The sequence below is a fragment of the Atopomonas sediminilitoris genome, from assembly GCF_022601735.1.
Classification (GTDB): Bacteria; Pseudomonadota; Gammaproteobacteria; order Pseudomonadales; family Pseudomonadaceae; genus Atopomonas; species Atopomonas sediminilitoris.
The window spans coordinates 280,166-337,836 of sequence record NZ_JAKUMM010000002.1; the positions used below are offsets into that span (position 1 = coordinate 280,166).

Below are 57,671 nucleotides of genomic sequence, written 5' to 3' on the forward strand. Positions count from 1 at the left end.
AACGCTGGACTGCTTAATGCTGCCGCTGGCGGCGCTGAAGCGAGGGGTGGTGCAGCGGGCGATGAGGTACCAGCCAGTGCGGCGCTACTGAGCAGGCATAGCCCGCTCAGTAGCGCCGCCAGTTGGCCATGAGTCACGGCGTGCGGGTAATGTTCAGGCCCTTGAGCAGGTTAAGCGCCTGATTCAGTTGGTAGTCTTTGTCTTGCGGGCGTTCGGTTTTGGCTTTCTTGCCGTTGCTGGGCTTGTCGGCGCCGCCGTTGCCATTGCCTAAGTGACCGGCTAAGTCCGCTTCTTTGTAGCCTTCGTAGCTGTCGTCTTGTTCTTGGCTGACGCGCGCGCGGGCTACTTCGATATCCGGCACGATGCCTTGGGCCTGAATCGAGCGGTCTTTGGGGGTGTAATACAGCGCGGTGGTCAGCTTCAGTGCGCGTTCGTTGTTCAGCGGTAGCACGGTTTGCACTGAGCCTTTGCCGAAACTGTCGGTGCCCATGATGACCGCGCGCTTGTGGTCTTGCAGCGCGCCGGCGACGATTTCCGATGCCGAAGCGGTGCCGCCGTTAATCAACACCACCACCGGTGCGCCGTTGAGCTTGTCGGCCGGTGTAGCGCTAAAGCGCAGTTCCGCATTGCTGTCGCGGCCTTTGGTGTAGACGATTAAGCCTTTGCGCAGCAGGTGATCAGACACTTCTACCGCGGCCTGCAAAATGCCGCCGGGGTTGTTGCGCAAATCCAGCACTAAGCCTTTGAGTTTGCCGCCGCTGTCTTTTTGCAGGCGATCCATGGCTTTGCCGGCTTGCTCGCCGGTGTTGATCTGGAACTGGGTGATGCGCAGGTAGCCGTAGCCGTCTTCGAGCATTTGGCGCTTCACGCTCTGCACCTTGATCACCGCGCGCTTTAAGGTGACGTCAAACGGCATGCCGCCGCCACGCACGAGGGTGAGGGTGATTTCGCTGCCGGGCTTGCCGCGCATCTTGTCCACGGCTTCGCTGATACCTACGCCTTGGGTGGGCTGGCCGTCGATCTTGATGATCAAGTCGCCGGCTTCGATGCCCGCGCTGGCGGCAGGTGTGTCGTCGATGGGGCTGACGACCTTGATCAGGCCATCTTCAAGGCCGACTTCAATGCCGAGGCCGCCGAACTCACCGCTGGTGCTTTCTTGCAGCTCGCTAAAAGCTTCTGGTTCGAGGTAGGCCGAATGCGGGTCAAGGCCGCTGAGCATGCCTTTGATCGCATTTTCCAGCAGGGTTTTGTCGTCCACAGGCTCGACGTAGGAGGCTTTGATGCGCTCCATCACCTCAGCAAAGGTACGCAAGTCATCCAGTGGCAGCGCGGCTTTGCTGTCGTCCTCGCCGTGATCAGCCAGCGCATAGGGGCTCAGCGCGGCGCAAAGCGCAAGGCTGGCAGCCAGTAGCGTGGGGCGAAGCGAAAAGGTGGGGCGCATGTTGATCTCCTAGCGGCGCAAAACGCGCGGGGGTGTTTCGTCCTTTAGCCCTGCGTCCGGCACCATTGGCCGGGGTCGCTGGGTTTGCCTTGTTGGCGAATCGAAAAGTACAGCGCAGGCTGGGTTTGCCCGCCACTGTTGCCGACGGTGGCAATGGTTTCACCGGCTCGCACGAGCTGGCCGGGGGTTTTTAATAGGTTTTGATTGTAGCCGTACAAGCTTAAGTAACCGCCGCCGTGATCTAAGATCAGCAGCAGACCAGCGCCGCGCAGCCATTCGGCAAACACCACGCGCCCATCGTGGATGGCGTGTACTTCGCTACCGGCGGCGGCGCCGAGCAGCACGCCGTCCCATTTCAAGCGGGCATCGCCGCTGCGCGGGCTGCCGTAGCGAGCCAGCAACTTGCCGTTGACGGGCCAAGGCAGGCGGCCACGGGCTTTGGCGAACGGGCCGTCGATGCCATTGCCGGTGCTCACGGCCAGCGGGGCGCTGCCCGCAGCGCGTGGGGTGCTGGCGGCCAATGCTGCTTGGCGTTCGCGCTCTAGGCGCTCGGCGCGTGCTTTGGCTTGGCGTGCGAGTTCTGCTTCGATGCTGACCAACACTTGGTTGAGGCGCTTTTGCTCGGCTTGTTTGCTGCTGAGCTTGCCGCCTTGCTGGCGCAGGTTTTGGTTAAGTTTGGCGATCAGGATTTTGCGCTCACTGCGCACCTCTTCCAGCTTGGCCAGCTGCAGGTCGAGATTGCCGCGTTGGCCTTCGAGCTGCAGCTGTTGCTTGGCGATGTCGGCTTCGACATTGCTGAGCTGGGTGAGGGTGGTGTTGAACAAGGTCAGTTGTTCAAGACGCGCATTATTTAGATAGTCGTAATAGGCCAGGGTGCGGCTTAAGGTTTCGGGCTGTTGCTGGTTGAGCAGTAAGCGCAAGTATTCTTGACGGCCACTTTGAAAGGCGGCGCGCGCTTGAATGCTGATTTGCTGGTGTTGGGCGCTTTTGGCATCAAGGAGTTTTTTTTTCTCCTCGTTGAGGCTGTCCAGCTCGCGCTCGGAGTCCTGCATTTGCTGCTGGATATCCTCGACTTGTTGTTCCAGCTCGCCCATCTGGCCTTCGGTCTTTTGCAGCGACTTTTCGAGGCCAGATTTCTCGGTGCGGATTTTATCCAGCAGCTTTTGTAGCGCGCGAATGTCATCTTCAGCGGCTTTTAGCTCGCGCTGAGTTTGCGCCTTGTCGGCAGGCTCGACCGCGTAAACGGGCAACACCAACAGCAGGCAAAGGGCAGCTAAAGGCAGGCGCATGAGGGCTCAAAAGTGGTGTAAACAGGTCTCTAGTATGCCTAGGCTGCCGGTTAAAAAAAACGCCCTGCCGGCGGCAAAGCCAAGCAGGGCGCCTTTTTGCGCGTAAAAGTGCGCTTACAGGCCGTTCAGCAGGCTCTGGCCGGTCATCTCGGTGGGTTGCTCAAGGCCCAGCAGCGCCAATACGGTGGGCGCGACATCGGACAAAATGCCGCCGCTGCGGATGCTGACCTGACGCTTGCCGACATACACGAACGGCACGGGCTCGCAGGTGTGTGCGGTGTGTGCTTGGCCGGTGCTTTCGTCCTGCATTTGCTCAACGTTGCCGTGGTCAGCGGTGATCAGGGCTTCGCCGCCGACTTTGTCTAGCGCCGTGACGATACGGCCAATACAGCTGTCGAGGGTCTCCACCGCTTTGACGGCGGCGCTAAACACGCCGGTGTGGCCGACCATGTCGCCGTTGGCGTAGTTGACGATGATCACGTCGTAGCGCTGTTGTTCAATCGCTTCAACGATCTTATCGGTGACTTCTGGGGCGCTCATCTCAGGCTTGAGGTCGTAGGTGGCGACATCGGGCGATGGGATCAGGATGCGCTCTTCGCCGGCGAAGGGCTCTTCGCGACCGCCTGAGAAGAAAAACGTCACGTGGGCGTACTTTTCGGTTTCCGCGATGCGCAATTGTGTTTTGCCGTGGTTGGCCAGGTACTCGCCGAGCACGTTGGTCAGCGCGGCGGGGGCAAATGCGCAGGGCGCTGGGATGCTGGCGGCGTATTGAGTCAGCATCACGAAACCGGCCAGCTGTGGCACGCGTGGGCGAGCAAAGCCGCTGAAGTCGCTCTCGACAAAGGCGCGGGTCAGTTCGCGGGCGCGGTCGGCGCGAAAGTTCATGAAGATCACCGCGTCGCCATCTTCAACGCGAACCGGCGCGCCAATGGTCGTGGCTTTGACGAATTCGTCGTTCTCATCACGCGCGTAGGCGTCTTGCAGGCCTTGTTGAGCGCTGGCGGCTTGGAATGCGCCGTGGCCGTCGACGATCAGTTGGTAGGCTTGCTCAACGCGGTCCCAGCGATTGTCGCGGTCCATGGCGTAGTAGCGCCCGATCAAGCTGGCGATGCGACCTTTGCCGAGTTTGCTCAAAGCATCTTCGACGTGCTGGATAAAGCCTTCCGCACTTTGCGGTGGGGTATCGCGGCCATCTAAAAAGGCGTGCAGGTAGATGTGCTCGGCGCCGCGTTGGGCGGCGAGCTCAGCCATGGCGATCAGGTGGTCTTGATGGCTGTGTACGCCACCGTCGGACAGTAAGCCGAGGATGTGCACCGCTTTACCGGCTTTGACTGCCTGATCAACGGCGCTGCCGATGGTCGGATTGCGGAAAAACTCGCCATCTCGAATGGCCTTGGTGACGCGGGTGAAGTCTTGATACACCACGCGGCCGGCGCCTAGGTTCATGTGGCCAACTTCGGAGTTGCCCATTTGCCCATCGGGGAGGCCGACATCCATGCCGCTACCTGAGATCAATCCGTGCGGTTGACGTGCCTTGAGCGCATCCCAAATCGGGGTGTTGGCGGCATAAATCGCATTGTGTTCGGGGCTTTCGCTGTGGCCAAAGCCGTCGAGGATCATCAGTACCACGGGTTTGCTTGGGGACATGGGGCGTCGGTCTTCCGCTGGGCTACTTCGAGGGATGCGCATTTTACCCCCAAGCGCCGTGTGGCGCCACGGCGTAGCTGCCTTCCCTGGGGGGCGTAGGCGTGTATACTGGCCGCCCCATTTTATCTGCCTGAGTTTGTTTTTCATGGTGTCCCAGCTGATCGAATTCGTCGCCAATCACTACATTCTGAGCTCGGCGTTTGTCGCCTTACTGTGTCTGTTTGCCCTCAATGAAATGCGCCGCAGCGGTCGCAGCCTGACCTCGCGCGAGCTGACCGCGCTGGTCAACCAAGAGACCGGCATCGTGCTGGATGTGCGGGCCAAGAAAGACTTTGCTGCCGGTCACATTGTTGATGCGTTGCACATGCCGCACGACAAGGTGGCCACCCAGCTCGATCAGCTGGAAAAGCACAAAGGCAAAACCCTGATCGTGGTCGATGAGTCGGGCATGCATGCCGGTGGTGTATGTGGCGTGCTGAAAAAAGCCGGTTTTGACGTGGCCAAGTTGTCCGGCGGCATTGCCAGCTGGCGTGCTGACTCGCTGCCCTTGGTGAAGTAATGGCCAAGGTGGTGATTTACACCAGCGCATGGTGCCCGTTTTGTATCCGCGCTAAGCAGTTGCTCGGCAACAAAGGCGTCGCCTTTGAAGAAATTTCGGTGGATGGCCGCGCTGATGTGCGCAACGCCATGAGCCAAAAGGCCGGGCGTACGTCTGTGCCGCAAATCTGGATTGATCAAACCCACGTTGGCGGCTGCGATGATCTCTATGCCTTAGAGCGCGCAGGCCGTTTGGATGCCCTGCTGCAGGGCTGACTTTATCTAACAATAAGGACTTACTGTTATGTCGGAACAAACTGCTAACGGCGCCGCCGCTGCTGAAGAACAAAACGCACAGTTTTCGCTGCAGCGTATCTATGTGCGTGACTCCTCGTTTGAAGCGCCCAAGTCACCGCAGATCTTCCGTGAAGAGTGGAAGCCGCAGGTAGGTCTGGACCTGAACACGCGTCACACCCAGCTCGAAGGTGACTTCCATGAAGTGGTGCTGAAGCTGAGCGTTGAAGTTAAGGTCGGCGACGATGTGGCCTTTATCGCAGAAGTTGAGCAGGCTGGCATCTTCTTGATCAGCGGCTTGGATCAAGGCTCGATGGCGCACACGCTGGGTGCCTTCTGCCCGAATATCCTGTTCCCGTATGCACGTGAAAATATCGATAACCTGGTTGTGAAGGGCAGCTTCCCGGCCTTGATGCTGCAGCCGGTTAACTTTGATGCTTTGTTCGCGCAAGAAATGGCGCGTCAGCAGCAGGCTGGTAACGCCTAAGCGTAACGGTTAATGGTGATGACAAGGGCGCCTGCGGGCGCCCTTGTCGTTTCTGGGGGTATGGGTTTCTGCGGTTTTAGCTTTCTTGGCTACCGGCAAAGTCGAGTTGCCGCCACGCCTCGTAGACCACCACGGCAGCGGCGTTAGACAGGTTCAGGCTGCGGCTTTGGGGCAGCATCGGTAAGCGAATGCGTTGCTCGGGCGGCACGCTGTTACGCACGTCTTCCGGTAGGCCTCGGCTTTCTGGGCCAAACAGCAGCATGTCGCCGGCTTGGTACTGCACACGGGTATAGCAGTGGCTGCCTTTGGTGGTCATGGCCAGTAGGCGCTTGGGCTGCACGGCGGCTAAGCAATCGGCCAGCGAGGCATGCACCCGGGCGCGCGCCCACTCGTGGTAATCCAGCCCCGCGCGGCGCAGGCGTTTGTCGTCCAAGACAAAACCTAATGGCTCAATCAGGTGCAGACGAAAGCCGGTGTTGGCGCACAGGCGAATGATGTTGCCCGTGTTGGGGGGGATTTCGGGTTCAAACAGTGCTAGATCAATCATTTATGGGAACTATTAAAAGTTGTGTCTATGCACGATTACTACTGGTAATCGATGCCTGAGGGGCTATCCTGACTTAAGTGGAACGACTATGCCTAGGAGCAGCCAGTTTGAACTGGTTTAAGAACAAAAAGAAAACCACGGCCGGGGGGCTGGTCAGTCTTGAATTCGGGCCAGAAGGTTTCGCCTTGGCCTACGTAAAGCGTGATGCCGAAGGCGTAGCAACGCTTGAGCACTGTCAGTTTGTCGAATGCCCTGAGGCTGAGCAAGCGCAGCAATTGGCGGCGACCGTGAAAAGCCTAGGCTTGGCCGGTGAGCCGGTTAACGTGGTGCTGCACCCCGCAACCTATCAGTTTTTGCTGCTTGATCGCCCTGAAGTGCCCGATGAAGAGGTGCGCGAAGCCTTGCAGTGGCGCCTCAAAGATTTGATCGATGATGATCCTGAGAACGTGGTTTTTGACGTGCTCAGCCTGCCGGATGATGCCTATCGTGGGCGGGCGAAGATGGCCTATTTGGTGGTGATTGAGAAAAAACGCATGCAAGCGCTGAAGGTGCTGGTGCGTGAAGCGGGCTTAAAGTTGGCCGCCATCGACATCACAGAAATGGCCTTTCGCAATGTGGGTTTGTTGGCGACCGCCAGCGGTGTGAATGCGGCGCTACTGCGCTTGCGCTCTACTGAGGGCGTGATCACGGTGCAGCAAGGCGAAGACTTGTATATGGTGCGGCGTATCGAGCTAGGCCTTAATGCCGCGCAAGAAGGCTTTGATAATATCTTGCTCGAAGTGCAGCGTTCGATCGATTACTACGAAAGCCAAATTGGTAAAGGCGCGGTTGGACGCTTGTTGCTGCTGCCGACCAAACGCGACAGCACCGCGGTGGCGGATGCCCTGCGTATCGGCTTGTCGGCGCGTATTGATACCTTGGATTTGACAAGCTTATTTGCCGCCGCCCCCGAGCTTGATGAACGCACGCAGGCTTATTGCTTGGCCGCCGTTGGTGGTGCTTTGCGTCAGGAGGCGGTGGTCTGATGCGCAATATCAATCTCTTTCGCCCTGACAGCCCTAGACGTCAAATCACGCCAGTCATGCGCTATGCGCAAATCGGTGCGCTAGTTCTGGCGGTGTTAATGCTGCTGCATGGCAGCTGGATGGGCTGGCAGCTGCATCAAGCCAAGCAGCAAAGTGCGCGCTTATTGGTGGGGGCTGATCTCGTGCAGCAAGAGCGCGCAACGCTTGAGGCTGACTTCAAAGCGCCGGTGCTGGATGAAAATCTCCCTAAGCAGCTTGAGACGATCGAGCAGATGAACCGCGAGCTCAGCCAGCTCGGCGATTATTTAAGGCTGCTCGAACATCAAGCCAGCGGTGGCTACGCCATGCTCCTCGATGGCTTGGCGCAGCAGCACCGCGCAGGGGTTTGGTTGACGCGCATCCGCCTGCATGAAGGCCTGGCACTCTTGCGCTTAGAAGGTGCCGCGCTGACCCAGGCGCAAGTCAAACCCTATCTTGACGCGCTGGGCGAGCATGCCGCGTTTACCGGACGGCGCTTTAGTCAGTTTGAACTCAAGCGCGACGAAGGCGGCTTTCAGCGCTTTATCTTGTCCAGCGAGGCCAGTACCGAGGAGCGCGTGCAATGAGGGATTTGCTCAAGCGGTGGTACGCCTTAGCGCCGCGCGAACAGAACTTGGCGGTGCTGGTGGCCTTTGCGGTGGTTGGCATGCTGTATGTGCTGATTGTGGTTGATCCGCTTGAAGCCGCCATCAAGGCGCAGCAAACGGAAGTCGGTCGCTTGACCACGCAAATGGACGAGGACCAGCAAGCGCTTAATGTGATGCGCGAGCAGCTGGCAGCGGACCCTAATTTGCCCTTTCGCCGCCGCCTAATCGCAGCGGAAGAGCAGCAAGCCAGCTTGCAGCAACAGGTGGATAGCGAGACCGCATCGCTCATCTCGCCGCAGCAAATGAAGAACCTGCTGCAAACACTGCTGAAGCAACAGCCAGAATTGCAGTTAGACGCCTTGGGCAGCTTCACCGAACCGCTGCAACTGACCAAGCCGTCAGCCGATAACGATCAAAGCGTCACGGCAGACACCAGCCCGCCTAAAGTCGCGGTGTTGTATCAGCATGGCGTGCGTTTACAGCTCACCGGCAGTTATTTTGAAGTGTTGAAATACCTGCAAAGCGTTGAAACCAGTGGCTGGCGCTTGTACTGGCGACGTCTGGATTACCAGGTGGGTGAGGCCGGTGCCGGTAAAGCGAGCGTGCAGGTGGAGGTGTATACCTTGAGTCGTTCAGCGGAGTGGATTGGTGTTTAAGCTATGGTTAGCAGCCTGGCTGGCTGTCGGTAGCGCCGCGGCGGTGGCCGCGCTGGATCCTACCCTGCCGCCGCAAGGCGCGGCCGTTGTGGCCGCCGACGAGGACAGTAATGAGGTGGCTCTGCAGCTGCAGGCTATTGTGCGTGATCGCCGGGGGGTGACGCGCGTCATGATTAACGGACAAACCTTGCGCGTGGGTGACAGCATCGCAGGGCAAACCTTAACCGCGATCCGCGCGGGTGAAGTTGTCGTAGAACAAGCCGGCAAGCCGCGCGTTTTGCGCTTGGCACGACCGGTCATAACAAAGAGTCGACCATGAGAAAACACGCACAGCCTTGGCTAAAGCTGGTGTTGCTGCTGGGGGTGGTAAGCCTCGGCGCTTGCCAATCGTTCCGCGATGGCGAAGAGCAGCTTTACGAGCAAACCACCCGTCAGTTAGATGAAGCGCTTAAGCAAAGTCGCGCCAGTGCCCAGCCACCGACGGCGGTGCAGGCGGCGCTTATCCCGCCGCTGCGTTACGACAACTTGCCGATCCAAAGCGGGCCACGCTTTGATGTGACGGCCGTCGACATGCCGGCGCGGGAGTTCTTCTTAAGCCTGATGGAAGGTGCAGGACAAAACCTCGTTGTTGCCCCGCAGGTGGATGGCCTGATCACCTTCAACTTAAACAACGTGACCCTCGATGAAGTGCTCGCAGCGGTGCGTGATGTCTATGGCTTTGATTACCAGCGCACGGCCTATGGTTACCGCATCCTGCCGAATCAGCGCATTACCCGCACCTACGATGTGGATTACCTCAACGTGCAGCGTGAGGGCGTATCCGATACGCAGGTCAGCTCTGGTCAGGCGACGACTAATAGCAGCTCGGACTCCAGCACCGGCGGTACCACCACCAGCACCTCGTCCTCCACGGTGCCGGCCAGCCGGTTGACCACCACCAGTAACTCGGATGTTTGGGCCGAGCTGCAAAGCGTGGTCGGGATGATCATCGGCGGTGAAGAAGGCAATAGCGTGGTGGTTAACCCGCAGGCCGGTATTTTGGTGGTGCGTGCCTCGGTCAGCGATCAGCAAGCGGTCGAAGGTTTCCTCAAACAAGCGCAACGCAACTTGCAGCGCCAAGTGGTGCTGGAAGCGAAGATCCTTGAAGTGCGTTTGAATGATGGCTTCCAAGCCGGTGTCGACTGGAGCTACTTGCAGGGTCAGAAAGGGGTGGGCGTCGATGGCGCGGACGTCAGCGGCCCTTCGGGAATCGATGGCGTGTTTGGCTTTGTGTTCGACTTCGGCAAGTTTGAAGGCGCGATCCAGCTGTTAGAGACTCAAGGCGAAGTTCGCGTGCTGTCGAATCCGCGTGTTTCGACGCTGAACAACCAAAAAGCGGTGATCAAAGTCGGTACCGACGAATACTTTGTCACTGATGTATCCACCACGACCACCACCACCAGTGGCGGCACCTCATCGCCTGACTTGGATATCACCTTAACCCCGTTCTTCTCGGGGATTTCGCTGGATGTCACGCCGCAAATCGATCAGCGTGATGATGTGACGCTGCACGTGCGCCCCACCATCAGCAAGGTTGAAGACCAGAACAAGCAAATCCTCTTGGGGGATGCCGAGTTCAACTTGCCCTTGGCGTTGTCGACCACGCGTCAGTCCGATTCCATCGTGCGCGCCAGAAGTGGCCAAGTGGTGGTCATTGGTGGCTTGATGCAAAACGCCAATGACAATACCGATGCTGGTTTGCCGTGGGCGAATCAGCTGCCGTTTATTGGCGGCCTGTTCAAGCAGCAGCGTAAAGCGCTGCAAAAAAGTGAGTTGGTTATCCTGCTACGCCCCGTGGTGGTGGCGGATAACGACACCTGGTTACGTCAGATTCAAGACAGCGCCGAAGCCTTTAAGGTGCTGAGGTAAGTCATGTATCAGGGTTTTTACGGGCTGCGCGAGATGCCGTTCTCGCTTACGCCCAATACCGATTTTATGGTGCGCCTGCCCGGCCATCAGGAGTGCTTGAACCTCTTGCTGGTGGCTCTGGATCAGGGCGAAGGCTTTATTAAGATCAGCGGCGAAGTCGGCACGGGTAAAACCTTGCTCTGCCGCGCGCTGCTTAACAGCTTAGATGCCGAGCGCTTACAGCTCGCGTATATCCCCAACCCGTGCTTAACCCCAGAAGGACTGCGTCGTGCGCTGGCGCGTGAGCTGCGCATTACGGATGCCGAGCAGTTGGGTGAAATCGCTTTATTAGAAGCGATTAACCAAAAACTGATCGAGCTGGCGCAAGCCGGTCGTGGTTGTGTGCTGTTAATCGATGAAGCGCAAGCGTTGCCGGATGACACGCTAGAGGCGCTGCGGCTGTTGACCAATTTAGAAACCGAGCGCAGCAAGCTATTGCAGGTGGTGCTGTTCGGGCAGCCCGAGTTAGACGTTCTGTTAGCGCGTGAGGCGTTTCGCCAGCTGCGTCAGCGCATCACGTTTTCGTATCGGTTGCAGCAGTTAGACCGTGCTCAGGTGGAGCGCTACCTCAGTCACCGCCTCGCAGTGGCGGGCTACAACGGCCCGGCATTGTTCGATAAGGCGGCGCTAAAACTCTTGGTGCAAGGCACTCACGGTACGCCGCGCTTGATCAATATCGTCGCGCACAAAGCGTTGATGGTGGGTTTTGGCAAAGGGCAGCGTCGCATCGGTAAGGCGTTTGTCCAGCGCGCGCTAGATGACACCGAAGGCGTGCAGAACCCCACAACCCAAACGACGCGGCCGTGGCCTTGGGCGGTGGCTGCCGTATTGCTGTTGGCGGTCGGCGTATGGCAGGCACCCAGCGTGCTGGCATGGGCCGAGCCTTGGTTAGCTAAGAGCCAACAAGGAGGCGCGCATGAGTCTGGTCAATGAAATGTTGCGTGACCTCGAAGCGCGGCGAGCCAGTCCGCAGGAGACCGCGCCTTTTGCCGGCATGGCGCCGGTGGATGATGATCAGGACGAACGCCTACGCGACCGCCTGAGTCGTCAGCGCCCGCTATGGGCTTGGTTCGCAGGCTGCGGTTTGCTGGCGGTGTTGTTGGGGATGTCGTTGAAGCTGGTGTTGTTTCCCGAGGCAGCCCCTAAGCCGGTCGCAGCGTCAGCGCCGCTTGAGGTGGTTGAGCGTGTTGAGCCGGTCGCGCCGCCGGTGGCCAAGGCGAATGTGCAAGCAGTGTTGCCACAAAACCAAGCAGATCGCTTTGTCTTGCAGTTGTTGCTGGATAAGCCCGTGAGTTACGAGCGCCGTGATGAAGACGGTGCCATCAGCCTGCGTCTTCCCGCCACCGCGCTGCCGCAAGGCTTACAGCAAGGACGGGTACAGCGCGAGCCGCTGGTGCTGTCGTGGCGACTGGAGCAGCAAGGCGACGAAGTACAGCTGTTGTTGGTGGCGTTGGGCGGCACCTTGCAAGTCAATGATCGCCTCGAGAGTGTGGCTGATCGTTGGCAGCTATGGCTTGAAGTCAGCCCGGCGGCGATTGAGCCGGAGCTGGATGTGAACGCATTGCCTGTGGCGCAAGAGCCAGAATCGATCAGCATGGAGGTGCTGTCGACGCCGGCGCCGAGCGAGCAACCTATGCCCGCACCAACCCAGCAGCCAGCGCCGCAGCCCGCACAGCGCGCGCAGCCAACCGCGCAATCACAGGTGAGCGTGACCCCACGTTATCAAGATGATTTGGCGCGCGGGAAACAAGCGTTGTTAGCGCAGGATTACCGTGGTGCCGTGACCTTGCTAGAGCGTGCGCATCGCGAGCGCCGCAGCGATCAAGAGATCAGTGCTTGGCTGGCCAAGGCCTACCTGAGTGCGGGCATGCTTGATCAAGTCTTAACCTGGCTGCCAGAGCAAATCCGCCAGCAGCCGCGCAGCAGCGAGTTGCGCATGCTGTTGGCGCGCGCGCAATTAGAGCAAGGCCAAGCTCGCGAGGCCGCTCAAACCCTCAATGGTTATCTGCCGCCCATCAGTAAAGAGCCGGCCTATCACGCCCTGCTGGCCGCCACTTATCAGCAAATTAATGACTGGCCACAAAGCGCCGCCCGCTATCAAGACTTGGTGCGCATGCAGCCGGGGCAGGGCAGCTGGCAGTTAGGGCTGGCGATTGCTTTAGAGCAGCAAGGGCAGCTACGCCCAGCCAGCGATCATTACCGTTTGGCGCTGGGCTCCGGTACGTTAAAGGGCGTCTCTTCGGATTACGCGCGCACGCGTTTGCAGGCGCTGTTGAAGGAATTGGGCGATGAGTGAAGAACAGTCACAGCGCAAAAAACTGCGCATTGGCGACGTACTGATTCAGGCCGGTCTGCTGACCGATGCGCAGCTGGGTTTGGCCCTGCAAGAGCAAAAGCGCGCTGGCACCAAGCTGGGTCGCACGGTCGTGGATATGGGCTTTGTCACCGAAGTGCGCTTGCTTAAAGCACTGTCTGAGCAGCTGCAAGTTCCTTTTGTGGAGCTCAAACACTTCAAGTTCAACCCCGAACTGGTGCAGCTGCTACCCGAAACCATGGCGCGGCGTTATCGCGCCTTAGTGCTAGCCAAAGAGCCGAGCGGTTTGCGAATCGCCATGGGTGACCCGCTGGACTTGATGGCGCTGGATGCTATCGAACATCACCTTAAGCAGCGCGTGCAGCCGGCGGTGGTGCGCGAAAGTGAGCTGGTTGAAACGCTGGAGCTGGTGTATCGCCGCACCAGTGAGATTGCCTCGATTGCCGGCGAGCTCGAAGAAGACCTCGCCGAAAGCGACTTCGACTTGGCGCGCCTGTCAGATGACAGCAACGCCGAAGCGCCTGTGGTGCGCCTGCTGCAAACCCTGTTTGAAGACGCCGTGCAAATGAAAGCCTCGGATATCCATATCGAGCCGGATGAAAGCGTCGTGCGGATTCGTCAGCGTATCGACGGCGTGCTCAACGAGCAGGTGATGAAAGAAAAACGCATCGCTTCGGCGTTGGTGATGCGCTTAAAAATCATGTCGGGCTTGGATATCTCGGAGAAGCGCCTGCCGCAAGACGGCCGCTTCAATATTCGGGTGAAGAACCGCAGTTTGGATGTGCGTGTTTCCACCATGCCGGTGCAGTTTGGTGAGTCGGTGGTGATGCGCTTGCTGGATCAGTCCGGTGGCGTGTTCAGTCTCGATGGCACCGGTATGCCGGCCGATATTCTGCAGCGCTTTCGCCGTTTGCTGCAGCGGCCCTTTGGCTTGCTGCTGGTAACGGGGCCGACAGGCTCGGGTAAAACCACCAGCCTGTACGCCGGCCTGTCGGAGCTTAACAGCCCAGACAAAAAGATCATCACCGTGGAAGACCCGGTGGAATACCGCCTGCCACGCGTCAACCAAGTGCAGGTCAACGCCAAGATCGACCTAACCTTTGCCCGCGTGCTGCGCGCCGCGTTGCGCCAAGACCCTGACATTGTGTTGATTGGTGAGATGCGCGACCAAGAAACCGCAGAGATCGGCCTGCGGGCCGCTTTAACCGGTCACTTGGTGCTTTCTACCTTGCACACCAACGATGCCATGACCTCGGCCATGCGCTTGATCGATATGGGCGCCGAGCCGTTCTTGGTCGCCACGTCACTCAATGCCGTGCTGGCACAGCGACTGATTCGCCGTATCTGCGAAAACTGCATGACAGAGTACGAGCCGGCGCTGCAGCAACGTGCATGGCTGGAAAGTTTGGCAGGGCACTCGTTAGAAGGCCGCAAGTTCAAGCACGGTAGCGGTTGTCATCACTGCAATAACACCGGCTACCGTGGGCGTATCGGTGTGTATGAACTGCTCGAGATGGACGACGCCATGGTCAGCGCGCTGCGTAGCGCCGACCCAGAAGCCTTCGCGCAAGCCGCTAAGCGCAATCCGGATTACCGCCCGCTGGCCGCCTGTGCGCTGGACTACGCCTTAGCCGGGGTGACCAGCGTCGATGAAGTGCTCAAGGTCTGCGCGACCCTGACCGACACCATGGAAGACGCCATCTAATGGCCGCGTTTCAGTACCAAGGCCGCAACGCCCAAGGCGGTAAGGTCAGTGGCGTGCTGGAAGGAGCCAGCGCGCAAGCCGTGGCCCAGGCCTTGCTAGCGCAGCGGATAACCCCGCTGGCGATTGAAGAGCAAGCGGCGGCTGCCGCAGGTGGCGGCGAAGATGTGCTGTTGCAGATCAAAACGCTGCTCAAGCGGCGCAAGGTCGAGATCGAAGAGCTGATTATTTTCTGCCGCCAAATGTACAGCCTCAACAAGGCGGGGGTGCCAATCATCCGCGCCATGCGCGGCTTGGCTGAATCGGGCCGTAACGAGTTCTTCAGCGAAATCTTGCAAGACGTCTCGGGCGATATGGAGTCCGGCATGAGTTTGGCCGCCGCACTGCGCCAGCACCCCAAGGTCTTCAACACGCTGTTCGTCAGCATGGTTAACGTGGGCGAGAACACCGGCAAGTTGGATGAGGCTTTTCGTGAGCTATCCAGCTACCTCGAGCTAGAGCGCGAGACGCGCAAGCGCATCAAACAGGCCACGCGCTACCCTATCTTCGTGATGCTGGCCATGGGCGTGGCGCTGGTGGTGATTAACATCTTTGTGATTCCCGCCTTTGCCAAAGTGTTCGAGCAGTTTCGCGCCGAACTGCCGCTGCCGACACGCATTTTGATCGGCATGTCGGACTTCATGGTGGCGTACTGGTGGTTGCTGCTGCTCGGCTTAGTGGCCGGCGTGTATGCCTTCGTGCGTTACATCAAAACCGATGTGGGCGCGCTGTGGTGGGATAAAACCAAGCTGCGCCTGCCGATTGTGGGTGGGGTGTTTGAGCGCATTGCGCTGGGTCGTTTTTCGCGCACCTTTGCCATGATGTACCAGTCCGGCGTGCCAATCCTGCAAACCCTCTCGGTGAATGCCGGTAGCGTCGGCAATCTGTACATCGGTAATGCGATTAACGATATGCGCAATGGCGTTGAGCGCGGTGAAGCGCTCACGCGCACCGCTTCCAATACCGGCCTGTTCACCCCGTTGGTGCTGCAAATGATGGCCGTGGGCGAGGAAACCGGCTCGTTAGACTCGCTGTTTTTAGAAGTGGCGGACTTCTACGAGCAAGAGGTGGATTACGACCTTAAACGCCTAGCCGACGCTATCGAGCCGATTCTGATCGTGGCGCTTGGCATCATGGTTTTGGTGCTGGCGCTGGGGGTGTTTCTGCCGATGTGGGAGTTGGCGTCAGCAGCCAAGGGGAAAGTGTGAGCCATCGCGACTATGCTCAAGATAAGAGCATTAAGCGCTTGCGCCGCAGTGTCGCCATTGTCCTGTTGCTGGTGGCTGGCGTGGTGTTGTGGCTGATGCTGGAGAAGGCCCTCAGCGTGCTTGAGCAGCGTACGGTCACGGCAATGGCTGACAGCCTGCGCGACAGCGTGCTGGCGCGCAGCGCCGAAATGCTGATCCGTGGCGAAAGCGAGCTCGATCTTGGCGAGGTAAACCCGTTCAGCCTGCTGCGTTGGCAGCCCAAGCAGTATTGCGGGGAGTTGTATGGCAGTCAGCCACCACAAACAGGTTGCTGGTACTACCTACCGCAGCGGCGTTGGGTGGTCTATCGTTTGCATAGCAAGATATGGCAACACATTGACACCAGTATTTTGGCGTTTGCAGTTCGGCCCGCCGCCACAAAAGTGTTAAATAGTTCACACAATGTGCCGAAAAACGGCACTGCTGCGACTGTGTATGAAATGGATAGCGTCAATGCGCAGGATTTGCGCGAATACATCCGCAGCCTACAACCCTAGGAGATTCATATGCGTCAACGCGGCTTTACCTTGATCGAACTGATCGTTGTGATCGCCATTCTTGGCATCCTCGCCGCGGTGGCTTTGCCGCGCTTTATCAATGCCACCAAAGACGCGCATGAAGCGGCAGTCCGCGGCACGGCCGGCGCACTGGCCTCGGCGGTACTGTTAGTGCGTGCGCAGTGGGAAGTTAACCGTAATGGCGGTTCGCAAGGCTGTACCGGCACAACCTGTCAGTTGGATATTGCCGGTTTCGGCAATGGCACGGTGGATGTGAATGCCAATGGTTGGCCTATCGGCACGGGTCGCGCCGGCGCGCCGGGTGCGAATACGGCGATGTCTGTGGCGACTTGTCAGCAGGTCTTTCAGAACATTCTGCAAGGTTCTGCGCCAACCATTTCAGGCACTAACCCGGATTACACGGTGACTGCCGCGACAACGATTTGTACGTTTACCTACAACTTGGATGGTGGTGACGACAATATTCAGTACAACGCCAACAACGGCGAAGTCACTGTAACCTTCAACTAAGTCTGTAAGAGGTAAGAGCACTTATGAACAAGCAACAAGGCGGTTTTACCCTGATCGAACTGATCATGGTGATTGTGATTTTGGGTATCTTGGCTGCGTTCGCGTTGCCGCGCTTTGCTGACCTTTCCGGCGATGCCCGCCAAGCATCACTGCAAGGGGCCCAAGGGGCTGTGCGCTCTGCTAGCGCTATCGTGCATTCGACCGCCTTAGCGCGGGCGGTTACTAACGGCACGGTAACGTTAGAAGGGCAGACCATTAACGTTGTTAACAGTTACACCTCAGGAACAGTGGCCGACATTTCTGCCGCTGCGCAGCTTAGCGCGAATGATTACACCATCGCGGCAGCGGGTGGTGTGGTGACCGTGACGCTGGGTACTTGTAGCTTTACCTATACCCAAGCGGGCGCTGGCGGTTCGGCGGTGATTTCTACGATTACAGATACGGACGGCGCAACTCCTGGCTGTTAACCATCAATAAGGAGACAGCATGAGACAGCAAGCGGGCTTCACTTTGATCGAGTTGATCATGGTGATTGTGATTCTGGGGATTTTGGCGGCGTTCGCTTTGCCTCGTTTTGCCGACTTGAGCTCAGATGCACGGATTGCTTCGTTGAATGGCTTGCAGGGAGCTATGCGTTCCGCTGCGGCAATAGCCAACAAAACCGCGATTACACGGGGCACCGCCACTAACGGCTCGGTACTGCTCGAAGGTGGTCTATCGGTATTGCTGCGCAACAGCTATCCACGCGCTAACGCCGCAGGCATTGAGGTAGCTGTGGATATCAGCGGCTTTACGGGTACTGGCGGCGGTGGCGGTGCCAATGCGACCCGAACATTCAATATCACCGGCTACACCGCAGGTGCTGGTGGCTGCAATGTGACATATCAGGCGGCCAACCCTAATCAAAACAGGCCTGCGCCCGTCATTACGCGTAATGATGGCGGCTGTTAATAGCGTAAAGAATATGCGCGGCTTCACGCTTGTCGAACTGCTGTTGGTGATCGTCATCATTGGTACGTTGTCGGCAGTGGTGGGGCCGCGTTTTTTTTCGCGGGTGCAGTTTGATGACCGCCTGTTTTACGAAGAAACCCTAGCCGCCGTGCGGTATGCGCAAAAACTCGCTGTGGCGAGCAATTGCCAAGTGCGGGTTGGCCTCAGTCAGGGCAGTGGTTATGTGGTTGAGCGCAACCAGAGCTGTGCCAACTCGGCGAACTGGGTGGCGGTGGTCGACCCCAGTGAGGGTCAGCCGCCTTACGCCAATAGCGCGGTGCCGAGCGGGGTAACCATCAGTGTCTCGGGCTTTCCGCTGGTTTTTGACTCACAAGGCCGTGCCGCTGCGGCGCAAGGTACGATCGGCGGTTTCACCTTTAACGTCACCGCGGGCACCGGCTACGTGAAAGGCCAGCTATGACACGCCAACGCGGCATGACCTTGATCGAGCTGGTGATCAGTATCGTGATCATCGGCATCTGCGCTGCCGCTTTGTTTAGCGCGATGGCCGCGATCACTGGGCGTTCGGCAGATCCGCTTTTGCGTCAACAGTCCTTGGCGATTGCCGAGGCTTACCTTGAAGAAATCCTCACCCAGCCCTACTTCGACCCTGCCTCCGGCAATGAATGTCCGTCGCCGCCGGCCAGTCGCGTCTTGTTCGATAATGTCTGTGACTACAACGGGCTGGATGACAGCGGCGCACGGGACTCGTCCGGTAATGCATTGGCTGCGCTGGCGAATTACCGAGTGCAAGTGGCGGTGGGCAGCGGCAGTGCGTGGGCCGGCGTGCCGGCTGGCGCGGTGTTGAGTGTGGATGTCACCGTCACCGACCCGCAAGGGCAGACCCTGCTGCTGCGCGGCTTGCGCACGCGCTATTGAGGTGGCTATGACAAAGCGTCGAGCACAGCGCGCCTTCACCTTAGTGGAACTGGTCATGGTGATCGCCTTGGCGGGTGTGGTCGCGGTGATGATTTCGACCGTGCTATCGCGCCCGCTAGAAGGGCTGCTGGCGCAAAGTCAGCGCTCTGAGTTAGTAGATTTGGCGGCTTCGGCGCTCAATCGGATTGCCCGCGATATTCGTCTGGCGGTGCCCAACTCGGTGCGCGTGCAAGGCAGCAATATGGACATGCTCAACGTGCTGGATGCTGGCCGCTATCGGCCCAATCGTGTCGGTGGCGATAGCTTGCGTTTTGCCTCCGGCAGCGATCCGTCGTGCTCGGCCTCGGGCAGTGATTGCTCAGCGTTTCAGGTGCTTAGCTCGAGCGTTAGCTTGGCGGGTGCCCGATGGCTGGTGTTGTACAACATCGGCGCCGAGTCGGGTGGGGCTCCCGTGGCCGGTAATAATGTGTGGGCGTACGCCAACCCTGGGGTGATTTCACCGACCGGTACGACGTTTGCCAGCTCGGCGCTGGCAGGGCAAGAGACCCTGATCACGCTGAATAATTACGGCACGGACTTCCGTTTTGCCTTGGCTTCGCCCGAACGTCGCTTCTATTTGGCCGATCAGGTGGTTGGCTACCGCTGCAGCGGCAACCAGTTGTTACGCTATACCCGTAATGATCTAACGCCTGCGTTTACAGGCAATGCCGAGGTGCTGGTGGATAAGCTGTCAGCCTGCAGTTTTAACTATGTGCCGGGCACACCGCAGCGCGCAGGTCTGGTCACCTTGCGTTTGGCCATGACGATAAACGGTGAAACCCTTGAACTGCTGCAACAGGTCCACGTCGATAATGCGCCGTGAACAAGGCTTTTCACTGGTGGCCGCGATGTTCTTGATGATCGTGGTGGCCTCCGTGGTGATCGCCATGGCGCGCTTGTCTGCCAATCAAAGCGCCACCGGTAGCTTGTTGATTCAGCAGGCGCGCGCTTATCAAGCCGCGCGTGCAGGGCTGGAGTGGGGGATTTATCAGGCGCTTAATGGTGGCGGCTGCACAGGCACTCCGACCATGACTGGTAGCCTCAGCGAGTACAGCGTGAGCGTGACCTGCACTCCAACCGGCTATACCGGTGATGACGGCAATCCGTTAACGATTTACCGCCTCAGTGCGGCTGCGCAAAACGGCTCACCCGATACTCGACCGGATTACGCTTTTAGGCGGTTAGACGCCGTGGTGGAACAATGAAAAGCATGCGTTGGTTGTGCCTTGGTTTAGCCTTTGTGGCGGCGCCGACGTGGGCTGATTTGGGCAGTTGTGCGGCTAACTTTCCTGATGGCTTGCAGAGCTGGTTTAGCGGTAACGGTAATAGCGGCGGCAAGATAGATTTTGGTTACAACGCCCAGCTGCTGGGCAGCCCAGATAATCGTCTGCCGGCTAAAAGTATTAGCAAGAACAACGGCTCGTCGTTGCGTACCTGTAACACGGCAGATTGCGCGCTGTATTCGCCGTTGCAGGCTGCGCCCGTACAAGACGCCGGAGCATTTCCAGACACTAGCGGCTATAGCAGTGATGTGTCGGTTGGTGCTAATGCCTCAAGCAGTCTGGCCGGTAACGGCACTAATCAGTACCGCAACATTACGCTGGGTAGCCAAGCCAGTCTGACGATCAACAGCAGCGGCCAGAGCTTCTATATCGACCGTTTAGACCTAGGGTACCGGGCTACGCTCACGCTCGCCCCCGGTGACTACTGGGTGCGCAACTTAAGCATGGGCTCTGAGAGTTCAATTGCCGTGAGCGGTAATGGCCAGGCTCGTTTGCTGGTTAGGGATGACTTGTTCGTTGGCTTCCAAACTCGGTTGAACTCCCCTGCAAACAACAGTGCCGGCGATGCTGATAAGTTGTTTTTATACGGCTATGGCTTGATCAGCTTAGGCTCGCAAAGCACCACCAGCGGCTATATCTACAGTGCTAAAGATAATGGTGCTAATGATTCCGTCCGGCTGGAAAGCCCGTCTTATGTGTTCGGCGCTGTAGCTGGTCGCAATATTTCCCTTAACTCAAACGCTAAAGTGACCTACATCGCCCCCGGCGATGCCTGTAGTGCGCCGTTGGTGCCGGTGCTCAGTTGGTCTATGAATGAGGCCGTGTGGACGGGCAATGGCGCCGAAGTGCTCGATGACTCGCCTAACGCCCTGCACGGCACTGTGTTTCGTCAACCAACCAATAGCGACCTTGATCCGGCGTTGCCGATCATCGCGGGTGAAGGCACCTGCGGTTACGGCGTGTTTGATACCAGCAAGAGTCAATACATCCAGCACCCGCATGACAATCGCCTGAGCATGGACGACAACTTCACGCTTTCGGTGTGGGTTAAACCTGCGAGCTGGCCGCGCAGTGGTTTGATGACCATTGCCAGTAAGGATGAGAACTACGAGTTTCACTTAAAGCCCAATGGCCGCGTGAACTGGTGGTGGCAAACCACGGGGCCCAACGCCACGCGCCAATTCGACAGTACTGCGAGCGTGCCCGTAGGGCAGTGGACGCACATCGTATTGCGTTATGCCCCCAGCGATCAGCGCATCTATATCAACGGCGTATTGGCCGGACAACGGAACTACAGCGGCACGCCGCGCAGCAACACCGACCCCTTCCAAATCGGCAACGACCAAGGTTTCGGTGGCCGCTATTTCAACGGACAGGTTGACGAGGTACGGATCTTCGATCGCCCGCTGTCGGACGCACAGATTCAAGCGCTAATGACCGAGCGTAAAACCTGCCCGCTGCGCCTGACCTGTTTTAACGACAGTTTTGATCGCAGTGGCCCCGGCGCTGATTGGGCGCTTTCGCGCTCGTCCGGTAATTTCACCCCAAGCCTGATCACTAATCGCCTGCGCCTTACCGAGGCGCAAGGTAATCAAGCCACCCTGGCGACCTTGCAGCGTATTTTTCCGGCTGACGGCAACTACTTAGAAGTCGAGTTCGATTACTTGGCGTATGCCGGCTCTAACAATGCATTAGGTGCAGATGGTGTGGCAGTGATCTTCTCGGATCAAAGCATCACACCGCAGGCCGGTAGCTACGGTGGTTCGCTGGGCTATGCGCAGCGTGGTACGACTATTCGCGGCTTCGCCGGCGGTTGGCTGGGGATGGGCGTGGATGAGTACGGCAACTTCTCCAACCCGAGCGAGGGGCGCCAAGGCGGTCCTGGCCTGCGTCGTGACTCGGTGGCGATTCGTGGTTCAGGCAGTAATTACACGGGTTATCGTTATTTGGCGGGCACCCAGTCGCTCAACCCAGGCGTAGATATCGGCGGTACCACGCCGGGGCCGGGGCATCGCTATAAGTTGGTGATGGATGGTCGCGAGGCGGGCAAGGTTTACCTGCGCGTAGACCGTGATACCGGCGGTGGTTTCCAAAATTTGATTGCCAACTTTGATGCGCGCGCCGATGCCAATCAGGCGGCCTTGCCGGCTAATTTTTCGTTGTCGTTTACCGGCTCAACCGGCGGCTCGCGCAATATTCATGAGCTGGACAATCTGCAGGTGTGCTCGCGTTTCGGCATCACCGCGCCGGTGCTGATCGATCACATTCGCTTGGAGCATGACGGTAGCGGCCTGACCTGTTCGCCAGAAACTGTCACGGTTAAAGCCTGCCGTGACAGCGCCTGCACGCAGTTGTACACCGACGCTGCGACCGTCACCTTAGCCGGTAGCGGCTGGACGCCCAATCCGGTGACCTTAGTCAACGGGCAAGCCAGCGTTGCGCTGCGCAACACCAGCGCCGGTAACCGCGCGATTGCCGTGTCGGCGTCGACGCCCAGCGCTAATAATGCGGCACAGTGCCGCAACCTCAGTGCGGGCACGGATAGCTGCGATATCGCGTTTGCCGACAGCGGTTTTATCTTTGATGTGCCGACGCAGATTTCTGGCAAGCCATCGAGCAACGTACTGATCAGCGCGGTGAAAAAAGACGATGCCAGCCAAGCCTGCGTGCCGGCGTTTGCCAATGTCAGCAAGGCCATCGGGTTCTGGTTCGATTACAGCAACCCCAGCACGGGCACCCTGGCGTTGTCGCTCAACGGCACCACGCTGGGCAGCAATGCCGCCAGCCCTACGGCGGTAAACCTGAGTTTTGATGGCAACGCGCAAGCGCCCTTAAGCGTGACCTACCCCGATGCCGGGCAGCTGACCTTAAACGCGCGCTTTACCGAGTCCGTGTCGGGGCAGCCCGATTTGCTGATGCAAGGTAACGACAGTTTTGTGGTCAAACCTTTTGGCTTGTATGTGGCTACCGATACCGTGAGCACCTGCACCGCCGACATTAATTGCCCGCTTTACCCCGGCAATGTGCGGGCGGGCGATCCCTTTAGCTTGCGCGTCACGCCCGTCGCGTGGACCGGCTCTGATAGCGACGCTGACCTCAGCGATAACCCGGCTACCCCCAATTACCAGCAAACTGGTTTGCAGCTGAGCAGTGCCGTGCTGGCGCCCGTCGGTGGCGATGCTGGTGCATTGGCGCCGGTGAGCTTTGACCATGCCTTAGGCGGTGCGAATAACCACAGCACCACGCAGGCCGAAGTCGGCGTGTTCCAGATTACTGTGACGCCGCCTGCCAATGGCTATTTGGGCGAGACAGTGCCAGCGGGTATCAGTGGGCCGGTAGGGCGCTTTATTCCGGCAGATTTGCAGCTCAGTGCTGCGGCCACGCTGACCAACAGCTGCGGCACCTTCAGCTATCAAGCGCAACGTATTAACTATCAGAATGAGCCGCAGTTGGGCGTCACGGCGGTTAACCGCAGTGGTATCGCCACCAGCAACTATGACCGTCCGAGCTTTTGGCGTTTGCCCAACCCCGCGCTGGGGGTTAACTCTATCATCGGCGGGCGCGCCGGCCTGAATACGCGCCTGAGCCTAGATGGCACGCAAAGCGTGGCGGTAACGGGCGCGGACAATGGCGACGCCCAGCGCAGCTACACCTATCAGGGCCAAGGCCTGATTTACGCCAAAGCAGCGGTGCCGACGGCGGAAGACTTGCCGGTGGCCATTGAGGCCGAGTTGGATTTCAGCGCCGCCAGCCTGACGGATCTGGACGGTGCGTGTTACGGCGGCGCAACCTGTGTCGGCTTTAAACAAAGCTTTGCCGGTAGCGAACTGCGCTTAGGTCGCGCCAGCGTGGGCAATGCCCATGGCTCGGAGCTGCAGCCGCTGAGTCTGCCGATCACCTTGCAAACCTGGCAAGGCGCTGGGGTATTCCAGCTAGAGAGCGCAGACACCTGCACAGTGTTGAATGCAAGCCATGTCAGCCTAACGAATTACACCGGTAACTTAACCAGTGCGGCCACCAGCGTCACCGTGAGTGGTCCAACAGCAGGCTTGGGGGCGGTTAATTTATCCGCGCCGGGTGCCGGCAAGGATGGCAGCGCAACGGTGATGTTGGATGCACCGGATTACCTGAACTTTGACTGGTTCGGCACTGGGTTGGTCGATCCGCAAGGGCAGGCGACGTTTGGCATCTTTGGTGGCCAGCAGCCGATCATTTATCGCCGCGAAACCTATCGTTAGTGCGAGGCTCTGAGCCGATAGCGGTGTACTGAGCGTCTTAATAGGCGTTGCCTATCAGAATCATTGGTTGATTTGATTTAACGTATCGCTCGAGCTTGCGTAACCTCTCCTCATCGAAACCAACCCCACGATTGAGGAGTTACTCATGAACCTGATCAACACCCAAGTACAGCCGTTCAAGGTCAATGCTTTCCACAACGGCCAGTTCATCGAAGTTACCGAAGAAAGCCTTAAGGGCAAGTGGTCTGTGCTGATCTTCATGCCGGCGGCTTTCACCTTTAACTGCCCGACTGAAATCGAAGACGCGGCCAATAACTACGCCGAGTTCCAGAAGGCTGGCGCTGAGGTGTACATCGTCACCACCGACACGCATTTCTCGCACAAGGTATGGCACGAGACTTCACCAGCCGTTGGCAAGGCGCAGTTCCCGCTGATCGGCGACCCGACTCACCAGCTGACCAACGCGTTTGGCGTGCACATCGCTGAAGAAGGTCTGGCGCTGCGCGGCACCTTCGTGATCAACCCCGAAGGCACCATCAAGACCGTAGAGATTCACTCCAACGAGATCGCTCGTGACGTGGGTGAAACCCTGCGCAAGCTCAAGGCCGCTCAGTACACCGCTGCGCATCCGGGCGAAGTGTGCCCAGCCAAGTGGAAAGAGGGTGAAAAGACCCTGGCTCCGTCGCTGGACCTGGTCGGCAAGATCTAAAAATGGTTGTAGAGCTGCTGCGCTAGGTATTGCGGCGTTGAAATCAGGCTCGGGCTGCTCATTTACAGCTCGTAAACTCCGCGCCCTCGCCTGATTTCGTCTTGCACTACCGTCGCTCGCGACGCTCTTCAATCCATTTTTCGCCTGCCAGAGCATAACCAGTTCTGTAGGCGCCCGAACGCCCGGGCGTGATCCGCCCGGGCGTTTTTCATCCAAAATTTGCTACTCGCGTGAGGATTCCCGATGTTAGACGCCAACCTGAAAACCCAATTGCAGGGCTACCTGACCAAGGTGACTCAGCCGTTCGCGATTGTTGCCTCGCTGGATGACAGCGCGAAATCGCAAGAACTGCTGGGCCTGCTCAACGACATCGAAGCCCTGAGTGACAAAATCACCCTGCGCACCGATGGCGCCGACAGCCGCACACCGTCGTTCGCCTTAATCCGCGACGACGCCAACATCAGCTTGCGCTTTGCCGGCATCCCTATGGGCCACGAGTTCACCTCGCTGGTGCTGGCGCTGCTGCAAGTCGGTGGCCACCCTTCCAAACTCAGCGTCGAGGTGATCGAACAGATCCGCGCGGTGGAAGGGGAATTCAACTTCGAAACCTATTTTTCGCTGTCCTGCCAGAACTGCCCCGACGTGGTGCAAGCGCTGAACCTGATGGCCGTGCTCAACCCCAACATCCGTCACGTGGCCATCGATGGCGCGCTGTTTCAGGATGAGGTCGAATCCCGCCAAGTCATGTCGGTACCGAGCATCTACTTAAACGGCGAGTTGTTTACGCAAGGCCGCATGGGCGTGGAAGAAATCCTTGCCAAAATCGATACCGGCGCGGCGGCGCGCGATGCGGCCAAGCTGAATGAGAAAGAGCCTTTCGATGTGCTGGTGATCGGCGGTGGCCCCGCGGGTGCGGCGGCGGCGATTTATGCCGCACGTAAAGGCATCCGCACCGGCGTAGCGGCAGAGCGCTTTGGTGGACAAGTACTCGACACCATGGCGATCGAGAACTTTATTTCGGTGGCAGAAACCGAAGGCCCGAAACTGGCCCGCGCGCTGGAAGAACACGTTAAACAGTACGAAGTGGATCTGATGAACCTGCAGCGCGCGGCTAAGTTGTTGCCGGCGGCCGAAGGCGGTTTGCACGAGGTGCAGTTCGAGAGCGGCGCGGCGCTCAAAGCCAAGACGGTGATCATTTCCACCGGCGCCCGCTGGCGCGAAATGAACGTGCCGGGCGAGCAGCAATACCGTGGCAAAGGCGTGGCCTACTGCCCGCACTGCGACGGCCCGCTGTTCAAAGGCAAGCCGGTGGCGGTGATCGGCGGCGGTAACTCCGGCGTTGAGGCGGCGATCGACTTGGCCGGTATCGTCAGCCACGTCACCTTGATCGAGTTCGATGACAAGTTGCGTGCCGATGCCGTGCTGCAAACCAAGCTGGCCAGCCTGCCGAATGTCACCGTGATCAAGAGCGCGCTGACCACCGAAGTGCAAGGTAATGGCCAGAAAGTCACCGGCTTGGTCTATCAAGACCGCGTAAGTGGCGAACACCATGAAGTGACGTTGGACGGCATCTTCGTGCAGATCGGCCTGCTGCCCAACAGCGATTGGCTTAAAGGCACCGTCGAGTTGTCGCCGCGTGGCGAGATCATCACCGACAGCCGCGGTGCAACCAATATTCCCGGCGTGTTCGCTGCCGGTGATGTGACCACGGTGCCGTACAAGCAAATCGTGATTGCGGTGGGTGAGGGAGCCAAGGCGTCATTGGCCGCGTTCGATCACTTGATCCGCCAATAAGGTGTTTACAGGGTTCGCCGCCGCATCGGCGGGCCTGTAGCCTGAAACCGCCAGCCCATCGGCTGGCGGTTTTTTTTGCCAGCTAGTTTTTCAAGCGATAACCGCTTTTAAACATCCAGCTGACGACGCCCAAGCAGGCGAGCAGAAAAACCACGGTCATGCCAAAACTAAGCCACACGTTGACATCGGCCACGCCGTAAAACGTCCAACGGAAGGCGCTAATTAAGTACACCACGGGGTTAAACAGGGTGATGGTCTGCCACACCTCCGGCAGCATGCTGATGGAATAAAAGCTGCCGCCTAAGAAGGTCAGTGGGGTGACGATCAGCGCGGGGACCACTTGCAGCTTCTCCCAGCCGTCGGCCCAGATACCGATGATGAAACCGAACAGGCTAAAGGTGAACGCGGTGAGCACCAGATAGATCAGCATCCACACCGGATGGGCGATCTCAAAGTCGACAAATAAGCCGGCGGTAAGCAGGATCACCAGCCCCAAAATGACCGACTTAGTCGCGGCCGCGCCGACGTAGCCAATCACGATCTCGAGCGGTGAGATCGGTGCCGACAGCACCTCATAGATGGTGCCGGCGTAGCGCGGCATGTAAATGCCGAAGGAGGCGTTGGAGATGCTCTCGGTCAGCAACGCCAGCATGATCAGCCCCGGCACGATAAAGGCGCCATAACTCACGCCATGCACTTGGTTCATGCTGGCGCCAATCGCGGCGCCAAACACCACAAAGTACAACGAGGTGCTGATCACCGGCGTGGCGATGCTTTGCAGCAGCGTGCGCCAGGTGCGGGCCAGCTCAAACAGATAGATAGCGCGCACGGCGTAGAGGTTCATACCCCCTCCTTGAGCAGGTTGACGAAAATCTCTTCGAGCGAGCTTTCTTTGGATTTCAAATCGCGCAGTTCAAGCCCTGCGGCGGAGATGGCAGCCAGCAAGCGTGGAATGCCGGTGTCGTCGTGTTGGCTGTCAAAGCCGTAGCGCAGGCCGTGGCCGCTTTCAATCAGTTCCAGTTTAAAGTCGGCGAGGCTGGCAGGCAGACTGGTCAGCGGTTCTTTTAAATGCAGGATCAGCTCTTTGCGGCCTAAGCGGCGCATGAGCACGTCTTTGTCTTCGACCAGAATCAGCTCGCCCTTGCGGATGACCCCGATGCGGTCGGCCATTTCTTCGGCTTCTTCGATGTAGTGGGTGGTCAGGATGATGGTCACGCCGCGCTCACGCAGGCGGCGCACCATGGCCCACATGTCGCGGCGCAGTTCGACGTCAACGCCGGCGGTGGGTTCGTCCAAAAACAGAATATTGGGCTCATGGGCGAGCGCTTTGGCAATCATCACGCGGCGCTTCATGCCGCCGGAAAGCTCGATGATTTTGGCGTCGCGCTTATCCCACAGCGACAGCTCTTTGAGCAGTTGTTCGAGATACGCCGCGTTGGGCGCTTTACCAAACAAGCCACGACTGAATTTGACCGTGGCCCAGACGGTTTCGAACACATCATTGACCAGCTCTTGCGGCACTAAACCAATCTGCCCGCGCGAGGCACGGTAGTCGCGCACGATGTCATGACCGGCCACCAGCACTTGGCCGCCGCCCGGATTGACAATGCCGCAGACAATGCTGATCAGCGTGGTTTTGCCTGCGCCGTTGGGGCCGAGCAGCGCAAAAATTTCCCCCGGTTGAATCTCAAGATCCACCTGTTTGAGGGCGGGATGGCCGCTGGCATAGGTTTTACTAAGCGCCTTGATGGCGATGATGGCTGACACGCGTTGCTCCTTGGTTTGCGCTAACCCGCAGGTCAACGCGGGACTACCTTGGCAACGATCTTAGTGGCTGTGGCGCTGTTCGCCCAGCACGAGGAGGTGTTTGTCGCGCACTGGGCGTGCGGCTGATCTAACCTTACAGCAGGCCGAACTCCCTGCAATGATGTTAACAGTGGGGCGACGGCCCTCATGCCGTTTATTCAACAGGAGCCTTGTGCATGCAGGTGGCGCTACACCAGCAATCCCAGCGCAGTATTCAAGCCGGCATCGCACGTACCTTGATCACCACGGTGTTGGTGATGATGCCCGCGGCGACGGTGTTGCTGTGGCTCGGTGGCGAGACGGTGCGGGCCCAGCGTGCCTTGATCATGCTGGCGGTTGAACTGCCTATTTTGCTCTGGTGCCTGTACATGCTGCTGCGCCTTAAGCCGCGCGCCGCTTTGGTGGTGGCGTGGCTGAGTTTTTGGGGCGTATTAACATTGTTGTTGTTAACCGCAGGCACCTTAAATGCGGTGCCAATGCCAACCCTGCTGGCGCTGGCCGTAGCGGGCGCGCTGAGCGGTGAGCGCTTACTGGCGTGGTGCGCTTTTAGCTTGTCGGGCGCGAGCTTACTGCTGGTCGGGGTGCTGGAACACCAAGGTTTGTTGGCGCTGAATGTGCCGCCGAGCATTGCCGGCACGTTATTGGGCTGTCTGATTGCGCTGATGGTGCTGGCGCTGTTAGCGCGCAATATGAGTCAGCATGTGTTGGGCCTGTACCGTAATAGCGTGACCAGTGCGGCCCGCTTAAGCCAGCTATCACGACGGTTGGAGTTGGCATTGAAGGCCGGCGGTATGTGTTATTTCCGCCTTGAGCGCCGCTCGTTGCGGGTCAACTTAAGCCCGACGGCGCAGACGATGCTGGGGTGCTCTGTGCAGCACCTTGCGCTGGAAGATCTACCAGGCTTCAGCGCTGAGGCGCAAAACGCCTTGCGCACCCATGCCCAAGCGATGACCTGCACCGGCACCAGTGCGCCGTTCGAGCTGCAGTTGCAGTGGCCTGATAGGCACCTGTGGGCACGGATGTTCTTGATCCGTGAGCAAGGCAGCGATCAGCTGATTTGTGCGCTGCAGGACATCAGCGCGGAAAAGCACATGGATGAAACCAAAAGCCAATTCGCAGCTATGGTGAGCCACGAGCTGCGTACGCCGCTGACTGCGTTGCTGGGCTCTATTCGCTTGTTGGATGGGCTGTATCAGCAACAGCTGGATGAGCAAGGCCAACAAATACTCAACCTGTCCCTGCGTGGCGGTGAGCGCTTGGCTGGTCTGGTCAACGATATTCTCGACTTTGAGAAAATGCAGGCCGAACGCTTGGCGTTTGATTTAGTCGTGCATGATCTCATCGAGCAAGTGGCACAAAGCGTGGAAACAGTGCACAGCCTAGCGCAAGAAAAACGCCTCACTGTGCAGGTGGGTGGTGCCTCGCAAGCGCGGGCGCAGCTCGATGCTGGTCGCGCACAACAGGTGTTGCTAAACCTGCTGTCTAACGCGATTAAATTTAGCCCTGAGGGCGGCATCGTCACGGTGTCAATCAGCGCGCATCCACCGTTTTGGCGGGTAGCCGTCAGTGATCAAGGCACTGGCGTGCCGGCGGATTTTCAAGACAAGCTGTTCCAGCCCTTTAGCCAAGCGCACAGCGATAACACGCGGGAAACCAAAAGCACAGGGCTTGGGCTGGCCATCAGTTTTGGCCTGATGCAACGCATGGGCGGTGCGCTGTGGTGCGAGAGTCCGCCGGACTCAGGGGCTACCTTCTATGCTGATTTTGTTGCAGCAGCGCAGAGCGAGGAGCACAGCGCGTGAGTAATCAAGCACCACGATGGAATCCCTTTGCCATTCCTTACGCGGGGCGTGCGCTGGCGATTGTGCTGCTGGCCGTGGCGTATGTGCTGTTTGGCCGTTTGGGCTTGCTGTTGGCGATTCCGCCGGGCTTTGTCACCGCTATTTTTCCGGCGCTGGGCATCGCCGTCGCGGCGGTGCTGCTGTGGGGCTATCCCTTGTTGTGGGGGGTGTTGCTGGGCTCAACGTTAATGAATTTGAGCTTAGGCAGCGGCAGTGGTTTTGCCTTTCTGCTGGCGAATCTACCGGTCGCGCTGGGGATTGCACTGGGCTCCACTGCGCAGTGCGCCTTGGCTGTGTGGTTGGTGCGGCGTTATGTCGGCGCGGAGGACTTGCTGCAGCAGGAGTTGAGCATTATTCGCTGGTTGCTGCTGGCCGGCCCGATGACTTGCGTGCTGAGTGCCGTGGTGGGCGCCAGTTGCTTGTTGTTGGGCGGGGTTATCGGGGCAGAGCAGTGGCTGTTCAGCGCGTGGACTTGGTGGCTGGGCGACAGTATTGGGGTGATGCTAGCGGCGCCACTGGTATTGATTCTGTTTGCCAAGCCGCGCAGCGTTTGGCGGCCGCGCTTGCTGACCGTGGCGCTGCCCTTGCTGGTCAGTTGCGCGATTATGCTGTTTATCTTTATCCGCGTCAGCGATGCGCAGCAAGAGCGTGTGCGCTTGGAGTTTCAGCAGCAAGCCCAGCTAATCTTTGCCAACTTTGAAGCGCGGATTAACCGTTATGGCACCGCGCTGCATGGCATCGAGCGGTTTTTTGCCGCCTCAACCTTTGTCACCGACAAGGACTTCAGCCGTTTTGTGGATGGCATGGAGCAAGACTACCCGGGCTTGCAGGCGGTGAGTTGGAATCCGCTGGTGATGATGTACGAGCGCCAAAGCTTTGAGACGCGCCTGCAGTCGTATCATCGGGGGTATCGCATTAACGAGTTTCAAGGTGGCTTGCTGGTCGCCGCCGCTAAGCGCAGCGAGTATGTGCCGGTAGGTTATATCTATCCGCTGCAAGGTAATGAGCGTGCGTTGGGCTTGGACCTGCTGACTGAGCCGGTACGTCGCGCCGCCTTAGAGTACGCGCGCGATAAGGGCAAGCTAGGTATGACCGGCCCTGTGCAGCTGGTACAGGGCGACAAAAAAGTTATGGCCACTTTGCTGTTTCAGCCCTCCTACTGGGTGGCGCCGGGGCCCTTGGTGGAAGAGCAGCGGGCTTTGTATTTGCGCGGTTTTGCGGTGGCAGCGGTGCGCGTGGCTGAGATTGCCGAAGGGGCACTCAACAGCTATGCCGCCACGGAGGACTTGTCTCTCACCATCCGCGATGTCGGGCCTGAACACGGTGGCTTGATGGTTGGGCCGGCATCGCCTGCCGTGCCAGCCTACGCGCAGCCCTTAGTGCTGAGTCATACCCTGTATTTTGCTGGGCGCGAGTTGCAGTTGACAATCGCGCCTAGCGCAGCGTATTTGCAGCGCCATCAAGACTTACAGCCGTGGTTATTGCTGACCAGCGGCTTGCTGCTGTGTGTGTTGCTGACGGTGTTTTTATTGGCCACCTCAGGACGCGCGCAGGTGGTCGCCGCGTTGGTGCGCGAGCGCACGTTTGAAGTGACCTCGGTGCTTAATAACGCCGCCGAAGGCATCGTGATCATGGATAGAGACGGGCGTTTTCTGCGCGCCAACCCTGCTGCTATCCAGTTGTTGGCACTGCCTGAACGCTATGAAAAGCTTGGGCTGCAAGATGTGTTGGTCAGCGTCGAAGATGTGCCGGTTTTGCTCGCCGAAGGTTTAGAGCAGCGCCAAGAGTGGATGCTGCGCGACGTGCAGCAGCGGCCACTGGATGTCGAGGTGAGCCTAAGTTGCTACCAGCTGCCGGCCGGTATTCGTTATTTAGCCTTGCTGCGGGATGTGTCGAGTCGCAAGCAAGTCGAGCGCATGAAGCGAGAGTTCGTGGCCACGGTGAGTCACGAGCTGCGCACCCCGCTGACCTCGATCAAAGGCTCGCTGGGCCTGTTGATGGGCGGCGTCGCGGGGGAGTTGAGCGAGCAAGCCAAACAGTTGATCGAAATTAGCCGCAGCAATGCCGAGCGCTTGGTGGCGCTGGTCAACGATATTCTGGATATCGAACGTTTGGAGCTTGGGCATAAACAGCTCGACCTTAACGTGCACTCGCTGCAGGCCTTACTGGCGGAGGCCTTGGTACTTAACCAAGGTTTTGCCAGCCACTATCAAGTCCGCCTGTGTGATGACTGGGCCGGCTTAAGCCCCGACGACCAAGTGGCGGTGGATGCGCAAAGCTTGCAACAGGTGTTGAGTAATCTGATTTCCAATGCGGTGAAGTTTTCCCCTGCCGGTGAGCAAGTGCTGATTCGTGCCCGCAGTTCAGCGGGGCGCGTGCATGTGGCGGTGGTGGACAACGGCCCAGGGATTGCCGATGAGTTTCGAGGCCGCATCTTCGCTAGGTTCGCCCAGGCCGATAGCTCGGACACCCGCCAGCGTGGCGGCACAGGGCTGGGCTTGAGCATCAGTAAGGCCCTGATCGAAGCGATGGGCGGCGAGATCGGCTTTACCAGTGTGGTGGGGCGCGGCAGCACCTTTTATTTTGAGTTGCCGTTAACGCATGAGCCGGGGTGATGGCCGCCGTGAGATGGTCAATATGCCGCTCTTGTGGCAGCGCAAGGGGGTACAATGCCCGCCCTTTGCAAAACCGGCGTTGTTATGACTGATCCCGTTCGTTTGTCTAAACACCTGATGGCCCTCGTTGGCTGTTCGCGCCGCGAGGCTGAGCTGTATATCGAAGGCGGTTGGGTGACCGTGGACGGTGTCGTGGTCGAACAGCCGCACTTTAAAGTGCTTGAGCACCGCGTGGCGCTCTTGCCGGATGCTGTCTTGACCAAGCCGCAACCGGCGACCTTGCTCTTGCATGCGCCGGCCAACGTGACGCTGGAAGAAACCATGCAGTTGCTCACGCGGGCCAACTTAAGCCCTGCGCATCGCGACATGCAGCGCGTGCTGAGCAGTCATTTAGAGCGGCAAAAACCCACCCTGCCTTTGCATGTCGGCGCCGCCGGTCTGCTGGTGTTTAGCCAAGATTGGCGCACCTTACGCAAACTGATCGACGACGCCCGTAAGCTGGAGCAGGAATACATCGTCGAGGTGGACGGCAGCATGCCCGATAACGGCCTCAAGCGCTTGGCGCGGGGCGGTACTTATCAAGGCTATGACCTGCCGCCCGTCAAAGCCAGTTGGCAAAGTGAGCAGCGGCTGCGTTTTGCTTTCAAAGATCTTCGCCCAGGCCTGCTAACGCAGCTGTGCGCCAGTGTTGGGCTGCGTATTGTCAGTGCCAAGCGCATCCGCATTGGCGGCGTGGCCATGGGTAAGTTAGCCCAAGGGCAATGGCGTTACTGCGCGCCGAATGAGCGCTTCTAATCCGCGCTGTGTGCGCCTCTAACGCTTTTCTTTTTCAATAGGACAACCCCTTTTATGCTCAACAACGATGTGCTGCGCAGCGTGCGCTATTTGCTGGATATTAACGACGCCAGCATGGCGGAGATGGTTCAGCAGCTGGGCTTTAACGTCGCGCCAAGCGACATGAGCGCTTACCTGAAAAGAGATGACGAGCCTGACTTTAAGGTTTGTGGCGACGAGGTGCTGGCGCACTTTTTAAATGCCTTGGTGGTGTTTAAGCGTGGGCGCGATGACAGCCGGCCGCCGCAGTCGATCGAGTTGCCGATGAGCAATAACCAAATCCTGAAAAAAATGCGCGTGGCTTTCGAACTCAAAGATGATGACCTGCAAGACATCTTCCGCTCGGTCGACTTCGCGCTGTCCAAGGCCGAGCTTAGTGCTTTATTCCGTAAGGCCGGGCATAGCAATTACCGCGTGTGTGGCGACCAACTGCTGCGCTATTTCTTGAAAGGCTTAACCTTGCGTGAGCGTCCGGCGGGCTAGTGCGCTGAGTGCTATTGGGCGCATAAAAAAGCCGGGCCTGAATGACATCAGGCCCGGCTTTTTGTTGGTAGGCTAAGGCTTAAACCTTGCTGCGCTCGTAACGCTTACGATCGTTTTCGTTCAGGTACTTCTTACGCAGACGAATCGACTTCGGCGTCACTTCGACCAGTTCGTCGTCATCGATGAACTCCAGCGCTTGCTCAAGGCTGAACTTGATCGGCGGTACCAGAGCGATGGTTTCGTCTTTACCGGAGGCGCGCATGTTGTCCAGCTTCTTACCCTTGGTGGGGTTGATCACCAGATCGTTGTCGCGGCTGTTGATACCACACAGCTGGCCTTCGTAAATGTCTTGGCCCGGCTCCAGGAACAGCTTGCCGCGATCTTGCAGGGTTTCCAGCGAGTAAGTCAGCGCCTTACCCGTCGCCATCGACACCAGCACGCCGTTCAGGCGGTGGCCCACATCACCGGCCTTGATCGGGCCGTAGTGGCTGAAGGTTGAGGTCAGGATGCCGCTGCCTGAAGTCATGGTCAGGAAGGCGTTACGGAAACCGATCAGGCCGCGAGCCGGTACGGTGTATTCCAAACGAATACGACCTTTGCCATCGGGCACCATGTTGGTCAGGTCGCCTTTACGCAGGCCGAACTGCTCCATGATCGGGCCTTGGTGCTGTTCTTCGATGTCGATGATGACGTTTTCGTAGGGCTCTTGCTTCTCGCCGTCGACTTCTTTGATCACCACTTCTGGGCGGCCTACGGCCAGCTCGAAGCCTTCGCGGCGCATGGTTTCGATCAGTACCGACAGGTGCAGTTCGCCACGGCCAGAGACCTTGAACTTATCCGCACTGTCGCCTTCTTCAACGCGCAGCGCCACGTTGTGCAGCAGTTCTTTTTCCAGACGCTCTTTGATGTTGCGGCTGGTGACGAACTTGCCTTCTTTACCGCAGAAGGGCGAGTCGTTGACTTGGAACGTCATGCTCACGGTGGGCTCGTCCACCGACAGCGGCGGCAGAGCTTCAACGTTCTGCATGTCACACAGGGTGTCGGAGATGTACAGCTCGTCCATGCCGCTAACGCAGACGATGTCGCCGGCTTGTGCTTCGGCAACTTCTACGCGCTGCAGGCCCGAGTGACCCATGATCTTGAGGATGCGGCCTTGGCGCTTCTTGCCGTCGTCGCCAATGGCGATCACCGGCGAGTTAGCCTTGATGGTGCCGCGGGCGATACGGCCGATGCCGATCACGCCGAGGAAGCTGTTGTAGTCCAGTTGCGAAATTTGCATCTGGAATGGGCCGTCAACGTCGACTTGCGGCGCCGGTACGTGGTCAACGATGGCTTGGAACAGGGCGTCCATGTGGTCGTCCATGTTCTCGTGGTCCATGCCGGCAATGCCGTTCAGGGCGCTGGCGTAGACAATCGGGAAGTCCAGCTGCTCTTCGGTAGCGCCGAGGTTGTCGAACAGGTCGAAGATCTGGTCGATCACCCAATCCGGACGCGCGCCCGGACGGTCAATCTTGTTCACCACAACGATCGGACGCAGACCGGCTTTAAACGCCTTCTGGGTCACGAAGCGGGTTTGTGGCATCGGGCCGTCTTGGGCGTCGACCACCAGCAGCACCGAGTCCACCATGCTCATAACGCGCTCAACTTCGCCGCCGAAGTCGGCGTGGCCGGGGGTGTCGACGATGTTGATGTCGTAGCCGTTCCACTTCAGGGCGGTGTTCTTGGCCAGAATGGTAATGCCGCGCTCTTTTTCCTGATCGTTGGAGTCCATCACGCGCTCGCTTTCGAGCTCTTTACGGTCCAGGGTGCCAGACAGCTTGAGCAGCTTGTCGACAAGGGTGGTTTTGCCATGGTCAACGTGGGCAATGATGGCGATGTTGCGTAGATTCTCGATCACAGTGTTTTCCTAAAAAGTGCTGCAAGCTTTAAGCGTCAAGCTGCAAGTAAAAAGCAAAAAGGTTACGGGTTCAGCGGCGCCTGACGATCGGGCGGATGGCTGAGCCAGCGGTGATTGCGGCGAATGCGGCATGTTTTCACGCCGTACCGCCTTGGGGCTTGTCGCTTGCAGCGTGCAGCTGCGGTGCCGGGCGATAGACCCGCACATTGGTAAAGCCTTCACTGACCAAGTGTTGGGCGTGCAGGCGGCTCATCACGCCCCGGCTGCAATACAGCAGGTATTGGCGGTTCTCATCCAGTTGCTTGAACTGGCTGTTGATGGCGTAAAAGGGTAGCTCACGGCGCTCGATATCGGCGGGCAACGTCAGCGGTGCTTCGTCGATTTCGTCGGGATGACGAATATCCAACAGCACTTGGCCGGGCGTGATGCTGTCGACCATCTCGACATTGACCTGCTCGCTAAGCTCGTCGATCACCCGCGACATGCTGGTGTAAGTGGCTTGGCTGACCGCTTGCTCAAGCACCGCCATGTCGAACTTTTCTTCTTCACGCGCAATGCGCCGTGGGCAGGCACGCGTGGTGGGGTTGACCGAAATCACCCCGCAGTACTCGGGCATGTTGCGCGCGTAATCGCCGGTGCCAATGGCATCGGCGGTATCAATGATGTCTTGCTTGTGGCTAACCACCAGCGGGCGCAGCACCAGCTTGTCGCTGGCACGATCGATGATGCCGAGGTTGGGCAGGGTCTGGCTGGAGACTTGGCCGACTGCCTCGCCGGTGACGAGGGTGGCGATTTCCAGCTCGTCGGCCACTTGGGTGGCGGCACGCAGCATCATGCGCTTGAGCACCACGCCCATCTGGCTGTTATCGACTTGGCTTAAGATTTCGCCGACCACACCTTCAAAGGGCACGGTAACAAACAGCAGCTTGTGCGCGCGGGCGTACTTTTGCCAGATGAAGTGGGCGACTTCTTTAACGCCCAGCTCATGCGCGCGACCGCCTAAGTTGAAAAACACAAAGTGCGTGGTCAGGCCGCGACGTAGCATTTGATACGCCGCGACGGTGGAGTCAAAGCCGCCGGACATCAGCGTCAGGACTTGATCCATGGTGCCGAGTGGGTAGCCGCCGATACCGGCGTGCTGGGCGCGCACGATAAAGACTTGCTGGTGGCGAATCTCGATGCGCAGCAGCAGCTCAGGGCGACGCAGCTCGACACCTGCCGCGCCGCAGTGCTGGTTTAAACCACCGCCGACATAGCGCTCAACGTCTTGCGAGGTGAACTCATGCTTGCCCGCGCGTTTACAGCGCACGGCAAAGGTTTTGCCCGGCAGCTGTGCACCAAAATGTTCACGGCATTGCTGATAAATGGTGTCGATATCGATCAGTGGGTATTCCCACACTTCTAAAAAGTTGGCGACACCGGGAATGCACTTTAAGCGTTCGACCAACTGCGCACGGCTGCGCTCGTCATTGGCTAGGGTTTCAACTTGCAGGTTGTCCCATTCGCCGCTGACGGTGATCTCGGGATCGATCAGGCGCAAGTCATTGCGGATGTTGCGCCGCAATTGACGGATGAAGTTTTTGCGCACCGGGCGGCTTTTAATGGTGATCTCAGCGAACACCTTAACGACCAATTTCATGGGCAACACGTGAAGAAAATAAAAGGGCGCGAATTATAGGCGCTTAGCGGTTAAAAATCAGCCAAAGTCTGCTTTTAACTGCGTCGTGCGCTGTTTTGGTGCAATCAAGAAAATCGCAGAAACATTTTGGTGCGCTATTGACCCGCTCGTGCCCTGCTCGTAGCTTAGGAGCGCACTTTTTGGGGGGCTCCAGCGCGGTTTGGGGTCTGGCACACATATTGCCTTTACCAGTGCAAGGTTTTCGCAAGTCGAGTAACCGCTAGATACTGGGCCGAATAAGCTCGCACGACACACGTTCTGGAGGACATCCATGTCGAAGAAGTCGCTTCAACTAATCAAAGACAACGAAGTGAAGTGGGTAGACCTGCGCTTCACTGATACCAAGGGTAAGCAGCAGCACGTGACCATGCCGGCGCGTGACTTCACTGAAGAAACCTTCGAAGAAGGCAAGATGTTCGATGGTTCTTCCATCGCTGGCTGGAAAGGCATCGAAGCTTCCGACATGATTCTGATGCCGGACGACGCGACTGCCGTCTTGGATCCGTTCACCGAAGAGCCGACGCTGATCGTTGTTTGTAGCATCATCGAGCCTTCGACCATGCAGCCCTACGAGCGCGATCCGCGCAGCGTAGCGCGTGCCGCTGAGGAATACCTGAAGTCGACTGGTATCGGTGATACCGCGTTCTTCGGCCCTGAGCCTGAGTTCTTCATCTTCGACGAAGTGAAGTTCAAGTCTGATATCTCTGGCTCCATGTTCAAGATTTTCTCTGAGCAGGCCTCTTGGAACACCGACGCTGACATCGAGACTGGCAACAAAGGCCACCGTCCGGGCGTTAAAGGTGGTTACTTCCCCGTTCCGCCAGTCGACCATGACCACGAAATCCGTACTGCCATGTGCAACGCACTGGAAGAAATGGGTCAGGAAGTTGAAGTTCACCACCACGAAGTGGCGACCGCTGGTCAGAACGAAATCGGCGTTAAGTTCAACACGCTGGTGAACAAAGCTGACGAAGTTCAGAACCTGAAGTACTGCGTACACAACGTGGCTGACGCTTACGGCAAAACCGTAACCTTCATGCCGAAGCCTTTGTACGGCGACAACGGTTCGGGCATGCACGTGCACATGTCTATCGCTAAAGATGGCAAGAACACCTTTGCTGGCGACGGCTATGCCGGTCTGTCTGACACTGCTCTGTTCTTCATCGGCGGTATCATCAAGCACGGTAAGGCCCTGAACGGCTTCACCAACCCGTCGACCAACTCGTACAAGCGTCTGGTTCCCGGTTTCGAAGCACCTGTGATGCTGGCTTACTCGGCCCGTAACCGTTCGGCTTCGATCCGTATTCCTTACGTTTCTAGCCCGAAAGCTCGTCGTATCGAAGCTCGCTTCCCGGATCCGTCAGCTAACCCCTACTTGGCTTTCGCTGCCCTGTTGATGGCTGGTCTGGACGGTATCCAGAACAAGATTCATCCTGGCGATGCTGCCGACAAGAACCTGTATGACCTGCCGCCAGAAGAAGCTGCCAACATTCCGCAAGTTTGCGGCAGCCTGAAGGAAGCTCTGGAAGAGCTGTCAGCCGATCGTGAGTTCCTGACCAAAGGTGGCGTGTTCACCGATGAGTTCATCGATGCTTACATCGCGCTGAAGAGCGAAGAAGAAATCAAGGTACGTACTTTCGTACACCCGCTGGAATACGATCTGTACTACAGCGTGTAATTCTTCGGAATTCACAACAAGGCCGCCTTCGGGCGGCTTTGTTGTTTCTGTGGATAAAGCGTTAAATCCAGCACGCGGCACAGGGCTAGCACTTGCCAGTCGCGTGTCAGGGTGCAAGGCTTAAGGTATTGCCAAAGGAGGCCGCCATGCGCCGTGCAACTGCTGTGTTATTCCTTGCTTTCCCGCTCTTGGTTAGCGCTCAGGTGTATCGCTACACCGACGCCAACGGCAATGTGGTGCTCACCGATAAGCCGCCGCAGGACGTCCAAGCCGAGTCGGTGGATGTGCGCACGCCAAACAGCGTGAAGGTCGAGCCAAGCAATTTGCCGCCGGCACTTAAGGTGGATGCTGCGCCCAAGCAGGCTTATCAGCGCTTGGAGATCACAAGCCCTAATGCCGATCAGGCGGTGCGCGCTAATAACGGCGACTTCGACGTGGCGCTGGCGATCGAGCCGCCGTTGGCTAAGGGGCATCTATTACAAGTCTTGGTTGATGGCAGTGCGATGGGGGAGCCCAGCAGAGGGCCGTTAACGCTCAGCAACGTCGAGCGCGGCACTCATCAATTGCAGGTAGTGGTGTTGGCCGGCGAAAAAGAGATTCAACGCAGCAATAGCGTGACCATTACTGTGCAGCGCGTGGCGCTGGGTACGCCAAAGCCGACGTTGCCACTGCCTAAGGCGACGCCTTGATGCGTAGCGCGGTTATTCTCGGGCTGTTTCTTCTGTGCACCTCTTTGGTGCGCGCTGATGTATACACCTGGATCGATGCCGAAGGTAATCGGGTCTTTAGCGATGGCGCGCATCCACCGCGCGCCACGCGGGTGCAGATCACCCCGCAGATCAACACCATGCACCAGCCTGATGTGGCGCCTGCGCAGGTGGTGACTAAGCCTGAGCCGCTGAAAAAGGCCACGCCGCGCTATGACATTTTGCGGATTCTCTTCCCGCTGGCGGACGGTCATGTCGGTGATAACAATGCCGGCAACGTGATCGTGACAGCTGAAAGCGAGCCCAAGCTGCATCCGGATCACTTGTATCGACTGGTGCTGAACGGTCAGGTGTACGGTGCAGGGAGCACGAGCCCCGTGTTTGAGGTCACCAACTTAGATCGCGGCACCCATCAGTTGGCGGTGGAGATTATCGATGTGCGCGGCCGTATTATCGAGCGCACGCCCACTCAGCCCTTGCATGTGCAACGCATGACCTTGGCGCAAAAGCGCAAAGCACAGCCCTGCACGGCTGCTGATTGGGGTGTGCGTTTGGAGTGCCCATTGGCCGATAAGCCGGCAGAGGAGAAGCCTTCTTTGTTGCCGTCTTGGCTGCCGAACTTGCTGCCTAGCTTTGGTGGCGAGGCTAAGCCAACCCCGTATTAGTGCGTGGCGCGCACTAAATTGGTGCGCTGCGTTACACTGCTCCTGATATTCATCCTTACTAAGGTTTGCGCTGCCCAGTGCTGGCGCGGCGGCGTCACCGTGGTGCGGCGCTTTTAACGCTGTGGTGCGCTTCTTGCTAACCCTTGGTATTGATCATGGCGTCGTCAACTCGGCGCACCAAGGGGGCTTCATGGCTGACAGCCAGATACCGCACAAACTGCTACTGGATAACCTGACCACCGCGGTGATCATGCTCGATCATGCGTTGCACTTGCAGTACATGAATCCAGCGGCAGAAATGCTGTTAGCGGTCAGTGGTCAGCGCAGCCATGGTCAGTTTGTCAGCGAGCTGTTTACCGAGTCGCCCGAAGCGTTGGAGTCGTTACGCTTGGCGGTCAATGAAGCGCACCCTTTCACCAAGCGTGAGGCGCAGCTGATCACCCTCTCAGGGCAAACCCTGACCGTGGATTACGCGGTCACGCCCTTGCCCGGCAAGTTGCACAACCGCCTGTTGATTGAGGTGGAGCCACGAGACCGGCCGCTGCGCATCAGTAAAGAAGAAGCTCAGCTATCCAAGCAAGAAACCACCAAGCTGCTGGTGCGTGGTTTAGCCCATGAGATTAAAAATCCGTTGGGCGGGATTCGCGGGGCGGCGCAACTGTTAGCGCGCGAACTGCCCAGCGAAGACCTGCGCGATTACACCAACGTGATCATTGAAGAAGCGGATCGCCTGCGTAACTTGGTCGACCGCATGCTGGGCTCCAACAAGCTGCCGGTGATCGTGCCGACCAATATCCACGAGGTTTTGGAGCGTGTGTGCAGCTTGGTGAAGGCCGAAACCGACGGCGTGATCACCTTAGTGCGTGATTACGACCCTAGCATTCCGGAGCTGTTTGCCGACCGCGAGCAACTGATTCAGGCCGTGCTCAACGTGGTGCGCAATGCCATGCAAGCCATCGAAGGGCAAAGTGATCTGCGCTTGGGGCGTATCACCTTGTGCACCCGGGCATTGCGCCAGTTCACCATTGCCCACGTGCGCCATCGCTTGGTTTGTCGGGTGGATATCACCGACAACGGCCCAGGCATTCCCAGCGAGCTGCAAGAAACTATTTTTTATCCGATGGTCAGCGGGCGTGCCGAAGGCACAGGCCTTGGGCTGTCCATCGCTCAGAACATCGTCAGCCAGCATGGCGGCCTGATCGAGTGTGAGAGCCATCCCGGCCACACCACCTTCACGCTGTTCCTGCCGCTGGAGCAAGGAGTAAGTTCGGTATGAGAGAAACGGTCTGGATTGTTGATGACGATCGCTCGATTCGCTGGGTGCTAGAAAAAGCCCTGCAGCAAGAGGGTCTGGAAACCGTCACCTTTGATAATGCCGACAGTGTGATCACCCGCTTGGCGCGCCAAGTGCCGGACGTGATCATTTCAGACATTCGCATGCCCGGTACCAGCGGTCTGGATTTGCTCAAGGTGATCCGCGAGCAACAGCCACGCCTGCCGGTGATTGTGATGACCGCGCACTCGGACCTCGAAAGCGCGGTCGCCTCGTATCAAGGCGGTGCGTTCGAATACCTGCCCAAGCCGTTTGATGTCGATGAGGCCGTGTCGCTGGTTAAGCGCGCAGGCATACATGCCCGCGAGCAGCAAGGCCTGCGCGAGCCCGAGCAACTGCCGCGTACGCCAGAAATCATCGGCGAAGCGCCGGCCATGCAGGAAGTGTTTCGTGCCATCGGCCGCCTAAGCCACTCCAACATCACGGTATTGATTAACGGCGAGTCCGGCACGGGTAAAGAGCTGGTCGCTCATGCGCTGCATCGGCATAGCCCGCGCGCGGCCAATCCGTTTATTGCCCTGAACATGGCGGCGATTCCTAAAGATTTGATGGAGTCCGAGCTGTTTGGTCATGAAAAGGGCGCTTTTACCGGCGCGGCTAACTTGCGCCGTGGCCGCTTTGAGCAGGCCGATGGCGGGACGCTGTTTTTGGATGAAATCGGCGACATGCCCGCCGACACCCAGACCCGCTTGCTGCGGGTGTTGGCCGATGGCGAGTTTTACCGCGTGGGCGGTCACACGCCGGTGCGGGTGGATGTGCGCATCATCGCGGCGACGCATCAAGACTTGGAGAGCCTGGTCAAAGAGGGCAAGTTCCGTGAGGACTTGTTCCATCGCCTAAACGTGATTCGTATCCATATCCCACGCTTGGCTGACCGCCGCGAAGACATCCCAACCTTGGCGCAGCACTTCTTGGCCCGTGCGGCACAAGAGTTAACCGTCGATCCTAAGGTGCTTAAAAGCGAAACCGCCGATTACCTGCAAGGCTTGCCATGGCCTGGCAATGTGCGTCAGCTGGAAAACACCTGTCGCTGGATCACCGTCATGGCGTCCGGTCGCGAGGTGCTGGTGGATGATCTGCCGCCGGAACTGCTCAACCAAAGTGGCGTCGTCACGACCGTGGGCAACTGGGAAGACGGCCTGCGCTTGTGGGCCGATCAAGCCCTGACCCGCGGACAAAATAACTTGTTAGAAACCGCCGTGCCGGCGTTTGAGCGCATCATGATTGAAACAGCGCTCAAGCACACCGCCGGCCGTCGCCGTGATGCTGCGTTGTTGCTGGGCTGGGGCCGCAACACCCTGACGCGCAAGATCAAAGAGCTGGGCATGGATGACAGCGGCGATGACGATGACAGCGACGATTAAGTCCTGGCTCGCGCGCTAAGCGCATGCCCGCTCAGTAAAACCCCGCGTTCGGCTCTGCCTGGCGCGGGGTTTTACGTTAGCCGCGGGCGCGTTGCAGCAGCGGCTTTAAGAAGTAACCCGTATGCGACTGCGGCATTTCGGCGACTTGCTCAGGTGTGCCGCAAGCGATGATTTGTCCGCCCCGCGAGCCGCCTTCGGGGCCCAAATCAACCAGCCAGTCCGCGGTTTTCACCACGTCTAAATTGTGCTCGATGACCACCACGGTGTTGCCGTGGTCGCGAAGGCGATGCAGCACTTCTAGCAACAACTGAATGTCAGCAAAGTGCAGGCCGGTGGTGGGCTCGTCCAAGATATACAGGGTCTTGCCGGTGTCACGCTTGGATAGCTCGCGTGACAGTTTGACCCGCTGCGCTTCACCGCCAGACAGGGTCGTGGCGCTCTGTCCCAGCTTGATGTACGACAGGCCGACATCGATCAGCGTTTGCAGCTTGCGCGCCAGCGCGGGGATGGCATCGAAAAACGCGCGCGCGTCTTCAATGGTCATTTCCAGCACTTCGTGGATGTTCTTGCCCTTGTACTTCACTTCAAGGGTTTCGCGGTTGTAGCGCTTGGCTTTGCACACATCGCAGGGCACGTAGACGTCGGGCAAGAAGTGCATTTCAACCTTGATCAAGCCGTCGCCTTGGCACGCCTCGCAGCGCCCGCCCTTGACGTTGAAGGAGAAACGGCCGGGGTTATAACCGCGTGCGCGCGATTCCGGCGTGCCGGCAAATAGCTCGCGGATGGGGGTGAAGATGCCGGTGTAGGTCGCGGGGTTGGAGCGCGGGGTGCGGCCGATCGGGCTTTGGTCGATATCGACCACCTTATCCAACAGGTTCATCCCCTCGACACGGTCGTGCGCGGCGGGCTCCAGGCTTTCCGCGCCATTGAGTGCGCGTGCGGCCAGCGGGTACAGGGTGTTGTTGATCAGGGTGGACTTGCCTGAGCCGGATACGCCGGTCACGCAAGTGAGCAAGCCCAGCGGGATGCGCAAGGTGACGTTCTGCAGGTTGTTGCCGCGCGCACCGACCAACACCAACTCGCGGCCGTCCGGCTCGGTGCGTTGAGTGGGGACGGCGATTTGTTTTTTGCCGCTTAAGTATTGCCCAGTGAGCGAGTCGGGGTTGTCCATGACTTGCTGGGGTGTGCCTTCGGCCACGACTTGGCCGCCGTGGACACCGGCACCGGGGCCGATATCGACCACGTAATCGGCTAAGCGAATGGCGTCTTCGTCGTGCTCGACCACAATCACCGTGTTGCCCAAGTTGCGCAGGTGGGTGAGGGTGGCCAGCAGGCGCTCGTTGTCACGCTGGTGCAGGCCGATGGAAGGCTCGTCGAGGATGTACATCACCCCGACGAGGCCCGCGCCAATCTGACTGGCGAGGCGGATCCGCTGTGCTTCGCCGCCGGACAAGGTGTCGGCGCTGCGGTCGAGGGTGAGGTAATCCAAGCCAACGTTGACCAAGAACTGCAAACGCTCGCGGATTTCCTTGAGGATTTTCTCGGCAATTTCGCCGCGCCGGCCTGCTAGTGCGAGCGTGGCGAAGTAGTCGCCGGCATCGCCGACCGGCAGCGCGGTAATGGCGGGCAAGGTTTTATCACCAACAAACACATGCCGCGCTTCACGGCGCAAGCGCGTGCCGTGGCAGTCGGGGCAAGGCTGGGTGTTGAGGTACTTGGCCAGCTCGTCGCGCACGCTTTGCGATTCGGTTTCGCGGTAGCGGCGTTCGAGGTTGGGGATGATGCCTTCAAACGGGTGGCTGCGGCGCACGATGTCGCCACGGTCGTTGAGGTAGCGGAAGGTCACGTCGTCCTTGCCGCTGCCTTGCAGGACTTTCTTCTGCACCTTGTCGTCCAGCTCGCCAAACGGCACGTCGAGGCTAAAGCTGTAGTGCTCGGCCAGCGAGCCGAGCATCTGGAAGTAGTACACGTTGCGACGGTCCCAGCCGCGAATCGCGCCCTCGGCCAGCGTCAGTTCATGATTGACCAAGCGGCGTGGGTCGAAGAACTGCTTATGGCCCAAGCCATCGCAGCCGGGGCAAGCGCCGGCGGGGTTGTTGAACGAGAACAGCTTGGGCTCTAGCTCGCTGATCGAGTGGCCACAGGCAGGACAAGCGAACAGGGCGGAGAACACCAGTTCGTCGCCTTCTGCAGCGGTGCCTTCATCCGCCATCGGCACCACCAACGCCACGCCTTCGGCCAGCTTGATGGCGGTCTCGAACGATTCGGCCAAGCGCTGCTGTAAATCAGCGCGCACCTTGAAGCGGTCAACCACTACGTCGATGGAGTGCTTCTTTTGCTTGTCGAGCTTGGGCAGCTCGTCCAGCTCGTACAGGCGACCATCGATGCGCGCGCGCACAAACCCTTGCGCGCGCAGCTCATCAAAGAGGGCTAAATGTTCGCCCTTACGCTCGCGCACCACCGGGGCCAGCAGCATGCGCTTGCTGCCTTCGGGCAGGGCCAGCACTTGGTCGACCATCTGGCTGACGGTTTGCGCTTCCAGTGGTAGGTCGTGGTCGGGGCAGCGTGGTTGACCGGCGCGGGCGTAGAGCAGGCGCAGGTAGTCGTAGATTTCGGTGATCGTGCCGACAGTGGAGCGAGGGTTGTGCGAGGTGGACTTTTGCTCGATGGAGATCGCCGGCGAGAGGCCTTCGATGTGATCGACGTCGGGCTTTTCCATCATCGATAAAAACTGCCGCGCGTAGGCCGACAGCGACTCGACATAGCGGCGCTGGCCTTCGGCGTACAAGGTATCGAACGCCAGCGACGATTTACCCGAGCCGGACAAGCCGGTGATCACGATCAGTTTGTCGCGCGGCAGGGTCAGGTCCACGTTCTTGAGGTTATGGGTACGTGCCCCACGAATCAGAATCTTGTCCACAGTTCGGGCCTGTCGCTGAAGGAAAACGCTCGATTATACGGGGCGCGGGGAGTGCGGGTAAAACCGTGCAGTGGGCTGGGATGGTTTTGCCCTGTTACAATGCGGCGCCTTTTTACCGGCAATAATGCGTTTGTTGCCGCCGTTTTTATCCAGAGTTACCCAACTGCTATGCACGACAGCCTCAACAGCCCGATGACTTCTGTGGAAACCCGCGCCGCCACGGGTTTGGCCATGGTGTTTGCGTTTCGCATGCTCGGCATGTTCATGGTGCTGCCGGTGCTGGCCACCTACGGCCAAGACTTGGCCGGGGCGACGCCGACGCTGATCGGCATTGCCATCGGCGCCTACGGCTTAACCCAAGCGTTTTTGCAGATTCCTTTCGGCATGGTGTCCGACCGCATCGGGCGTAAGCCGGTGATCGTGCTGGGCATGCTGTTGTTTGCGGTGGGCAGCATCGTGGCGGCGCAAGCCGATAGCATCGGTGGGGTGATCGCAGGGCGCATTCTGCAAGGTTGCGGCGCGGTGTCGGCCGCGGTAATGGCGCTGCTGGCAGACTTAACCCGCGAACAGCACCGCACCAAAGCCATGGCCATGATCGGCATGAGCATCGGCGTGTCGTTTGCGGTGGCCATGATCGTTGGCCCTTTGCTGACCAAAGCCTTTGGCTTGTCGGGCCTGTTTTGGAGCACCGCCGGCATGGCAATGCTGGGCTTGTTGATCGTGCTGGTGTGGGTGCCGACGCCGAATAAACGCCTGTTTCACCGCGAAGCCAGTGTCGCGCGCGAAGCCATGGCCAGCACCTTACGTAACGGTGAGCTGCTGCGCCTCAACGCCGGTATCGGCATTTTGCACGGCTTACTGATGGCCAGCTTTATCGGCCTGCCGCTGGCATTGGTCGAGCACGCCGGGCTGGCACGAGATCAGCATTGGTGGGTGTATTTGACCGCTTTGCTGGTGTCGTTCTTCAGCATGGTGCCGTTCATCATTTATGGCGAAAAACAGCGGCAGATGAAGCGCGTGCTGTGCGGCGCGATTGTTGTGCTGGCGCTGAGTGAAGTGTATTTCGCGCTGATTGGCGGCGGGCAAACGGCGTGGGTGTTCGGCATTATCGTGTTCTTCACCGCGTTTAACTTGCTCGAAGCGAGCATGCCGTCGTTGGTAAGCAAGGTCGCGCCGGCGGGGGGTAAAGGCACCGCGATGGGAGTGTACAGCACTAGCCAGTTTTTAGGCTCGGCCGTCGGTGGTATGGCTGGCGGGTGGATGTACAGTACCTTAGGGTTGGATGGGCTGTTTATCGCCTGCGCGGTGCTGGCACTGATCTGGCTGGGGATTGCTGGTACCATGCGCGAACCGCCGTATGTCACCAGCGTGCGCCTCGATTTACGTGAGCAACACGTGCCACAAGCGACCTTAATGGCACGCCTGAGCGCTCTGGCTGGGGTGGCTGAAGTGCTGGTGATTGAAGAAGAACAGGCGGCCTATTTAAAGGTCGACAGTCAAGTGCTCGACCGGGCGGCGCTGGAGCAAGCGCTAGCCGGGTCTTAAAGACGCAGGAGTGCAACATGGCCCGTGGGGTTAACAAAGTAATTTTGATCGGTAATGTCGGTGGCGATCCAGAAACCCGCTACCTGCCCAATGGCAACGCGGTGACCAATATCACCCTCGCCACAACCGATAGCTGGAAAGACAAGCAAACCGGTCAGCCGCAAGAGCGCACCGAATGGCACCGTGTGGTGTTCTTCGGCAAGCTGGCTGAAATTGCCGGCCAGTACCTCAACAAAGGCTCGCAGGTCTATGTTGAAGGTCGCCTGCAAACCCGTAAGTGGCAGGGCCAAGACGGACAAGATCGTTACACCACCGAAATCGTGGTCGACCAAGGCGGCGTGATGCAAATGCTCGGCGGTCGCGGCAATAACGAAGGCGGCCAGCAGCGCGCTCCGCGCGATAACGGCGGCTACCAGCAGCAGGCTCCGCAGCAACAGCAGCAACAGCGCCCGCAGCAGCAAGCACCGCAGCAGCCTGCCCAGCAACCGCCGGCTGACTACGATAGCTTCGACGACGATATTCCGTTTTAGACAGCCACTTAGACGTAAATGTAAAGAATATGTCCAAGAGCCCCGCGCTAGCGGGGCTCTTTGTTTTTGGTGGTGTAAAAAATAAGTTGGCGTTTTTTTACCCTAATGGCCAACGGACAGCAGATCGCTGAAGAGAACCTGGCTGCATTCCTTGCCTAGTCAGCCTCCAAGTCAGATGGCGACTTCCTTGTCGCTGACGTCCCCTGTCCATATTAGCTAGTAAATTCTTTTGCGATTACTGGCCTTCTTTTGGTTTGATTAACTACTCGTTTGTTCAATTATTTTTATGATCTGTGCGAGGTCTCTTCTTAGATTCGAATCTGGCTCATGGGAGCAGGATACATCGATAGAGGAAACTAGCAATGCAGGATTGGCAGGTGTCTTTCCATAGATGCTGTAATCATGGTGGTGGAAGTGGCGTGTTGCTGGTATTTCGCTGGGGTTTACAATGAGTAATGCACGGCTTGGAACTGCTCCTGAGTCTTGGGTGTGTATACCGTGGATGTATTTCATGGTTAACTCAGGTAAGTAGGTGAGGAATGCGCGATTACTATCAGTGTATTTTGCGTCAATTATAATAAAATCGCTCTTGTTGGTATTTGATATTACCTCAATCAGAATATCGGGGCAGCGGTTTGCTCTCCACCCAATTGTGCCTCTTTTGGATATTTTTGGGGCTTTATCTTGGTTGTTAACTGTCCAGCCTTCAGTGTTGACTAGGCTGTCCTTTGTTACAGAGCTGTGCCCTACTGTCCAGATATTTGGCTCATACATCAAGCGTATTTGACCATGTGGGCTTTTATACTCAAATACATCGGTGTCTGAAGTTGTCTCTTCTGCGGCGAAGGGGGGCGTAGAGTGGTCGATTTGTATATGGTGCTTGACTGCGCATAATAGATAGTATTCAAAAAGCTTAGGTATGCTTTGTATCGAGAATAGTTCCTCTTGGAAGCTCCAGTCTGGTGCGCCGTATCGACGCCAAGCGATTGAGCGACTAAATATTTGTCGATACAAAATGTTGAATTTTGACTTTTGAGTGAACCTTGGCATGTCGGTGCAAGGCTTGCTCACGGGGATTGATATTTTTAGTTGAGCGAGAATTTGAGAGAGGTCACGGATAAGGCGAGTGCATGTATCAATTTTTCTCTTGTTAATAATTGCTGAAAATTTATTGATTTGGGTAAATAGTGATACGTATCCTGTGAATTCTGTAGGTGGGGCGCTTCCTTGGTTGTTCGATTTAGATAGTTTGGATTTTATGCTTTGGATGGCCGTTATTAAGGTGAAAACAAAACCATGAAGCACTTGATTCTCATAAACGTCAGTTGAGTTTATGGTGGTTGATTCAAGTATTTTATTTGTGGAGTAGTATTCGCCTGCATAGGCTAGTACTGCTTCGTCAATTGAGAATGCCTTAGTTAGGTTGTCAGGGTTTTCTGATGCCCAGCTTAGAGCTACTTCGTCAATTAGGGTGTCGTGAGTTGGGGTGACTATTTTTGTTGATTGCTGAAGTCGAGATATCGGATTGTGAGAAATAGATGGCAAGACTTTCTTTAGAAAAGTGATGTTGTTCTCAATTCTCTCAAGCAAGAAGTTTTCGGTTCTTCCTCCTTCCTTATATCCGGCCCTTATTCGTGTAACTCTTATTGCGCTTGCGAGATCTTTACCATCTTGGCGGGCAAGAAAGTTAAGCATTTTCTCAACGCGCTCGGCATTAATTTTCTTTGCAAAAACCTCTATGGGTTGAAGCTCGGCAAAAAAAGTGAAATCAGTGGATGATTGAGAGTGATTTGGTTCCCGTGCTACTAGTTGAAGTTCGGCAAGACCATAATAGTTGTGGAAAAAGCACTGTTTGTACCCATATTTTTCCTTGGGCAACCATTCATATATCCAGGCGCCTTCAGATTTCTTGCAATGAGTGTATGGTGTTTCAATTTCATGAAGAACAAGGTTTAAGTTTTCAAAGTACTCGTCAAGAGTTACCTTGAAGTGAAGGGCCTCGTCTTCCCTTATTGCAAGTTTGGAGGGCGATGGCTCTGATATGGTAGGGAGGATAATTTCTTTATCCTTACGCTCGCCAGAAACTATTCTAATAGAAAGCATTGTTCTGCTCCGTATTAGAAGAATGAGTATGAGTCTGAGAATTCGTCACCTGCTTCAATAATTGATTGAACGATTTTTTTGGAAATGATGAACTCGTATTCAGTTAGCTTGCTTTCAAGCTTAATAAGGCGCTCTCGCATTCCTTGCCCATGTCCTTTAATCGACGGGAGGATGTTTTGCGCAATTGCATAATCCAGTGGTTCAGACTTGTAGCCTAGTTGATTTGCAATATAACAGTAGCGTGTTATCGCATTGATTTTTCGCTTGCTGGTATGTGTTTGAGATCCTTTGATACTGCTGGTTGTAAGGATTTCGAGGACTTGGTCTAGCCGGATACTTTCCCTGGAGTTAAGCTCTTCATCTTCTCGGGTTGGGCAGAATGCTTTCTTAAGCTCTGCATATGGAACCGCTCCAGAGAGTATTTCTTCTTGAATTTGAGTGGCTGTAGAGTCTGCCCCATAGCCCAGCTGGATTACTGGTGCTCGATTTATTAGGCGCTCTGATAGGGCTTCAACAGTTGCATCATTGTTTATGGTCGCTAGGAATCTTAGGCTGGCGGGAATAGAAATGTATCGATCATTTGCGCCAGGCATTCCTAGATCTATTCTTTGACCTGCATCAAAGGTGTCACACATGGCTAGGAAGTCAGACCAATAGTGTTCAATGCTTGATAGATTTGCCTCATCAAGCAAGACGATTTTCAGATGCTCGTCGATATTTTTTTCCGATGCAGAATCGTTGAAGGCTTTTAGGAACTGATAGAGGCCGCTTCTTGATGGTTGGTAGACATTTTTAAGCGAGTTGTAAAAGCCGAGTAGATCCCGGCTTGATACCCAGCCTCTGCTAACAGGAATGCTTAGGAAATTGTCTGTTTCTGAATGGGATTTATTATTAGATATTAGTCCCAGCGCATCAGCAAACCTATGTGCACTTGATGTTTTTCCTGTTCCTGGCGGGCCTGAAAGAATCGAGAGGAATGACTGCATCGTGCAAAGAGTTAGGTTGGCCATTTCGTCATACGAGAATGGTCTGCCCTCTGTCGAGTCTAAAGATGATTTAAGACTCGTTATAAAGCTTTTCCTGGTTTCGCCTACAAGGTTTATTGTGCAAGTCGGTAATGCAACAGGTTTTGTTTGGCTCTCTGCTGTATCTGGCGAGATTCCATTGAGTAACATATGAAGTGTTTTGAATTCAAGAAGCTTGTCACCTATTTGTGGGCTTCGGATTAGATTTTGCTGTTGGCTAACCTTGTTTTTTAGCTCGTAGAACTCGTCATTGAGGTATTCTTTATTGGTTTTGAGCGTGCTGATTTCTTCAGCCATTTGTGCGAGTGACTTGGCGACTCCGACCTCTTCTTTTAGTTTTGAAAGTGCTTCCTTGTTGGTTTCAATCTCTGCCATCAGGCTGTTGTTTCTGTCTCTAAGTTCTGACTGTTCTTGCTCTCGGGATTGTACTTTTCTTTTTTCGAACTCAATCTCAAAATTGCTTAGGTCTTGTTTTCTTTGTTCTAGTCGTGTGTTGAAGTCGGCAATTTCTCTTTCAATTTTATCTTTGCGTGCGACTAGTTCTGATTCGATGGCCGCTATTTTGTCTCTTAATATGAGGTCTTTGTTGGCAGAGACGAAATTATCAAGAAATATTTTTCCGTCTTTTGAGTTGTTGAGATAGTTTTGAACTACATCTGCGCCAGTGCCATTTGAGCGCAGGTACTCATCTAGTACACTTTCTATTCGCTTAAGGCGGTCGTTGTTGCTTACTAGTTTGCTTTTCTTTTTGTACTGATCAATGATGTTGGTGAGCTTTGTTGCTTCTGTCTTTGTTAAAGTGGAAATTCCTTTTCCATAGTCCATTTTGCTGTAGAATCGAATTAGAGCCGAATCGGAAATGTAGTCTTGGCTGTCGAACTCAATTGTTTCTTTGGCTCTTTTTAAAGAGGTGAAATAAAGTCTTTCATTTCCGACCATTGTGCTTCGGATTACTAGTCCGTTGCTTTCGAGGTCATTTAGTTCAAATTGAGCGATGTGGTAATTGTTTAATCCTAATGGCGAAATTGTCATGAGTGGCGTTAACAACCAGCCATCATCCTCGGCTTGTGCAGTGAATGGGCCGCTTACAACGAAGTTGGATAGAATAAAAAAAGCTCTGTTGCCGATGTCTGTTAATGGCGCTTGTTCTACTCGTCCTGATGCTACATCTGGCATTGGCATTGATACGATCGGCAGATATGTATTGGTGTCTAGAGGAGCGGCATAGTAGCCCATCGAAAAAAATCGAGATCTTGAAGGTATATCGCTGCCATCAGTGTCATGACTTTCGTTTACTGTTGTTAAAAGGAAAAGCTCGTAGTCGCCGTAGTTGTCATCGATTTTTGAATATTCTTTTGATATGAATATTCTGTCGTTGTTTGGGTACTCTCCTGTGGTAACTTGTCTTACGCTTCCGTCATCTAGTTCGACTGCTACCGGTACAACACTTCCAACGTCGCTGTTGTAGTTTTTTGAGGATTTGTACACAAGTGTTCTGGACATCTAGAGTTCCATTCCTAATTTTATAAAATTTGGTTATTTTAGATCGTTTATTTGGTTTTATTGGGTCAATGTGATCGTGCGGTTTCAGGTGGCCGATTAATTGCCTGCCCACTCTCGGCCTCATGGAGGCTACTAATTCGCCGCTATGCTGTCTAGGGAAACTCCGAACAAGCTCCTGCTGATATGCTGAAATCGCCCCCCCTCTCCCGGAAATTGCATCAAGCCGTGGATCAGCCGTAGGAGTCGTACCAGTCAGCGCCGCGCGGCATACGTCGGTAGAGTTCCTGCCGGTTAGAACTATCGCCACAGCGTAAGATCCCGCTCGCGGCCTGACCGTGCCCCAGGATCGACCGCGCCGAAGGTGATCATGACGGTGGAGATAAGAAATGAGCCCCAAGCAAGTGACTATCGAAGACTGGGATGGCGATGGTGCTATCCGCATTCCGGATGAAGCCCTTCAAGAGCTAGGCGTGGACGTTGGCGACACTCGCTATGTGATTGATGAGTACGTCGGCAATGTCCGGTGCCTTGTACTCAGCAAGACACCAAAGATTCCTGATCGCACCGATGAACTGGTAGCACATTGGAGTCGGGTTAAAGACGTTTAACTCTTCATAGTGGGCAGGATCTGGCCAAATTCAGCGTGGAATCACTGTCCGGATGTGCATGGAATGGGTGTCCGAGTCAGCGTGGAATCCGCAAGCCGGTTTCACGATGGTTTTCTCTTCCAAGCCTGGAACACGGTTTATGTGCTGCTGGGGGATGGCCTGCGCAAAGGGCGGCGCTGGAAACGGTGGTGCGGATTTTCTGATGGGCAATAGATGTTGTCTGATATCGACTAATCGCTGATCATGCTCATGTAGGATCTGCGCCTCGACTTCGCACTCCATCTGAGGTGTAAATTTTTCAGCTTATTTTGATCAATTCTTTACTATTTTCTTTACTTTTCTTTGTCGTTTCTCAGAATTTTTGCATGTAGACAGTTGATTTTGCTGGCTATTCACTCACTCAATCGCTGGTTTGGATGCCTATTTGGTATCCACAACCGTTCTAAAACGGTTTATCGGCCGTAAAAAAACCGCTGCCAGCGCACGCTGACAGCGGTTTTTTATTGCGCGCGTTAAGTCTTAGCCGCGGTAGTAACGCTGCTCGACAAACGGGGTTTTGGCCACGGTCATGGCGACGCGCTTGCCGCGCACCACCGCCCAAACGGCGCTGCCGACGGGGACGAAGGCTGAGGTCACGTAGCCCATGGCCAGCGGGGCGCCGAGGGTGGGGCCAAAGCCGCCGCTGCACACTTGGCCGATCACGTTGCCGTCGGCATCGACAATCTCGCAGCCTTCACGCACTGGGGTGCGCTCTTGTGGCAGCAGGCCGACGCGCTTGCGGCTGACGCCGTTGGCGTGTTGGGCAAGGATTGTGGCCGCGCCGGGGAAGTTGCCCGCCCGCGCGCCGTCGGCGCGACGATTCTTGGAGATCGCCCACAGCAGGCTGGCTTCGATCGGGGTGGTGTCGACGCTCATGTCGTGGCCGTACAGGCACAGACCGGCTTCTAAGCGCAGCGAGTCGCGTGCGCCTAGGCCGATGGCCTCGACTTCGCTTTCTGCCAACAGGCGGCGCGCCAGTGCTTCAGCTTGCGCGTTGGGTACCGAGATTTCGTAGCCGTCTTCGCCGGTATAGCCGGAGCGGCTGACGTAGCAGGGTATGCCCAGCAGCTCGACTTCAGCAAACTGCATAAAGGTCATACTGGCCACCGAGGGCGCGAGGCGGGCCAGTACGTCGACCGCTTTGGGGCCTTGTAAGGCCAGCAGCGCGCGGCTGTCGAACAGGCTTTCGATGCTGCAACGGCTGCCGATGTGGCTTTGCAGGTGGGCAAGGTCTTGGTCTTTACACGCGGCGTTGACCACCACAAACAACACGTCGTCGGCTAAGCGGGCGACCATCAAGTCATCCAGAATGCCGCCTTGCTCGTTGGTGAACATGGCGTAGCGCTGCAGACCAACCGGCAGGTCGATGATGTCCACGGGGACTAAGGTTTCCAGCGCTGCCGCAGCGTCGGCGCCGCGCAAAATCAGCTGGCCCATGTGTGAAACGTCAAACAAGCCGGCCGCGGCGCGAGTGTGCAGGTGCTCTTTGAGTACGCCCAGTGGGTACTGCACCGGCATATTGAAGCCGGCAAAGGGCACCATCTTGGCGCCTAGCTCTACGTGCAGGTCGAACAAGGGCGTTTTGTGTAGGGTGTCGGTCATGGTGTCTCCTTGCGCGGCTAAGCGACTGACTTAGCACTCAATAATATTCACAGCGAGCCCGCCACGAGCGGTCTCTTTGTATTTGCTTTTCATATCCGCGCCCGTTTGGCGCATGGTGCGGATGACTTTATCCAGCGAAATAAAGTGTTGGCCGTCGCCACGCAGCGCCATGCGCGCGGCATTGATGGCTTTAATCGAGGCCATGGCATTGCGCTCGATGCACGGCACTTGGACCAAGCCGCCGACGGGGTCGCAGGTTAGGCCGAGATTATGCTCCATTGCGATCTCGGCGGCGTTCTCAACTTGCGCGACGTTACCCCCGAGTACCTCACACAAGGCCCCAGCCGCCATCGAACACGCCACGCCGACCTCGCCTTGGCAGCCCACTTCAGCGCCAGAAATCGACGCTTGTTCTTTGTACAAAATGCCAATGGCCGCCGCGGTGAGCAAAAAGCGCTGCACGCCGTCGGCTGTGGCGTTGGGGTTGAACCGCCAATAATAGTGCAAGACGGCGGGGATGATGCCGGCGGCACCGTTGGTTGGCGCGGTGACCACGCGGCCGCCACTGGCGTTTTCTTCGTTGACCGCCAAAGCGTACAGGTTGACCCAGTCCAGCACGCTGAGCGGGTCACGCAAGCAGGCTTCGGGGCGCTCGCTGAGTTGGCGGTAGAGTGCCGCCGCGCGCCGTTTGACCTTGAGCCCGCCGGGCATGATGCCTTCGTTACGGCAGCCCGCGCTGACGCAGTCTTGCATCACCTGCCAGATGGCTTGTAGGCCTTGCGCGGTGTCGGCATCGCTGCGCCATGCGCGCTCGTTGATCAGCATGAGCTGGCTGATGCTGAGCTGCTGAGCTTGGCAATGCGCCAGCAGTTGCGCGGCAGTGCGAAAGGGATACGCCAGCGGGGTGCAGTCGGCGACGATACGGTCTTGTCCGGCGCTGTCGTCATCCACCACAAAGCCGCCGCCGACGGAGTAATACTCGCGGCTGCGGATTTGTAGACCAGCCTGATCAAAGGCGCGAAACAGCATGCCGTTGGGATGATAAGGCAGGGGTTTGCGGATCAGCGCGAGGTGCTCTTTCTCGACAAATCGAATGCTGTGCTCGCCGCCTAAGCGCAGCGTTTGGCTGCTGCGGATGGCGGCGAGACGGGCCTCGATAGTCGCGGTGTCGACCACATCCGGCTGCTCGCCCTCCAGCCCCAGCAGTACCGCTTTGTCGCTGCCGTGGCCTTTGCCGGTGGCCCCCAGCGAGCCGTACAGTTCGACGCGCACACGCTGACATTGGCTGAGCAAGCCATCGCGGCGCAGGCCGTCGATAAAGCGTGCGGCGGCGCGCATCGGGCCGACGGTGTGTGAGCTCGATGGCCCGATGCCGATCTTGAACAGATCAAACACACTTAGCGACATGGACTGCCCTTAGCCTTGGTACACAGGGTAACGGGCGCACAGCTCGGCAATTTGCCGGCCGACACGGGCCACGGTGTTGCTGTTGTCGAGGTCATCGAGAATGTCGCAAATCCAGCCGGCCAGATCACGACACTCGGCCTCACCTAAACCACGCGTGGTGACTGCGGGCGTGCCGATCCGAATGCCGGAGGTGACAAACGGTGATTGCGGATCATTCGGCACCGCGTTTTTGTTCACCGTGATGCCGGCACGGCCAAGGGCGGCGTCGGCGTCTTTGCCGGTCAGGCCTTGCTTGATCAGGCTCAGCAGCAGCAGGTGATTGTCGGTGCCGCCTGACACCACCTCGTAGCCGCGCTCGATAAATTGCGCGGCCATGGCTTGGGCGTTTTTGATCACTTGCGCTTGATAGGTTTTAAACGCGGGCTCTAGAGCCTCTTTAAAGCACACGGCTTTGCCGGCGATCACGTGCATCAGCGGCCCGCCTTGGCTGCCGGGGAACACCGCCGAGTTGAGTTTTTTCTCCAGCTCCGCGTTGCTGCGGGTCAGGATCAAACCGCCGCGCGGGCCGCGCAGTGTTTTGTGCGTGGTGCTAGTGACGACATCGGCGTAAGGCATGGGGTTGGGGTACAAGCCGGCGGCGACGAGGCCGGCGACGTGGGCCATGTCGACCAGCAAATAGGCACCGACCATGTCGGCAATTTCGCGGAAGCGGGCAAAGTCGAGATGGCGC

50 protein-coding genes (1 of these 50 cut by a window edge) are annotated in these 57,671 nt (G+C 57.4%); 36 read left to right on the top strand and 14 right to left on the bottom strand.

The features are described 5' to 3' along the window. Nucleotides 1–133: 133 nt before the first annotated feature. From MKI83_RS03810 to gpmI, 3 genes are all read right to left on the bottom strand, one after another. A complete protein-coding gene (locus tag MKI83_RS03810; protein WP_241583482.1) occupies nt 134–1,441 on the bottom strand; it encodes a S41 family peptidase in 1,308 nt (435 codons plus the stop codon). A 44-nt stretch (nt 1,442–1,485) separates the two neighbouring features. Beyond that, a complete protein-coding gene (locus tag MKI83_RS03815; RefSeq protein ID WP_241583483.1) occupies nt 1,486–2,730 on the bottom strand; it encodes a murein hydrolase activator EnvC family protein in 1,245 nt (414 codons plus the stop codon). 114 nt (nt 2,731–2,844) lie between these two features. Next, nucleotides 2,845–4,377 carry a 2,3-bisphosphoglycerate-independent phosphoglycerate mutase gene (gene gpmI / locus MKI83_RS03820; RefSeq protein ID WP_241583484.1) on the bottom strand — a complete coding sequence of 511 codons (1,533 nt, stop codon included), beginning with the start codon at nt 4,375–4,377 and terminating at the stop codon, nt 2,845–2,847. A gap of 145 nt (nt 4,378–4,522) precedes the next feature. On the opposite strand from gpmI, the gene MKI83_RS03825 reads away from it, so the two are divergent. The 3 genes from MKI83_RS03825 to secB are packed head-to-tail and all read left to right on the top strand — an operon-like array spanning nt 4,523 to nt 5,695. Next, nucleotides 4,523–4,936, top strand: a complete 414-nt coding sequence (locus MKI83_RS03825; RefSeq protein ID WP_241583485.1) for a rhodanese-like domain-containing protein — start codon at nt 4,523–4,525, stop codon at nt 4,934–4,936. Next, on the top strand, nt 4,936–5,190 hold the full coding sequence (grxC, locus tag MKI83_RS03830; RefSeq protein ID WP_241583486.1) for a glutaredoxin 3: 255 nt from the start codon (nt 4,936–4,938) through the stop codon (nt 5,188–5,190). Before MKI83_RS03825 ends, grxC begins: the two co-directional genes overlap by 1 nt. A 28-nt stretch (nt 5,191–5,218) precedes the next feature. Beyond that, on the top strand, nt 5,219–5,695 hold the full coding sequence (gene secB / locus MKI83_RS03835) for a protein-export chaperone SecB (protein WP_241583488.1): 477 nt from the start codon (nt 5,219–5,221) through the stop codon (nt 5,693–5,695). 76 nt (nt 5,696–5,771) lie between these two features. On the opposite strand, the gene trmL is transcribed toward secB, so the two are convergent. Then, nucleotides 5,772–6,242: a tRNA (uridine(34)/cytosine(34)/5-carboxymethylaminomethyluridine(34)-2'-O)-methyltransferase TrmL gene (gene trmL / locus MKI83_RS03840; RefSeq protein ID WP_241583490.1), complete on the bottom strand. Its 471-nt coding sequence runs from the start codon at nt 6,240–6,242 to the stop codon at nt 5,772–5,774. Nucleotides 6,243–6,349: 107 nt separating this feature from the next. Between trmL and MKI83_RS03845 the strand changes: the two genes are divergently transcribed. The 20 genes from MKI83_RS03845 (at nt 6,350) to ahpF (ending at nt 26,758) form a co-directional block, all read left to right on the top strand. Then, a complete protein-coding gene (locus tag MKI83_RS03845; protein WP_241583491.1) occupies nt 6,350–7,267 on the top strand; it encodes an MSHA biogenesis protein MshI in 918 nt (305 codons plus the stop codon). Further along, the gene (locus MKI83_RS03850; RefSeq protein WP_241583492.1) at nt 7,267–7,872 is read left to right on the top strand and encodes a PilN domain-containing protein; all 606 of its coding nucleotides are present in this window, start codon (nt 7,267–7,269) and stop codon (nt 7,870–7,872) included. Before MKI83_RS03845 ends, MKI83_RS03850 begins: the two co-directional genes overlap by 1 nt. Next, nucleotides 7,869–8,549: a type II secretion system protein M gene (locus MKI83_RS03855; protein WP_241583493.1), complete on the top strand. Its 681-nt coding sequence runs from the start codon at nt 7,869–7,871 to the stop codon at nt 8,547–8,549. The genes MKI83_RS03850 and MKI83_RS03855 overlap by 4 nt, the downstream gene beginning before the upstream one ends. Beyond that, nucleotides 8,542–8,868, top strand: coding sequence for a Type II secretory pathway component (locus tag MKI83_RS03860; RefSeq protein ID WP_241583494.1), 327 nt, complete (start codon nt 8,542–8,544; stop codon nt 8,866–8,868). Before MKI83_RS03855 ends, MKI83_RS03860 begins: the two co-directional genes overlap by 8 nt. After that, the gene (gene mshL / locus MKI83_RS03865) at nt 8,865–10,457 is read left to right on the top strand and encodes a pilus (MSHA type) biogenesis protein MshL (RefSeq protein WP_241583495.1); all 1,593 of its coding nucleotides are present in this window, start codon (nt 8,865–8,867) and stop codon (nt 10,455–10,457) included. Before MKI83_RS03860 ends, mshL begins: the two co-directional genes overlap by 4 nt. A gap of 3 nt (nt 10,458–10,460) precedes the next feature. Beyond that, a complete protein-coding gene (locus MKI83_RS03870; RefSeq protein WP_241583497.1) occupies nt 10,461–11,429 on the top strand; it encodes an ExeA family protein in 969 nt (322 codons plus the stop codon). Further along, nucleotides 11,413–12,792, top strand: coding sequence for a tetratricopeptide repeat protein (locus MKI83_RS03875; RefSeq protein WP_241583500.1), 1,380 nt, complete (start codon nt 11,413–11,415; stop codon nt 12,790–12,792). Before MKI83_RS03870 ends, MKI83_RS03875 begins: the two co-directional genes overlap by 17 nt. Next, nucleotides 12,785–14,515, top strand: coding sequence for a GspE/PulE family protein (locus tag MKI83_RS03880; protein ID WP_241583502.1), 1,731 nt, complete (start codon nt 12,785–12,787; stop codon nt 14,513–14,515). Before MKI83_RS03875 ends, MKI83_RS03880 begins: the two co-directional genes overlap by 8 nt. Then, nucleotides 14,515–15,759 carry a type II secretion system F family protein gene (locus MKI83_RS03885; RefSeq protein ID WP_241583504.1) on the top strand — a complete coding sequence of 415 codons (1,245 nt, stop codon included), beginning with the start codon at nt 14,515–14,517 and terminating at the stop codon, nt 15,757–15,759. The genes MKI83_RS03880 and MKI83_RS03885 overlap by 1 nt, the downstream gene beginning before the upstream one ends. After that, a complete protein-coding gene (locus MKI83_RS03890) occupies nt 15,756–16,295 on the top strand; it encodes a hypothetical protein (RefSeq protein ID WP_241583505.1) in 540 nt (179 codons plus the stop codon). The genes MKI83_RS03885 and MKI83_RS03890 overlap by 4 nt, the downstream gene beginning before the upstream one ends. Nucleotides 16,296–16,304: 9 nt before the next feature. Next, on the top strand, nt 16,305–16,826 hold the full coding sequence (locus MKI83_RS03895) for a prepilin-type N-terminal cleavage/methylation domain-containing protein (RefSeq protein WP_241583506.1): 522 nt from the start codon (nt 16,305–16,307) through the stop codon (nt 16,824–16,826). Between the two features lie 23 nt (nt 16,827–16,849). Further along, complete coding sequence (locus tag MKI83_RS16895; protein ID WP_272493002.1) at nt 16,850–17,293, top strand: prepilin-type N-terminal cleavage/methylation domain-containing protein; 444 nt, start codon at nt 16,850–16,852, stop codon at nt 17,291–17,293. 19 nt (nt 17,294–17,312) lie between these two features. Next, on the top strand, nt 17,313–17,777 hold the full coding sequence (locus tag MKI83_RS16900; protein WP_272493003.1) for a pilus assembly FimT family protein: 465 nt from the start codon (nt 17,313–17,315) through the stop codon (nt 17,775–17,777). A gap of 13 nt (nt 17,778–17,790) precedes the next feature. Beyond that, the gene (locus MKI83_RS03910; protein WP_241583507.1) at nt 17,791–18,237 is read left to right on the top strand and encodes a pilus assembly FimT family protein; all 447 of its coding nucleotides are present in this window, start codon (nt 17,791–17,793) and stop codon (nt 18,235–18,237) included. Further along, nucleotides 18,234–18,695: a type II secretion system protein gene (locus MKI83_RS03915; RefSeq protein WP_241583508.1), complete on the top strand. Its 462-nt coding sequence runs from the start codon at nt 18,234–18,236 to the stop codon at nt 18,693–18,695. The genes MKI83_RS03910 and MKI83_RS03915 overlap by 4 nt, the downstream gene beginning before the upstream one ends. Before the next feature lie 7 nt (nt 18,696–18,702). Continuing rightward, nucleotides 18,703–19,557 (top strand): PulJ/GspJ family protein, encoded by an 855-nt coding sequence (locus MKI83_RS03920; RefSeq protein WP_241583509.1) that lies wholly within the window; start codon nt 18,703–18,705, stop codon nt 19,555–19,557. Next, nucleotides 19,547–19,939: a hypothetical protein gene (locus MKI83_RS03925; protein ID WP_241583510.1), complete on the top strand. Its 393-nt coding sequence runs from the start codon at nt 19,547–19,549 to the stop codon at nt 19,937–19,939. The genes MKI83_RS03920 and MKI83_RS03925 overlap by 11 nt, the downstream gene beginning before the upstream one ends. A 5-nt stretch (nt 19,940–19,944) precedes the next feature. Next, a complete protein-coding gene (locus tag MKI83_RS03930) occupies nt 19,945–24,255 on the top strand; it encodes a DUF6701 domain-containing protein (protein WP_241583511.1) in 4,311 nt (1,436 codons plus the stop codon). Between the two features lie 145 nt (nt 24,256–24,400). Then, on the top strand, nt 24,401–24,964 hold the full coding sequence (gene ahpC, locus MKI83_RS03935; RefSeq protein ID WP_241583513.1) for an alkyl hydroperoxide reductase subunit C: 564 nt from the start codon (nt 24,401–24,403) through the stop codon (nt 24,962–24,964). Between the two features lie 243 nt (nt 24,965–25,207). After that, a complete protein-coding gene (gene ahpF, locus MKI83_RS03940) occupies nt 25,208–26,758 on the top strand; it encodes an alkyl hydroperoxide reductase subunit F (RefSeq protein ID WP_241583514.1) in 1,551 nt (516 codons plus the stop codon). An 82-nt stretch (nt 26,759–26,840) separates the two neighbouring features. Here ahpF and MKI83_RS03945 read toward each other — a convergent pair whose 3' ends face one another. Further along, complete coding sequence (locus MKI83_RS03945; RefSeq protein WP_241583515.1) at nt 26,841–27,602, bottom strand: ABC transporter permease; 762 nt, start codon at nt 27,600–27,602, stop codon at nt 26,841–26,843. Continuing rightward, entirely contained in the window at nt 27,599–28,525 is a 927-nt protein-coding gene (locus tag MKI83_RS03950) for an ABC transporter ATP-binding protein (RefSeq protein WP_241583516.1), read from the bottom strand. Before MKI83_RS03950 ends, MKI83_RS03945 begins: the two co-directional genes overlap by 4 nt. Before the next feature lie 215 nt (nt 28,526–28,740). Between MKI83_RS03950 and MKI83_RS03955 the strand changes: the two genes are divergently transcribed. From MKI83_RS03955 to MKI83_RS03970, 4 genes are all read left to right on the top strand, one after another. Then, entirely contained in the window at nt 28,741–30,366 is a 1,626-nt protein-coding gene (locus tag MKI83_RS03955; RefSeq protein ID WP_241583517.1) for a sensor histidine kinase, read from the top strand. Then, on the top strand, nt 30,363–33,020 hold the full coding sequence (locus MKI83_RS03960) for a CHASE domain-containing protein (RefSeq protein ID WP_241583518.1): 2,658 nt from the start codon (nt 30,363–30,365) through the stop codon (nt 33,018–33,020). Before MKI83_RS03955 ends, MKI83_RS03960 begins: the two co-directional genes overlap by 4 nt. A gap of 84 nt (nt 33,021–33,104) precedes the next feature. Further along, nucleotides 33,105–33,815 carry an rRNA pseudouridine synthase gene (locus MKI83_RS03965; RefSeq protein WP_241583519.1) on the top strand — a complete coding sequence of 237 codons (711 nt, stop codon included), beginning with the start codon at nt 33,105–33,107 and terminating at the stop codon, nt 33,813–33,815. A gap of 54 nt (nt 33,816–33,869) precedes the next feature. Continuing rightward, the gene (locus MKI83_RS03970; protein WP_241583520.1) at nt 33,870–34,337 is read left to right on the top strand and encodes a YehS family protein; all 468 of its coding nucleotides are present in this window, start codon (nt 33,870–33,872) and stop codon (nt 34,335–34,337) included. Nucleotides 34,338–34,416: 79 nt separating this feature from the next. Here MKI83_RS03970 and typA read toward each other — a convergent pair whose 3' ends face one another. Beyond that, on the bottom strand, nt 34,417–36,234 hold the full coding sequence (gene typA, locus MKI83_RS03975) for a translational GTPase TypA (protein ID WP_241583521.1): 1,818 nt from the start codon (nt 36,232–36,234) through the stop codon (nt 34,417–34,419). 136 nt (nt 36,235–36,370) lie between these two features. Continuing rightward, a complete protein-coding gene (gene thiI, locus MKI83_RS03980; RefSeq protein ID WP_241583523.1) occupies nt 36,371–37,873 on the bottom strand; it encodes a tRNA uracil 4-sulfurtransferase ThiI in 1,503 nt (500 codons plus the stop codon). A 310-nt stretch (nt 37,874–38,183) separates the two neighbouring features. Here thiI and glnA point away from each other — a divergent pair, with 310 nt between their 5' ends. The 5 genes from glnA to ntrC all read left to right on the top strand — a co-directional run bounded on the left by glnA (nt 38,184) and on the right by ntrC (nt 43,659). Next, complete coding sequence (gene glnA / locus MKI83_RS03985; RefSeq protein WP_241583524.1) at nt 38,184–39,590, top strand: glutamate--ammonia ligase; 1,407 nt, start codon at nt 38,184–38,186, stop codon at nt 39,588–39,590. Nucleotides 39,591–39,736: 146 nt separating this feature from the next. Next, entirely contained in the window at nt 39,737–40,279 is a 543-nt protein-coding gene (locus MKI83_RS03990; RefSeq protein ID WP_241583526.1) for a DUF4124 domain-containing protein, read from the top strand. Beyond that, a complete protein-coding gene (locus MKI83_RS03995) occupies nt 40,279–40,962 on the top strand; it encodes a DUF4124 domain-containing protein (protein ID WP_241583528.1) in 684 nt (227 codons plus the stop codon). The genes MKI83_RS03990 and MKI83_RS03995 overlap by 1 nt, the downstream gene beginning before the upstream one ends. Nucleotides 40,963–41,152: 190 nt before the next feature. Continuing rightward, entirely contained in the window at nt 41,153–42,238 is a 1,086-nt protein-coding gene (gene glnL / locus MKI83_RS04000) for a nitrogen regulation protein NR(II) (RefSeq protein ID WP_241583530.1), read from the top strand. Then, entirely contained in the window at nt 42,235–43,659 is a 1,425-nt protein-coding gene (ntrC, locus tag MKI83_RS04005) for a nitrogen regulation protein NR(I) (RefSeq protein ID WP_241583532.1), read from the top strand. Before glnL ends, ntrC begins: the two co-directional genes overlap by 4 nt. A gap of 76 nt (nt 43,660–43,735) precedes the next feature. Here the strand turns inward: ntrC and uvrA are convergent, their stop codons facing one another. Next, nucleotides 43,736–46,579 carry an excinuclease ABC subunit UvrA gene (gene uvrA / locus MKI83_RS04010; RefSeq protein ID WP_241583533.1) on the bottom strand — a complete coding sequence of 948 codons (2,844 nt, stop codon included), beginning with the start codon at nt 46,577–46,579 and terminating at the stop codon, nt 43,736–43,738. 168 nt (nt 46,580–46,747) lie between these two features. Between uvrA and MKI83_RS04015 the strand changes: the two genes are divergently transcribed. Both MKI83_RS04015 and ssb read left to right on the top strand, forming a co-directional pair. Beyond that, nucleotides 46,748–48,124, top strand: coding sequence for an MFS transporter (locus tag MKI83_RS04015; protein WP_370867344.1), 1,377 nt, complete (start codon nt 46,748–46,750; stop codon nt 48,122–48,124). Between the two features lie 17 nt (nt 48,125–48,141). After that, nucleotides 48,142–48,654: a single-stranded DNA-binding protein gene (ssb, locus tag MKI83_RS04020; RefSeq protein WP_241583535.1), complete on the top strand. Its 513-nt coding sequence runs from the start codon at nt 48,142–48,144 to the stop codon at nt 48,652–48,654. A 258-nt stretch (nt 48,655–48,912) separates the two neighbouring features. Here ssb and MKI83_RS04025 read toward each other — a convergent pair whose 3' ends face one another. Both MKI83_RS04025 and MKI83_RS04030 read right to left on the bottom strand, forming a co-directional pair. Continuing rightward, nucleotides 48,913–50,757 carry a DUF2357 domain-containing protein gene (locus MKI83_RS04025; RefSeq protein ID WP_241583536.1) on the bottom strand — a complete coding sequence of 615 codons (1,845 nt, stop codon included), beginning with the start codon at nt 50,755–50,757 and terminating at the stop codon, nt 48,913–48,915. 14 nt (nt 50,758–50,771) lie between these two features. Then, the gene (locus MKI83_RS04030) at nt 50,772–53,285 is read right to left on the bottom strand and encodes a DUF8727 domain-containing protein (RefSeq protein WP_241583537.1); all 2,514 of its coding nucleotides are present in this window, start codon (nt 53,283–53,285) and stop codon (nt 50,772–50,774) included. 386 nt (nt 53,286–53,671) lie between these two features. On the opposite strand from MKI83_RS04030, the gene MKI83_RS04035 reads away from it, so the two are divergent. After that, nucleotides 53,672–53,893 (top strand): AbrB/MazE/SpoVT family DNA-binding domain-containing protein, encoded by a 222-nt coding sequence (locus tag MKI83_RS04035; protein ID WP_241583538.1) that lies wholly within the window; start codon nt 53,672–53,674, stop codon nt 53,891–53,893. A gap of 63 nt (nt 53,894–53,956) precedes the next feature. After that, a complete protein-coding gene (locus MKI83_RS16980; protein ID WP_370867345.1) occupies nt 53,957–54,106 on the top strand; it encodes a DUF6957 family protein in 150 nt (49 codons plus the stop codon). Nucleotides 54,107–54,412: 306 nt separating this feature from the next. Here the strand turns inward: MKI83_RS16980 and gcvT are convergent, their stop codons facing one another. The 3 genes in view from gcvT to glyA are tightly spaced (at most 30 nt apart) and all read right to left on the bottom strand, a layout consistent with a single transcriptional unit that may run on beyond the window. Next, nucleotides 54,413–55,534 carry a glycine cleavage system aminomethyltransferase GcvT gene (gene gcvT / locus MKI83_RS04040; RefSeq protein ID WP_241583539.1) on the bottom strand — a complete coding sequence of 374 codons (1,122 nt, stop codon included), beginning with the start codon at nt 55,532–55,534 and terminating at the stop codon, nt 54,413–54,415. A 30-nt stretch (nt 55,535–55,564) separates the two neighbouring features. Next, nucleotides 55,565–56,941, bottom strand: coding sequence for an L-serine ammonia-lyase (locus MKI83_RS04045; protein WP_241583542.1), 1,377 nt, complete (start codon nt 56,939–56,941; stop codon nt 55,565–55,567). 9 nt (nt 56,942–56,950) lie between these two features. Then, nucleotides 56,951–57,671: the 3' portion of a serine hydroxymethyltransferase gene (gene glyA / locus MKI83_RS04050; protein WP_241583543.1), read on the bottom strand. It continues 533 nt past the right edge of the window; the window shows 721 of its 1,254 coding nt (coding positions 534–1,254); its start codon lies off the right edge, out of view — the gene reads right to left on this strand; its stop codon occupies nt 56,951–56,953.

Bases quoted from the DNA above. Each gene is read 5' to 3' on its own strand.
- MKI83_RS16980 (WP_370867345.1), top strand. From the start codon at position 53,957: ATGGGTGTCCGAGTCAGCGTGGAATCCGCAAGCCGGTTTCACGATGGT.
- MKI83_RS04030 (WP_241583537.1), bottom strand. From the start codon at position 53,285: ATGTCCAGAACACTTGTGTACAAATCCTCAAAAAACTACAACAGCGAC.
- MKI83_RS03990 (WP_241583526.1), top strand. From the start codon at position 39,737: ATGCGCCGTGCAACTGCTGTGTTATTCCTTGCTTTCCCGCTCTTGGTT.
- MKI83_RS16900 (WP_272493003.1), top strand. From the start codon at position 17,313: ATGAGACAGCAAGCGGGCTTCACTTTGATCGAGTTGATCATGGTGATT.
- MKI83_RS03875 (WP_241583500.1), top strand. From the start codon at position 11,413: ATGAGTCTGGTCAATGAAATGTTGCGTGACCTCGAAGCGCGGCGAGCC.
- MKI83_RS04025 (WP_241583536.1), bottom strand. From the start codon at position 50,757: ATGCTTTCTATTAGAATAGTTTCTGGCGAGCGTAAGGATAAAGAAATT.
- MKI83_RS03885 (WP_241583504.1), top strand. From the start codon at position 14,515: ATGGCCGCGTTTCAGTACCAAGGCCGCAACGCCCAAGGCGGTAAGGTC.
- gcvT (WP_241583539.1), bottom strand. From the start codon at position 55,534: ATGACCGACACCCTACACAAAACGCCCTTGTTCGACCTGCACGTAGAG.
- ahpC (WP_241583513.1), top strand. From the start codon at position 24,401: ATGAACCTGATCAACACCCAAGTACAGCCGTTCAAGGTCAATGCTTTC.
- MKI83_RS03870 (WP_241583497.1), top strand. From the start codon at position 10,461: ATGTATCAGGGTTTTTACGGGCTGCGCGAGATGCCGTTCTCGCTTACG.
- MKI83_RS03825 (WP_241583485.1), top strand. From the start codon at position 4,523: ATGGTGTCCCAGCTGATCGAATTCGTCGCCAATCACTACATTCTGAGC.
- thiI (WP_241583523.1), bottom strand. From the start codon at position 37,873: ATGAAATTGGTCGTTAAGGTGTTCGCTGAGATCACCATTAAAAGCCGC.
- MKI83_RS03930 (WP_241583511.1), top strand. From the start codon at position 19,945: ATGCGTTGGTTGTGCCTTGGTTTAGCCTTTGTGGCGGCGCCGACGTGG.
- ntrC (WP_241583532.1), top strand. From the start codon at position 42,235: ATGAGAGAAACGGTCTGGATTGTTGATGACGATCGCTCGATTCGCTGG.
- MKI83_RS03970 (WP_241583520.1), top strand. From the start codon at position 33,870: ATGCTCAACAACGATGTGCTGCGCAGCGTGCGCTATTTGCTGGATATT.
- MKI83_RS03955 (WP_241583517.1), top strand. From the start codon at position 28,741: ATGCAGGTGGCGCTACACCAGCAATCCCAGCGCAGTATTCAAGCCGGC.
- mshL (WP_241583495.1), top strand. From the start codon at position 8,865: ATGAGAAAACACGCACAGCCTTGGCTAAAGCTGGTGTTGCTGCTGGGG.
- MKI83_RS04035 (WP_241583538.1), top strand. From the start codon at position 53,672: ATGAGCCCCAAGCAAGTGACTATCGAAGACTGGGATGGCGATGGTGCT.
- glnL (WP_241583530.1), top strand. From the start codon at position 41,153: ATGGCTGACAGCCAGATACCGCACAAACTGCTACTGGATAACCTGACC.
- MKI83_RS03850 (WP_241583492.1), top strand. From the start codon at position 7,267: ATGCGCAATATCAATCTCTTTCGCCCTGACAGCCCTAGACGTCAAATC.
- gpmI (WP_241583484.1), bottom strand. From the start codon at position 4,377: ATGTCCCCAAGCAAACCCGTGGTACTGATGATCCTCGACGGCTTTGGC.
- MKI83_RS04045 (WP_241583542.1), bottom strand. From the start codon at position 56,941: ATGTCGCTAAGTGTGTTTGATCTGTTCAAGATCGGCATCGGGCCATCG.
- MKI83_RS03965 (WP_241583519.1), top strand. From the start codon at position 33,105: ATGACTGATCCCGTTCGTTTGTCTAAACACCTGATGGCCCTCGTTGGC.
- glnA (WP_241583524.1), top strand. From the start codon at position 38,184: ATGTCGAAGAAGTCGCTTCAACTAATCAAAGACAACGAAGTGAAGTGG.
- MKI83_RS03815 (WP_241583483.1), bottom strand. From the start codon at position 2,730: ATGCGCCTGCCTTTAGCTGCCCTTTGCCTGCTGTTGGTGTTGCCCGTT.
- MKI83_RS03920 (WP_241583509.1), top strand. From the start codon at position 18,703: ATGACAAAGCGTCGAGCACAGCGCGCCTTCACCTTAGTGGAACTGGTC.
- ahpF (WP_241583514.1), top strand. From the start codon at position 25,208: ATGTTAGACGCCAACCTGAAAACCCAATTGCAGGGCTACCTGACCAAG.
- grxC (WP_241583486.1), top strand. From the start codon at position 4,936: ATGGCCAAGGTGGTGATTTACACCAGCGCATGGTGCCCGTTTTGTATC.
- MKI83_RS03915 (WP_241583508.1), top strand. From the start codon at position 18,234: ATGACACGCCAACGCGGCATGACCTTGATCGAGCTGGTGATCAGTATC.
- MKI83_RS03895 (WP_241583506.1), top strand. From the start codon at position 16,305: ATGCGTCAACGCGGCTTTACCTTGATCGAACTGATCGTTGTGATCGCC.
- MKI83_RS03995 (WP_241583528.1), top strand. From the start codon at position 40,279: ATGCGTAGCGCGGTTATTCTCGGGCTGTTTCTTCTGTGCACCTCTTTG.
- MKI83_RS03855 (WP_241583493.1), top strand. From the start codon at position 7,869: ATGAGGGATTTGCTCAAGCGGTGGTACGCCTTAGCGCCGCGCGAACAG.
- MKI83_RS03880 (WP_241583502.1), top strand. From the start codon at position 12,785: ATGAGTGAAGAACAGTCACAGCGCAAAAAACTGCGCATTGGCGACGTA.
- MKI83_RS03945 (WP_241583515.1), bottom strand. From the start codon at position 27,602: ATGAACCTCTACGCCGTGCGCGCTATCTATCTGTTTGAGCTGGCCCGC.
- ssb (WP_241583535.1), top strand. From the start codon at position 48,142: ATGGCCCGTGGGGTTAACAAAGTAATTTTGATCGGTAATGTCGGTGGC.
- MKI83_RS04015 (WP_370867344.1), top strand. From the start codon at position 46,748: ATGCACGACAGCCTCAACAGCCCGATGACTTCTGTGGAAACCCGCGCC.
- MKI83_RS03910 (WP_241583507.1), top strand. From the start codon at position 17,791: ATGCGCGGCTTCACGCTTGTCGAACTGCTGTTGGTGATCGTCATCATT.
- MKI83_RS16895 (WP_272493002.1), top strand. From the start codon at position 16,850: ATGAACAAGCAACAAGGCGGTTTTACCCTGATCGAACTGATCATGGTG.
- secB (WP_241583488.1), top strand. From the start codon at position 5,219: ATGTCGGAACAAACTGCTAACGGCGCCGCCGCTGCTGAAGAACAAAAC.
- MKI83_RS03925 (WP_241583510.1), top strand. From the start codon at position 19,547: ATGCGCCGTGAACAAGGCTTTTCACTGGTGGCCGCGATGTTCTTGATG.
- MKI83_RS03810 (WP_241583482.1), bottom strand. From the start codon at position 1,441: ATGCGCCCCACCTTTTCGCTTCGCCCCACGCTACTGGCTGCCAGCCTT.
- trmL (WP_241583490.1), bottom strand. From the start codon at position 6,242: ATGATTGATCTAGCACTGTTTGAACCCGAAATCCCCCCCAACACGGGC.